The organism is Vibrio owensii CAIM 1854 = LMG 25443, assembly GCF_000817815.1.
Classification (GTDB): Bacteria; Pseudomonadota; Gammaproteobacteria; order Enterobacterales; family Vibrionaceae; genus Vibrio; species Vibrio owensii.
Genome location: NZ_JPRD01000008.1, coordinates 115,344 through 173,014 on the forward strand (window position 1 = coordinate 115,344; position 57,671 = coordinate 173,014).

At 43.1% G+C, this 57,671-nt stretch carries 41 protein-coding genes and 4 pseudogenes (2 of these 45 cut by a window edge); 28 read left to right on the plus strand and 17 right to left on the minus strand.

Annotated elements, in window-relative coordinates; genetic code table 11:
• The 7 genes from H735_RS04175 to H735_RS04205 all read left to right on the plus strand — a co-directional run.
• Nucleotides 1-1,443, plus strand: the 3' portion of a protein-coding gene (locus H735_RS04175) for a DUF294 nucleotidyltransferase-like domain-containing protein (protein ID WP_020197623.1). It extends 438 nt beyond the left edge of the window; the window shows 1,443 of its 1,881 coding nt (coding positions 439-1,881); its start codon lies beyond the left edge, outside the window; the stop codon is at nt 1,441-1,443.
• Nucleotides 1,440-2,189: a 3'-5' exonuclease gene (locus tag H735_RS04180; protein ID WP_020197622.1), complete on the plus strand. Its 750-nt coding sequence runs from the start codon at nt 1,440-1,442 to the stop codon at nt 2,187-2,189. The genes H735_RS04175 and H735_RS04180 overlap by 4 nt, the downstream gene beginning before the upstream one ends.
• Nucleotides 2,190-2,414: 225 nt before the next feature.
• Nucleotides 2,415-4,079, plus strand: a complete 1,665-nt coding sequence (locus H735_RS04185; RefSeq protein ID WP_020197621.1) for a BCCT family transporter — start codon at nt 2,415-2,417, stop codon at nt 4,077-4,079.
• Nucleotides 4,080-4,422: 343 nt separating this feature from the next.
• Nucleotides 4,423-4,956 (plus strand): diaminobutyrate acetyltransferase, encoded by a 534-nt coding sequence (gene ectA, locus H735_RS04190; protein ID WP_020197620.1) that lies wholly within the window; start codon nt 4,423-4,425, stop codon nt 4,954-4,956.
• A gap of 35 nt (nt 4,957-4,991) precedes the next feature.
• Entirely contained in the window at nt 4,992-6,257 is a 1,266-nt protein-coding gene (gene ectB / locus H735_RS04195; RefSeq protein WP_020197619.1) for a diaminobutyrate--2-oxoglutarate transaminase, read from the plus strand.
• Nucleotides 6,258-6,270: 13 nt separating this feature from the next.
• Nucleotides 6,271-6,657, plus strand: coding sequence for an ectoine synthase (locus H735_RS04200; RefSeq protein ID WP_020197618.1), 387 nt, complete (start codon nt 6,271-6,273; stop codon nt 6,655-6,657).
• Nucleotides 6,658-6,738: 81 nt separating this feature from the next.
• Entirely contained in the window at nt 6,739-8,163 is a 1,425-nt protein-coding gene (locus H735_RS04205; protein ID WP_020197617.1) for an aspartate kinase, read from the plus strand.
• A 652-nt stretch (nt 8,164-8,815) separates the two neighbouring features.
• Here H735_RS04205 and H735_RS04210 read toward each other — a convergent pair.
• Nucleotides 8,816-9,802 (minus strand): cytochrome-c peroxidase, encoded by a 987-nt coding sequence (locus H735_RS04210; RefSeq protein ID WP_020197616.1) that lies wholly within the window; start codon nt 9,800-9,802, stop codon nt 8,816-8,818.
• 633 nt (nt 9,803-10,435) lie between these two features.
• On the opposite strand from H735_RS04210, the gene H735_RS04215 reads away from it, so the two are divergent.
• Nucleotides 10,436-12,040, plus strand: a complete 1,605-nt coding sequence (locus tag H735_RS04215; protein ID WP_020197615.1) for a S8 family peptidase — start codon at nt 10,436-10,438, stop codon at nt 12,038-12,040.
• A 99-nt stretch (nt 12,041-12,139) separates the two neighbouring features.
• On the opposite strand, the gene H735_RS04220 is transcribed toward H735_RS04215, so the two are convergent.
• A complete protein-coding gene (locus H735_RS04220) occupies nt 12,140-13,024 on the minus strand; it encodes a LysR family transcriptional regulator (RefSeq protein WP_020197614.1) in 885 nt (294 codons plus the stop codon).
• 188 nt (nt 13,025-13,212) lie between these two features.
• Here H735_RS04220 and H735_RS04225 point away from each other — a divergent pair, with 188 nt between their 5' ends.
• Together H735_RS04225 and H735_RS04230 are read left to right on the plus strand one after the other, a co-directional pair.
• Nucleotides 13,213-14,109 carry an SDR family oxidoreductase gene (locus tag H735_RS04225; protein ID WP_020197613.1) on the plus strand — a complete coding sequence of 299 codons (897 nt, stop codon included), beginning with the start codon at nt 13,213-13,215 and terminating at the stop codon, nt 14,107-14,109.
• A 358-nt stretch (nt 14,110-14,467) separates the two neighbouring features.
• Nucleotides 14,468-15,634, plus strand: a complete 1,167-nt coding sequence (locus tag H735_RS04230) for a hypothetical protein (protein WP_020197467.1) — start codon at nt 14,468-14,470, stop codon at nt 15,632-15,634.
• Between the two features lie 110 nt (nt 15,635-15,744).
• Here H735_RS04230 and H735_RS04235 read toward each other — a convergent pair whose 3' ends face one another.
• Entirely contained in the window at nt 15,745-17,112 is a 1,368-nt protein-coding gene (locus tag H735_RS04235) for an MATE family efflux transporter (RefSeq protein WP_020197468.1), read from the minus strand.
• 198 nt (nt 17,113-17,310) lie between these two features.
• On the opposite strand from H735_RS04235, the pseudogene H735_RS04240 reads away from it, so the two are divergent.
• The 5 genes and pseudogenes from H735_RS04240 to H735_RS04260 form a co-directional block, all read left to right on the plus strand.
• A pseudogene (locus tag H735_RS04240) lies at nt 17,311-18,024 on the plus strand (helix-turn-helix domain-containing protein).
• 98 nt (nt 18,025-18,122) lie between these two features.
• Nucleotides 18,123-19,058 (plus strand): DMT family transporter, encoded by a 936-nt coding sequence (locus H735_RS04245; RefSeq protein ID WP_020197471.1) that lies wholly within the window; start codon nt 18,123-18,125, stop codon nt 19,056-19,058.
• 173 nt (nt 19,059-19,231) lie between these two features.
• Nucleotides 19,232-20,236, plus strand: coding sequence for a protein-methionine-sulfoxide reductase catalytic subunit MsrP (gene msrP, locus H735_RS04250; protein WP_020197472.1), 1,005 nt, complete (start codon nt 19,232-19,234; stop codon nt 20,234-20,236).
• Nucleotides 20,233-20,850: a protein-methionine-sulfoxide reductase heme-binding subunit MsrQ gene (gene msrQ / locus H735_RS04255; protein WP_020197473.1), complete on the plus strand. Its 618-nt coding sequence runs from the start codon at nt 20,233-20,235 to the stop codon at nt 20,848-20,850. Before msrP ends, msrQ begins: the two co-directional genes overlap by 4 nt.
• A 416-nt stretch (nt 20,851-21,266) precedes the next feature.
• Nucleotides 21,267-21,653 (plus strand): annotated as a pseudogene (locus H735_RS04260) (DUF3360 family protein); the annotation flags it as partial.
• A 455-nt stretch (nt 21,654-22,108) separates the two neighbouring features.
• On the opposite strand, the gene H735_RS04265 reads toward H735_RS04260, so the two are convergent.
• Nucleotides 22,109-22,720 carry a hypothetical protein gene (locus H735_RS04265; protein ID WP_152447673.1) on the minus strand — a complete coding sequence of 204 codons (612 nt, stop codon included), beginning with the start codon at nt 22,718-22,720 and terminating at the stop codon, nt 22,109-22,111.
• A gap of 615 nt (nt 22,721-23,335) precedes the next feature.
• Between H735_RS04265 and H735_RS04270 the strand changes: the two genes are divergently transcribed.
• Nucleotides 23,336-24,145, plus strand: coding sequence for a hypothetical protein (locus H735_RS04270; RefSeq protein WP_020197476.1), 810 nt, complete (start codon nt 23,336-23,338; stop codon nt 24,143-24,145).
• A gap of 284 nt (nt 24,146-24,429) precedes the next feature.
• On the opposite strand, the gene H735_RS04275 is transcribed toward H735_RS04270, so the two are convergent.
• From H735_RS04275 to H735_RS04285, 3 genes are read right to left on the minus strand one after another with little or no spacing between them, the layout of a single operon-like run.
• A complete protein-coding gene (locus tag H735_RS04275) occupies nt 24,430-26,820 on the minus strand; it encodes an AAA family ATPase (protein WP_027726811.1) in 2,391 nt (796 codons plus the stop codon).
• On the minus strand, nt 26,817-27,530 hold the full coding sequence (locus H735_RS04280; RefSeq protein WP_020197478.1) for an ABC-three component system middle component 1: 714 nt from the start codon (nt 27,528-27,530) through the stop codon (nt 26,817-26,819). Before H735_RS04280 ends, H735_RS04275 begins: the two co-directional genes overlap by 4 nt.
• Nucleotides 27,527-28,957: an ABC-three component system protein gene (locus H735_RS04285; protein ID WP_020197479.1), complete on the minus strand. Its 1,431-nt coding sequence runs from the start codon at nt 28,955-28,957 to the stop codon at nt 27,527-27,529. Before H735_RS04285 ends, H735_RS04280 begins: the two co-directional genes overlap by 4 nt.
• Nucleotides 28,958-29,525: 568 nt before the next feature.
• Here H735_RS04285 and H735_RS04290 point away from each other — a divergent pair.
• Nucleotides 29,526-31,238, plus strand: coding sequence for a hypothetical protein (locus tag H735_RS04290; RefSeq protein ID WP_020197480.1), 1,713 nt, complete (start codon nt 29,526-29,528; stop codon nt 31,236-31,238).
• A 1,068-nt stretch (nt 31,239-32,306) separates the two neighbouring features.
• On the opposite strand, the gene H735_RS04300 is transcribed toward H735_RS04290, so the two are convergent.
• The 4 genes from H735_RS04300 to H735_RS04315 are packed head-to-tail and all read right to left on the minus strand — an operon-like array spanning nt 32,307 to nt 38,816.
• The gene (locus H735_RS04300; RefSeq protein ID WP_020197482.1) at nt 32,307-32,825 is read right to left on the minus strand and encodes a hypothetical protein; all 519 of its coding nucleotides are present in this window, start codon (nt 32,823-32,825) and stop codon (nt 32,307-32,309) included.
• Between the two features lie 9 nt (nt 32,826-32,834).
• The gene (locus H735_RS04305; RefSeq protein WP_020197483.1) at nt 32,835-35,021 is read right to left on the minus strand and encodes a hypothetical protein; all 2,187 of its coding nucleotides are present in this window, start codon (nt 35,019-35,021) and stop codon (nt 32,835-32,837) included.
• Entirely contained in the window at nt 35,021-37,372 is a 2,352-nt protein-coding gene (locus H735_RS04310; RefSeq protein WP_020197484.1) for a hypothetical protein, read from the minus strand. Before H735_RS04310 ends, H735_RS04305 begins: the two co-directional genes overlap by 1 nt.
• The gene (locus H735_RS04315; protein WP_020197485.1) at nt 37,365-38,816 is read right to left on the minus strand and encodes a tyrosine-type recombinase/integrase; all 1,452 of its coding nucleotides are present in this window, start codon (nt 38,814-38,816) and stop codon (nt 37,365-37,367) included. Before H735_RS04315 ends, H735_RS04310 begins: the two co-directional genes overlap by 8 nt.
• Before the next feature lie 103 nt (nt 38,817-38,919).
• Between H735_RS04315 and H735_RS04320 the strand changes: the two are divergent.
• The 5 genes and pseudogenes from H735_RS04320 to H735_RS04350 all read left to right on the plus strand — a co-directional run.
• Nucleotides 38,920-40,044: pseudogene (locus tag H735_RS04320) on the plus strand (DUF3360 family protein); the annotation flags it as partial.
• Between the two features lie 814 nt (nt 40,045-40,858).
• Nucleotides 40,859-41,248: a hypothetical protein gene (locus H735_RS04330; RefSeq protein WP_020197488.1), complete on the plus strand. Its 390-nt coding sequence runs from the start codon at nt 40,859-40,861 to the stop codon at nt 41,246-41,248.
• 34 nt (nt 41,249-41,282) lie between these two features.
• Nucleotides 41,283-41,519 (plus strand): hypothetical protein, encoded by a 237-nt coding sequence (locus tag H735_RS04335; RefSeq protein ID WP_020197489.1) that lies wholly within the window; start codon nt 41,283-41,285, stop codon nt 41,517-41,519.
• The gene (locus tag H735_RS04340; RefSeq protein WP_020197490.1) at nt 41,512-42,867 is read left to right on the plus strand and encodes a hypothetical protein; all 1,356 of its coding nucleotides are present in this window, start codon (nt 41,512-41,514) and stop codon (nt 42,865-42,867) included. Before H735_RS04335 ends, H735_RS04340 begins: the two co-directional genes overlap by 8 nt.
• A gap of 538 nt (nt 42,868-43,405) precedes the next feature.
• The gene (locus H735_RS04350) at nt 43,406-43,927 is read left to right on the plus strand and encodes a hypothetical protein (RefSeq protein WP_020197492.1); all 522 of its coding nucleotides are present in this window, start codon (nt 43,406-43,408) and stop codon (nt 43,925-43,927) included.
• A 158-nt stretch (nt 43,928-44,085) separates the two neighbouring features.
• On the opposite strand, the pseudogene H735_RS29840 reads toward H735_RS04350, so the two are convergent.
• The 6 genes and pseudogenes from H735_RS29840 to H735_RS04375 all read right to left on the minus strand — a co-directional run.
• A pseudogene (locus H735_RS29840) lies at nt 44,086-44,361 on the minus strand (IS5/IS1182 family transposase); the annotation flags it as partial.
• A 217-nt stretch (nt 44,362-44,578) separates the two neighbouring features.
• A complete protein-coding gene (locus tag H735_RS04355) occupies nt 44,579-45,730 on the minus strand; it encodes an ABC transporter permease (protein WP_020197493.1) in 1,152 nt (383 codons plus the stop codon).
• Nucleotides 45,727-46,914: an ABC transporter permease gene (locus H735_RS04360; protein WP_020197494.1), complete on the minus strand. Its 1,188-nt coding sequence runs from the start codon at nt 46,912-46,914 to the stop codon at nt 45,727-45,729. Before H735_RS04360 ends, H735_RS04355 begins: the two co-directional genes overlap by 4 nt.
• An 18-nt stretch (nt 46,915-46,932) precedes the next feature.
• On the minus strand, nt 46,933-47,913 hold the full coding sequence (locus H735_RS04365) for an HlyD family secretion protein (RefSeq protein ID WP_020197495.1): 981 nt from the start codon (nt 47,911-47,913) through the stop codon (nt 46,933-46,935).
• Nucleotides 47,914-47,916: 3 nt separating this feature from the next.
• Complete coding sequence (locus H735_RS04370; protein WP_020197496.1) at nt 47,917-49,332, minus strand: TolC family protein; 1,416 nt, start codon at nt 49,330-49,332, stop codon at nt 47,917-47,919.
• A gap of 150 nt (nt 49,333-49,482) precedes the next feature.
• The gene (locus tag H735_RS04375) at nt 49,483-49,710 is read right to left on the minus strand and encodes a hypothetical protein (protein WP_010648656.1); all 228 of its coding nucleotides are present in this window, start codon (nt 49,708-49,710) and stop codon (nt 49,483-49,485) included.
• A 564-nt stretch (nt 49,711-50,274) separates the two neighbouring features.
• Between H735_RS04375 and H735_RS04380 the strand changes: the two genes are divergently transcribed.
• The 6 genes from H735_RS04380 to gnd all read left to right on the plus strand — a co-directional run.
• On the plus strand, nt 50,275-51,462 hold the full coding sequence (locus H735_RS04380; protein ID WP_020197497.1) for a MalY/PatB family protein: 1,188 nt from the start codon (nt 50,275-50,277) through the stop codon (nt 51,460-51,462).
• A gap of 258 nt (nt 51,463-51,720) precedes the next feature.
• On the plus strand, nt 51,721-53,340 hold the full coding sequence (locus H735_RS04385) for an ATP-binding protein (protein ID WP_020197498.1): 1,620 nt from the start codon (nt 51,721-51,723) through the stop codon (nt 53,338-53,340).
• Nucleotides 53,337-54,023 (plus strand): response regulator, encoded by a 687-nt coding sequence (locus H735_RS04390; RefSeq protein WP_020197499.1) that lies wholly within the window; start codon nt 53,337-53,339, stop codon nt 54,021-54,023. The genes H735_RS04385 and H735_RS04390 overlap by 4 nt, the downstream gene beginning before the upstream one ends.
• 617 nt (nt 54,024-54,640) lie before the next feature.
• Entirely contained in the window at nt 54,641-56,143 is a 1,503-nt protein-coding gene (gene zwf, locus H735_RS04395; RefSeq protein ID WP_020197500.1) for a glucose-6-phosphate dehydrogenase, read from the plus strand.
• Nucleotides 56,140-56,856 (plus strand): 6-phosphogluconolactonase, encoded by a 717-nt coding sequence (gene pgl / locus H735_RS04400; RefSeq protein ID WP_020197501.1) that lies wholly within the window; start codon nt 56,140-56,142, stop codon nt 56,854-56,856. Before zwf ends, pgl begins: the two co-directional genes overlap by 4 nt.
• 40 nt (nt 56,857-56,896) lie before the next feature.
• A protein-coding gene (gnd, locus tag H735_RS04405; protein ID WP_005442184.1) for a decarboxylating NADP(+)-dependent phosphogluconate dehydrogenase crosses the window boundary here: on the plus strand, nt 56,897-57,671 show its 5' portion. The gene runs 674 nt beyond the window's last position; 775 of the gene's 1,449 nt are visible here — the first part of the coding sequence; its start codon is at nt 56,897-56,899; its stop codon lies off the right edge, out of view.

Here is a 57,671-nt window from a genome sequence, read left to right on the forward strand (position 1 = left end):
TTCACCACAGCGAAAGCGCGCAAGATCTTAAGCCGTGAGCCAGTAACGTTAGAAGCCAGTGCTACAGTGCGCGAGGCGGCAATCTTGATGGCGGAAGAGGGCGTTACTGCGCTTTTGATTGTCCGCGCGCAAGAAGATATTACTGAAGACGACGATGACCAACTGCTGGGTATCTTGACCGAGAAAGATCTATGCGTTCGCGTTTTAGCTGAAGGACGAGACAGCGACATTCCTGTGAGTGAAGTGATGAGCTACGACGTTGTGTCGCTTGATTACAGCGCTTACGTGTTTGAAGCCATGCTGACAATGCTGCGTTACAACGTTCATCATCTACCAATCTTAAAAGACAAAAAGCCGATTGGCGTGATCAGCATGACGGATATCGTTCGTTATGAATCGCAAAACAGCTTGTTGCTTGTGAGCTCTATCTTCCAACAAAACTCGGTAGAAGATCTAAAAGCGGTATCTAAACAAGTTAAAGACTGCTTTGTCCGAATGGTAAGTGAAGACGCAAATGCTCACATGGTTGGACGAGCAATGTCGGTGATCGGCAGCAGCTTCAAACAAAGACTGGCAGAGTTAGCAGAGCAAGAATTAGGTCCTGCGCCAATCCCTTATTGCTTATTGGCGATGGGCTCTATGGCGCGTGATGAACAGCTTATCGTCACAGACCAAGATAACGCGCTGATTCTGGATAACAGCTACGACCCAGCACTGCATGGCGACTACTTTGCTCAGCTCGCAAAATTCATTTGTGATGGGTTAGCCGAATGCGGGTACACCTACTGTACTGGCTACATCATGGCGACCAACCCAGAATGGCGCAAAACGCGTTCAGAATGGGAAGAGTGCTTTGCGAACTGGATTGATGATCCAACGCCAGAGCGACTTCTGAACAGCAGTATTTTCTTCGACCTACTTGGCGTACATGGGCGTGTGAAATGGGCAGAGCAATTGAGCGGCTTCATTGTGCGTCGTGCTAAGAAGAACAATCGATTCTTAGCTTGTATGGCTTACAACGCGATTCGTCGCACGCCGCCGCTTGGTTTCTTCAAAGACTTTGTGATGGAGAAAGACGGTCGTCACCGCAATTCCATCAACCTGAAGCGTCGAGGCACTGCGCCAATGGCGGATCTGATTCGTGTACACGCCTTGGCGATTGGCTCCCGTTCGCAAAACTCATTTGAACGTCTAGATGACATCAACAATGCGGGCATCTTACCGAAAGGCCGTGGTATGGACTTAAAAGATGCGATGGAGTTGATCTACATGGTGCGAATCCGACATCAAGCGCTGGATATCGAAAACGGGGAAGAGCCGGATAACAACATCGAGCCAGAAGAAATGTCGGAGTTTGAGCGTCGCAACTTAAAAGCCGCTTTCCAAATCCTAAGCAACGCGCAGAACTACATTAAGTTCCGTTACCAGAGAAGTGGCAAATGATGTGGTTTTCAAAACAAAAGCAAGATATCACTGATTTGCTTGATACCAGCCAGACACCTGATTGGCCAATCTTCTTCGAGCAACTAGCCGAGCAAGCGAACGATACTCGATTAAAACGTTATTACTCTACGCCTATTGTGAATGGTGATACGCCATTAAAAGAGGTACCGTTTGTCTCCGTCGATTTTGAGACCACGGGTTTAAACGCCGAGGAAGACGCCATTCTCACCATAGGTTTGGTGCCATTTACGCTAGGGCGAGTGCAGTGCAGCGGTTCTCGTCATTGGGTGGTGAATCCAAATCGAGAACTGAATGAAGAATCAGTGGTGATTCACGGCATTACCGACTCAGAAGTGAAGAATGCACCGCAACTTGAACAAATTCTGGATGCCATTCTTGATGAGTTAGCCGGAAAGATTGTGGTGGTGCACTACAAAAATATCGAGCGTCAATTCTTCAATAATGCGTTGTTAAACAGCGTGGGTGAGGGGATTCAATTTCCAGTCGTTGATACGTTGGACATTGAATACGCGATTCAACGTCGTGAATGTGAAGGTTGGTTAAACAAACTCAAAGGTAAAAAGCCGGGTTCTGTACGACTTGGCCACGCGCGTGAGCGTTACCATTTGCCTGCTTATCAACCACACCATGCGCTGACCGATGCTCTTGCCACCGCTGAGTTGCTTCAAGCCCAGTTGCAATATCACTTTGATGGTGACATGCCACTGTCCGTGATATGGCAATAACTCATCCACATCATCTATGAATTGGCGATAAATTTTATTAGTCGTCCTGATAACAAAATGCAATGCGATATCAGGGCGATTAACGCTAAAATTACAAAGTAGAGCAACCCTTCTAAAAGCGACGCAACGATCGCAAATAAGCTTTGCAGTAAGTGACGCAAGAAAGCCATCACTCAAAGTCCTACACAGATTTTAATTTGGTCACGTATTTTAAGGAGATAAATCGTGAGCACCGACAACAATGGCGGTATCCAACGCCCCGACGGTAAAGTGAACCCGATCGATACTGATTACCAGATCGGTCAGGATAACGTCGCGCTAAAAGTAGGTCCTTTTGGACTTGATATTCACAACCGTGTGTTCGCTATTTCAGGTATGTCGATCATCCTGTTCGTAGTGTTAACACTGACATTCAGACAACAAGTTGAGCCGTTTTTCGCGGGTCTACGTGGTTGGCTTGTTTCTAACCTTGATTGGTTCTTCCTATCTGCGGGCAACGTGTTTGTCGTAGTGTGTTTGCTCCTGATCGTAACGCCACTTGGTCGCGTTCGTATCGGCGGTACAGAAGCAACTCCGGATTACACGTACGCAGGTTGGCTAGCGATGCTGTTCGCGGCTGGTATGGGTATCGGTCTGGTATTCTTCGGCGTATCTGAGCCTATGTCTCACTTCAGTGCTGCTCTTGGCGGTGTGAACGTTGAGAATGGTGTTCGTACTGACTGGGCTCCACTAGGCGCAGCAGAAGGTGATACATCAGCGGCGTCTGCACTTGGTATGGCAGCAACGATTTACCACTGGGCACTTCACCCTTGGTCAATCTACGCACTGTTGGCACTTGGTTTGGCGATCTTCTCGTTCAACAAGGGCTTACCTCTAACGATGCGTTCTATTTTCTATCCTCTTTTTGGCGAGCGCGTTTGGGGTTGGACTGGTCACATTATTGATATCCTAGCGGTAGTTGCGACGGTATTCGGTCTTGCAACGTCTCTTGGCTACGGTGCATCACAAGCAGCAACAGGTCTAAACTTCCTGTTCGGTGTACCAATGACAGATATGACGCAAGTTGTGATTATCGTGATCATCACAGCACTTGCTTTGATCTCGGTAGTTGCTGGTCTGGATAGCGGTGTAAAACGCCTGTCTGAAATCAACATGGGTTTAGCGGCGCTATTGCTTTTGTTCGTGATCGTCGTAGGTCCAACACTCGCAATCATGACTGGTTTCTTCGAGAATATCATGTCTTACCTAGCGAACGTTCCAGCGCTTTCAATGCCATTCGGCCGCGAAGACGTGAACTACTCTCAAGGTTGGACGGCGTTCTACTGGGCTTGGTGGATTTCATGGTCACCATTCGTAGGTATGTTTATCGCGCGTGTATCTCGTGGTCGTTCAGTTCGTGAGTTCATCGTGTGTGTAATCCTGATCCCATCAACCGTGTGTGTATTATGGATGACGGCATTCGGTGGTACGGCGATCAGCCAATATGTGAACGATGGTTACCAAGCGGTATTTGACGCAGAGCTTCCACTTAAACTGTTCGCGATGCTAGATGTGATGCCTCTTTCTCAAATCACGTCTATCGTAGGTATTATTCTGGTTGTGGTGTTCTTTATCACGTCAGCGGACTCTGGCTCTCTTGTAATCGATACGATTGCAGCGGGCGGTAAAGTGGATGCACCAACACCTCAACGTGTGTTCTGGTGTACGTTCGAAGGCTTAGTTGCAATCGCACTAATGCTTGGTGGTGGTCTAGCGGCTGCACAAGCGATGGCGGTAACAACCGGTCTGCCATTCACTATCGTATTGTTGGTTGCAACGGTATCTCTAGTGAAAGGTTTGATGGATGAGCCTCGCCCAACATCAAAATCAATGAAGAAAGCGAAAGCGTAATTTAAGCTTCCTTCATAACAATAAAAAAACGGCATGCTTCGGCGTGCCGTTTTCTTATCTGAATTCTTCATCTTTAGCCATCAATCGGCTGCCATTTTCTTCCCGCTCGAAACAATTCCCCAGTGCGAAATTGACGATGTTTTGCTCATTTGGCTTCAATTTATTTTTTATCCTATAAATACATTAGAGCTCAAACTATTTTTAAAGTCATGCTCATTTGGCCTTAGTGCGACATAGATCAAATAAGTAGGGTTTTTAGGCGGCTTTGTTTGATTTCTATGCACAATCAGTGTGCATAATAAAAAGGAAATTTAATTAGTGTACGAAGGATATGTATCTACACATGATTACCTCAGCCCCTTGGGTTATGTATCCAGAGATTGGAGAAGACCCAAGCAAAAAATGGATTTTTCGTGAACCTGTCGTGTCTGATGGCGACGATATTTATGGTTTGATCGCAGATTGTCCTCCGCTCGATATGAACTCTTCATATTGTAATTTTCTTCAATCTAGTCATTTCAGCAAAACTTGTATTTTGGTCGAGCACAAAGGCGAGATTGCAGGGTTTGTTTCTGGCTATCAGAAGCCGGATGAGCCTAACGTGCTGTTCATTTGGCAAGTTGCGGTTGCCCCTCGTTTCAGAGGAAACGGCTTGGCGTCTCAAATGCTTGAACGCTTACTAAAGCGAGAAGGACTCGAAGGCATAAACGCTATCGAAACCACAATCACTAAATCCAATGATGCATCTTGGGCGTTATTTAAAAAGCTCGATGCACAGCATGGAAACGCCGGCGAAGTGACGACTTTCTTGGATGAAAAGGATCATTTCAAAGGCAAGCACGATACCGAGTATCTGTATCGTATTCCCCTCAAGTAATCCCCACAAAATAGGAATCAAATAACGGTCTCATCATGGATATTTTCAAAAAGCAGGAATCCAACGTACGTTCATACTCAAACAGTTTTCCAGTCGTCTTTCGTAAAGCAAAAGGTACCTGGTTAGAAACAGAACAAGGCGAACGCTACCTCGATTTCCTTGCTGGAGCGGGATCTCTAAATTACGGCCATAACAATCCAGTACTTAAGCAAGCGCTCCTTGAGTACATTGAAATGGATGGCATTACACATGGCTTGGACATGCATTCAGAAGCCAAAGCCGCTTTTCTTGAAGCACTGAATCAATACATTCTTGAACCAAGAGGGCTGGATTACAAAGTCCAGTTCACAGGCCCAACCGGAACCAATGCCGTAGAAGCTGCAATCAAGTTGGCAAAAAAAGTGAAGGGACGCAGCAGTATCGTTGCCTTCACAAACGGTTTCCATGGTTGTACGGCTGGCGCTTTAGCTGCAACGGGCAACCAACATCATCGCCAAGGAGCGGGTTCTAGTTTAAACAACGTTACTCGTATTCCTTTCGAAGGTTACGCAGATATTGATGGCCTCAAATTGTTTGAAACCATGTTGTCAGATAACTCGGCAGGCATGGATAAACCAGCTGCTGTTTTATTAGAGACGGTGCAAGGTGAAGGTGGCCTTAACGTTGCGTCTAACCAATGGTTGCAGCGTCTCAGCAAGCTTTGCAAAGCTCACGATATCTTATTGATTGTTGACGACATTCAAGCAGGCTGCGGTCGAACTGGCACTTTCTTTAGCTTCGAGCCAGCGGGCATTAAACCAGATATGGTAACGCTGTCAAAATCGATTGGCGGTTATGGTTTACCAATGGCCATCGTTTTATTAAAACCTGAGTTGGATAAATGGAAACCAGCCGAACATAACGGCACATTCCGTGGCAACAATCATGCGTTTGTGACAGCAGCGAAAGCAATTGAAACATATTGGTCAAATGACCGTTTTGAAGCGCACATCAAGCGTTGTTCGAACATGGTTGATGAAGTCATTCAACGATCGGTAAAACGATTCCCTGAGATGTTTGTACAGCGTAAAGGTCGCGGGATGATGATTGGTATCGAATGTAAGAACGGTGAAATCTCTGGTGATATTGCAAAAGCGTGTTTTGAGAACGGAATGGTGATTGAAACCGCAGGACCAAATGATGAAGTGGTGAAGTTCTTTTGCCCATTGACCATTTCCGAATCCGAACTTACCCAAGGGCTTAATATCTTCGAGGGCTCGGTAGAAGCCATCGCAAGCAAACTTTTCAAACAAGCATCATAGCAAGGAAAGAATTATGATCGTTAGAACACTCGATGAGTGTCGCAATAGCGAAAGACGAGTTGTGTCTGATAACTGGGAAAGTGTCCGTATGTTATTGAAAGACGACAATATGGGCTTCTCATTCCACATCACGACAATATACGGAGGAACCGAAACACACATTCATTATCAGAACCATTTGGAATCTGTATTTTGCATGAGTGGAGAAGGGGAAATTGAAGTCGTTGGCGGCGAAACTTACCCAATCAAACCGGGTACGCTATACATCCTAGACAAGCATGACGAGCATTACCTACGCGCCTATAAAAATAAAGAAATGGTCATGGCGTGTGTGTTCAATCCCCCAATCACGGGTGCGGAAGTTCACGACGAAAATGGTGTTTATCCTCTGGTGGACTAGCCCACTGATGTTTTAGAGGGGTGATGTTTCACCCCTTTTTCTTATCCATTCTTTTAAATTACCAATCATTAAGGCCCCCTCATGACATTTACCGTAGAAAAAATCGGCGGTACATCTATGACAGCATTCGATGCTGTACTCGACAACATTCTTCTTCGTCCACAAAACCCATATAACCGTATTTTTGTTGTTTCTGCTTATGGCGGAATGACAGACGCTCTATTGGAATGCAAAAAAACCAGTAAGCCAGGTGTCTATCAGCTCATCTCTAAACGAGATGAAACTTGGCAAGACGCGCTAGCGTATGTTGAAAGCCGTATGCTGCTGACAAACGAACATATTTTTGCCGATCCGATGAATCGTATGCGCGCGGACAAGTTCATTCGTTCTCGCATTTCAGAAGCAAAAATATGCGTAACCAATATCCTAGAAACTTGCCAATACGGGCAGTTTTCTCTGCGCCAGTACTTACCGCAAATTCGTGAGTTTCTCTCATCAATTGGTGAAGCACACAGTGCTTATAACACCGCCTTAAAGCTAAAGAACATGGGTATTAACTCGACCTTTGTTGACCTATCCGGTTGGGATAACCAACAACCTCGCAGTTTAGATGAGACGATACGTGAAGCGTTTGAAGAAATAGATGTGACTCAAGAGCTGCCAATTGTGACGGGTTATGCGTATTGCAAAGAAGGGCTGATGCACACTTATGATCGAGGTTACAGCGAAATGACCTTTAGCCGAATTGCTGCAACAACCAAGGCCGACTTAGCGATAATTCATAAGGAGTACCATTTAAGCTCTGCAGACCCAAGGGTTGTTGGTGTTGAGCGTGTCAATCCAATTGGAACGACCAATTATGATGTGGCCGATCAGTTAGCGAATCTTGGTATGGAAGCGATTCACCCAAATGCAGCGGCAGGACTGCGTGAAAGTGGGATTGAATTACAGATCAAAAATACGTTTGAACCAGAGCATAATGGGACACTGATCTCTGCTGATTACCGCCCAGAAAGCGACCGCATTGAAATCATTGCCGGTAAGCAGAAAGTATTTGCGCTTCATCTATTTGATCAAACCATGGTTGGAAAGGTAGACAACGTCAGCTACGAGTTGATGGAGATAATCGCTGATGCTCGCGTCAATCTCATAGGGAAGGAGATGAACGCAAACTCTATCACCTATTATCTAGGCGGCAGTGCGGAGAGCTTAAACAAGGTGCGCTACAAAGTAGAGAAACGCTACCCACAAGCCTCGATTAATGGACGCATGGTAGCGCTCATCTCTGCAATCGGTTCTCAAATCGATACCAATAAGACGTTAGCTAAAGGCGTTTTTGCACTGATGAATCGCGACGTGACACCCATTGCTCTTCACTCATCAATGAGAAACGTTAACGTGCAGTTTGTTGTGAGTGACGATGAGTATAAAGAAGCGATTTGTGCGTTACATGAAGAGTTCTTTGAACAAGACAGCGATACAAGTAAGTCGGCGAATGTTGCTTAATCGATTTGCCTAATGATGATGCAGTTTCAAATGCGGTTAATCGCTATTTGAAACTGCTTAACTGAATACATATTTTAAACTTCGCATGATAGTGGAGAATACAAGAGTAAATAATGACTTTGAGCGTCGTTTATCGATCAGTTCTTCTATCACCACTGTATCGTCTTTCGTTAACCTTGATCGCCAAATTAAGCACCAAATGATCCTTACTCGATAACTCCGATTTTTAACGGTAATTGGAGCGTTTCTAAACGCGATAATACAAAGCCGTTTTGAATAGAGGATCTCTTCGCCAATTCGCAAGGTAAATCTCGTCGACAGGCGGTGGTATTCTGCTGTGACGAGTATGCCATCGACATAATGCGATTGTGTTTGAACGGTTTTGAATCCCATCTTGATCTATCCTTAGACCTCTCACTTAACACTACTAATCAATATCTTACTGTAAGCTCGTCCAAAAAATTTGATTACATTGAATTTCTTCATAAAAGCAGAGGTTATGCATGTGGGGTGATATGCAATTGGTAGGGGTAACAGTAAGAAGGTGAGACTGAAAAAGTCATAGATTCGATAGATAAAACTTTGTTGAAGCGGCTTGATAAGCAGCAAAGGAGCCAAACAAGGCTCCTTTAAAGTATCTCATTTCACCAACTTAGATATTTGGACGTGCCGTCTCGTTGGTTGATGGTGGCAGATGAGGTAACGTCACCTCTGGTTGGTCACCCGTTAATGAGCGTAAGAACTCAGTGATTTTGACTGACTCTTCTTTCGTCAGTTTCTGACCAAGCTGAAGGTCAGCCATCATTGCTACTGCTTCTTCTAGATCCCAAACCGAACCGTCGTGGAAGTACGGGTAGGTGAGTTCGATGTTACGAAGTGTCGGTACTTTAAAGACAAACTTATCGAAATCATTACCCGTGATCGCCTTACGCCCAACATCTGGGTTATCCGTTGCAAACGGCTTCACTAAGCCCATCTTTTGGTACATTTGACCACCGGCGAGAGGGCCGCTGTGACACGCTGTACAACCTTTCGCTTTAAACAAGTTGTAGCCTTCGACCTGCGCTGTTGTTAAGGCGTTATCGTCGCCCTTCAACCAAAGATCGAACGGTGCGTTTGGCGTGCGTAAAGTTTGTTCAAAGGTCGCAATTGCATCAGTCACGTTATCAATGGTGATCGTTTCACTGCCGTAGGCTTGTTTAAACCACTCGCGATATTGAGGAATCGACTTGAGCGTGTCGATCGCAAGCTGGTGGCTAAAGGCCATTTCGAGTGGGTTTTCGATCGGGCCAGCCGCTTGTTCTTGCAAATCTTTGGCTCGTCCATTCCAGAACTGAACAAAGTTCAAATCCGAATTAAACACCGTTGGTGAGTTGATAGGGCCAATTGCCCATTTATGACCAATAGAGCTTGGTAAGTTATCGACGCCACCTTTTGCGATGTTATGGCAAGAGTTACAAGAAATGGTGTTGGAGGCGGATAAACGAGGTTCAAACCACAACGTTTTACCCAGTTCTACTTTCCTCGCATCAAGTCCAGCAACTGGTTCGATCACCTTGATGGGTTCTGCGGATTGGCGCTCTGCGTAGGCACCGAAAGATAGGACTGACAAGACGCTCACTGCTATAAGAGTTTTCATAATAACTTCCTTTTTAAGTGATTTTACACTCTCACTAGGGCGGCGTACTTCTTATTGGTACGCTCTGGAAGTCACGGTATAGCAATCGTTTTATTCGATAAAATGCAAAAAATCGATGGTTTTTATGGCAAAAAACGATGTTAAAAACGCACAAACTTTGCACGATTTGATTTTGCTAGCTTCCCAAGCAGTTGGTCACCTTTCATTTACAAATATGCAAAGAATATAAACGACAGGTTCGTTGATTTAGGTCAATTATGCAATCAAGTGAACCTTAGCAGGCGAAAAACCTAAGATATAGGAGAAGCCCGGTTTTTATTGCGTAAATTATCGGTAAGGGGAGGGTATATAACAGGCAATAAGTCAGGTGTGTAGAATTATTCTATTTTAGGGATTTTGCTCTAAGTCTAAATGAATCTTTGCATTTCAATTTCAATAAAGCTTGGTTATTGATCATGTTTCTGAGTATGTGAATTATTATCAATTATGCATATGATTGCTCATTGTCTAGTTTGATTTGTGTAACGTCACTGCAGCACGTATTGAGCGTACTACGCTGATTGTCTGTGTTTTCGTGTTGACAGTTTGGTACTAGGTAAAATTCAACAAGACTATGATTTCAAGGAACATTTTATGTTAAAGAAACTACTAAGTTGTTGTATCACCTCGGCACTCTGTTTTCATTCTTCTATCGCTTTTTCGCAATCTAATGAGATTGCGGACAGTGCAGAGTTACAACAAGCTCCCGACACATTGCCTGCCACTTTGATGCTTGCTCCGGACGACATCGCCATTGCAGATCGCTACATAGTGGTATTTCAACAACCGCAAATGATGGCGAGCAACTCACCGGAATTCGAGCAATTCACGCAACAGTCTGTAGACCGCATGTCTGGTTTGTATTCGATACAAGTGGAGTCGGTTTTTGACCACTCGATCAGTGGATTTGTCGCTAACTTGAGTCCTGAGCAACTAAAAGATCTGCGTTCTGATCCTCGTGTGGATTATATCGAGCAGGACAGAATCCTATCGCTTGACCCAATAGTCTCGGCAGACGCAAATCAAACCAACGCCATTTGGGGGCTAGACCGAATCGACCAACGCAACTTGCCACTCGATAACAACTACAGTGCCAACTTTGATGGGACTGGGGTAACGGCTTATGTTATCGATACTGGTGTGAACAACGCGCATGTTGAGTTCGGTGGTCGCTCGGTCTCAGGGTATGACTTTGTCGATAACGATGCAGATGCAAGTGACTGTAATGGGCACGGCACACACGTAGCGGGCACCATTGGCGGCAGCTTGTATGGTGTTGCGAAAAACGTCAACCTTGTCGGCGTGAGAGTATTGAGCTGTAGCGGTTCGGGTTCTACATCTGGTGTTATCGCCGGTGTGGATTGGGTGGCTGCGAATGCTTCTGGACCTTCAGTCGCCAACATGAGTTTAGGTGGCGGTCAATCTGTCGCGCTCGATAGTGCGGTGCAAAGTGCGGTTCAATCAGGTGTCAGCTTTATGCTTGCAGCAGGTAACTCCAATGCCGATGCGTGTAACTACTCTCCAGCGCGCGTTGCTACTGGTGTCACTGTCGGCTCGACCACTAGCACGGATGCACGTTCGAGTTTTTCAAACTGGGGCAGTTGTGTGGATGTATTTGCGCCAGGCTCACAAATCAAATCTGCATGGTATGACGGTGGTTACAAAACCATTAGTGGTACTTCGATGGCGACGCCACATGTAGCGGGTGTAGCAGCACTGTATCTTCAAGAAAACAGTTCGTTGTCGCCAAGCCAAGTGGAAGCCTTGATCGTTAGCCGCGCAACAAGCGGAAAGGTGACGGATACAAGAGGCAGCGTGAACAAGCTACTTTATAGCTTAACCGATGCTGATTGTGGGCAAGACTGTGGTGGCCCTGATCCAACACCGGACCCAGAAGGCAAGTTAACCTCGGGTGTGCCAGTGAGCGGTTTAAGTGGTTCAACCGGTCAAGTCGCGTATTACTATGTTGATGTAGAAGCGGGGCAGCGCTTAACAGTGCAGATGTATGGTGGCAGTGGTGATGCGGACTTGTATCTCCGTTTTGGTGCAAAACCAGCATTGAATGCATGGGATTGCCGACCTTTCAAATACGGTAACAATGAAACATGTACGGTCAGCGCAACACAAAGTGGACGCTACCACGTCATGATCCAAGGTTACTCAAACTATAGCGGTGTCAGCATTCAAGCGAGCTACTAGTTATTCTTCTCGTTATCAGAAGAGAACAAAGCCCACTTTTCGTTGGGCTTTTCTTTTGGGAATACTGTGCATAGGGATTACTGAGCTTCATAGGAGAAGTTATTCAAACGCATCGGTCTTTTGCTTCAAGAACTCAATCAGAGTGCGAACTCGGAGCGGCATCAAGGCTTTCTCTTGGTACACCGCATAAATCGGAATCTCTAAATCGTGCACATCGGGTAGGATGCGAACTAAATCTCCTCGCGCTAATTCTTCCTTCATCATAAAGCTTGGCATGATGGCAAACCCAAGATGATTCAAAACAAACTCTTTGACTGTCGCAGCGGTTCTCACTTGCACTTTAGGGCTGTGAACCAAGCGCGTGACCTGACCTTGGTTGTTGGTCATCGTGAGTTGCTTGTCACCGTGAACGATATGGTGGCTAATCCAATCTAGCGAGAGAAGATCTTCCGGTGTCGATACCGTTTCCACCTTGCTGAGATAGGTTGGCGTAGCGCAAATCATGTCGCGAAAATAGCCCAGTCTAACCGCATATAAACTCGAATCTTCTAAAGCAGAAGAGGCACGCAGAGCAATGTCGCAGCGAGATTCAATCAGATTGCTGTAACTGTCGCTCTCAATAATATCGAGTTTGATTTCCGGATAGAGGTGTAAGAACTCACTCAATATATCAACTAAAGCTGAGCTAGGTGTGGAGATACGAATTGTCCCACTTGGGATTTGATTGGCATCTTGTGTTTCTGCGTTAGCTTCTGAGGCGATATCACCAATCAGTTTACACTTTTCGTAGTAGCGTAAACCTGCATCAGTCAATGAAAGGGAGCGTGTCGTGCGATGCAACAGACGAGTATTCAACGCTTGCTCTAGTTTAGAGACGATTTGTGAGACGCGCGCTTTGCCAATATCAAGATCGTCAGCTGCTTGAGTAAAGGATTGTTTCTCTGCCACTTTGGCAAAGACCATCATGTCATCGAGTGAGATCATACCGATTACTTTCCAAAAGCTATTTAGTATTGTTTAGTCAGAGTTAACAATTAGTTTAATCAAAGGCTAATTATCTATCAATCATCAAACGATATAGTGTCTCCATCGACAGCGGGAAGCCAAAACAACTTGGTCATTTCCGCCTTATTCAGAAAGAAATAATGTAAGAATTGAATGGAGAAACCATCATGTCAGATCGCAAAATTCTAGTAACAGGCGCATCAGGTAAACTAGGTTCACAAGTGGTAAAAGCATTGCTTGAAGACCTCAATGTACAACCAAGCCAATTGATTGTGACCACTCGCAATGCAGGCAAACTGCAAGCGTTAACAAGCCAAGGTGTGGATGTTCGCGAAGCAGATTTTTCAAGCCCAGAGTCACTAGAGAAAGCCTTCCAAGGAGCAGACAGTATGCTATTGATCAGCATCGACGCCTCTGGTCCTCGCACTCAAGCACACTTGAATGCTGTCGCGGCAGCAGAAAAAGTAGGGGTGAGCCACATTGCTTACACGTCGATGCCTTCTGCAGAGAGCTCGCCAGTGATGTTCGCTCATGAGCATGAAGCTACCGAGAATGCGATTAAACAAAGCAGTATCGCTAATGCGACAATCATGCGTAACAACTGGTACTTCGAGAACTTGGCAGAATACTTTGCGAGCATTCTACAATCGGGTCATTGGTTGACGTCGGCATCAGAAGGGCGCTCTGCACAACTATCGCGCAAAGATCTCGCTTTTGCTGCGGCATCTGCTCTCGTGAAACCAGCGCAAGGCAAAGTGGTATTGCCAATGAACGGTGCGCAATCTCTAACGCACGCAGAAATGGCGAAAGTGATAGATAAAGTTCTCGGTACATCGATCAACATGGTTAACCTGTCTGACGAAGATTACCAAGCACAGCTTGAGTCGTTTGAGTTGCCTGCTCCCATCGTAGAGTTGTGTGTGACGATGGATAAACACAATCGCGGAAACTACTCAGATGGTACAAGTGAAGCGTTTGAAGAACTGACAGGCAAGCAACCTCAGAGCTTCGAAGCTTGGTTAGAAGAGAACAAAGCAGAGCTGCAAAAACTAACGAATGCTTAAGCTTATTTGAAACCACCAAGGGACTCGTTTGAGTCCCTTTTTAAATATTAGAGCCTATTAACTATTACTTAGTTTATTAATGAAAAATAAATTAGATAATACTTATTTAATTGCGAGCTAAATTATTTATTACTCATGATAAATTAGAGTAAATATACAATAATTTATATTTAGTGGTATTTACCGTACTCATTACTATTATATAGAAGATAAAATAATGTGATTTTCCCCTTCATAATGAGCTTTTAATTAGTAATAATATCTTATTGAGCGGTTACTTCATCACCACTATTTATTCTAAGTGTCAAATTTATCATATTGTAACAAATTCTTACATTTGATAATTAGGGCCAACTTAATGCGATATCAATCTTCTCCAAGTGACCACACAGAACAAGTACAACAAACTGTTCAAGAACGCGCTACCCAACAGCGTTTAGCTCGTAATGAAGAGCTAAAAGTGACACAAGCAGACAATAAACGCTGGGCAGCAAATCGAGAAAGAGTCATTGCTGAACGCAGCAACGAAAACACCGACGTAGCGCTAACACCATTAAAAGAAAATAAGAAAAAGAGTGGACTCAGTTCTTTGTTGTGCGCGAAACCGAATTTTTCCAAGCTACCAACCAAGACCGTTGCTTATTGTTGGGTTAATACAAAAGCAGAAAGTGGTGAAGACAATATTATTCCAAGTGTTGAAAAGGAACATGGTCTACTGAACGTCATTAGTAATGCCAAAATTACCCCAAAGGTAAAACACGTTATATATGTTGATAGACGTACTAAAGGGCGAACTTGTTACGACTCACGCGTCGAGCTTCCGGATAATGTTAAGTTCGTTTCAGTGAATGAATTGCTGAAGAAGAAAAACATGGAGACGCCAGTCATTGCCGAGAAGATGACGGAATTGTATGAGGCAAGCATCAATCACGGTAGCCCAGCTTTTGTAAAGAATATGGTCTCTTTACTGGCTTTAAATGCCGGAGATTACTTCTTCGATATCGGTGTCAGCATCAAGCCCGATGGTAATTTAGCTAAGCACCTCAATGGTGAGAGCAAGTTTTCTGGCGGTGCGGTAGGTAACGGAAGTTATTTGATGGGTGGACACAATAAAGAGGATATTGAGACGGTTGTTGAGTACCTCTACGAAATGTATACCTGTCAAAGGCCACCAACGGTACATCCCAAGAAAGCAGTAGAGGTGTTAGAAAGCCTCGATAAATCGTTGTCACCGGCAGATGTAATCAGCGCAGTAACAAGCAACTCGAAATTAGACGAAAAAATCACGCCAGCGGACTTCGTTACTTACTCTCGTAAGATGGAGCAGGGATTTGCTGAGCGAGGCGTTAAGACTACAGAATGCGAATATGCTCGTCACACGGACGTTGTCTTTGGCAACAACATTGCAGTACTCACTACTAAAGTGAAAACGGGCTTTAGGAGCGGAACAGACTTCGTTAATACCCATAAGATGAGCCACATTCACAAAACCAAAGTGGAAGCGCATCACGTGCCGGTTTTATAAAGTACGCAGAAGAGTAATGACCTCATCCCCCTAGGTACGGCGCCAAAAACAAAAACGCCCACACTTATTCAAAAGTATGGGCGTTTATCTTTCTAATCCAAAATTCGTTATTACTTCACTGCTTCCACTTCCAACATCGACGCTTGAGTCGCAGACAAGTTTTGTTTTACATAACTTGTTAACTGTAACCATACAAACAAGCCTGCTAGAACGTTAGCAATTGTCGCCGCGATGACGATAGTAAAAATGTCACCCTGTAACGAACCAATGGCAATCGCTGGGATGTATAGAACCACCAATCTTACAAAGCAAACGAATAGGGCAGTTTTTGGTTTACCTAATGCGTTGAAGATGGAAGTCACAACCATACACAAACCTAAAGGGCCGTAGCTAAACGGAATCACCCAAAGTGCTAGCTTTAACCAGTCTTGCATTGTGTCGTCCGCCGATAGTAGAGGAACAACGATTGGTAAACTCACCACTAACAAAGTTGCGATGGCCAAGTGGAACAAAATCACAAAGCGAGACGCTGATTGAACGAGCGCTTGGATTGAATCAAAACGTTCCGCACCAAGTTCGCGGCCAATCATCGGCGGCAAAGACATGGTGAGTGCCAGAGTGAAGATCAGCAAGAAGCTTTCTACTCGGTTTAATAAACTCCAAAATGCGATTTCGTTAGTACCAAGATGAGCGATGAACATAACTGTCACGAAAGCACTGACTGACGGTAATATCTGATTCATCATGGTTGGAATCGTGGTTTTGATCAGCAGCGCGACATCGTCTTTGCTAGCTAAAGCCGAAGAGAAAGGTGCGAACCATTGTCGACCTTTAGCTTTGTGCATCATGTAACTCGCGCTGATGGCAAAGCCAAGCATCGATGCTAATGCAGCACCCGCAATCCCCATGTTTAGAACGAACATAAAGATCGGATCGAGCACGAGGTTGATAAGGCTTGCGATAACAAAGACTGAACCAGTGACTTTAGTATCACCGTTAGCACGATAAACACAGGTCATCAAATACAGCACGGCACTGGATAGTGCGCTTAACAACCATAGGCCCCAGAACTGACCAAATAACGTTTCGAGCTGTTGATATTGTGCACCGCTGTCTTTCACAGAGACAAACGCAGAGAACACGCTCTGCTCCATCAACCACAACGCAAGTCCAATCAGTGCGATAAAAGCGCTGCCGACTAGCAACGCAAGTGAAGCGATGTTTGTCGCGCGTTGCGTATTATTTGCACCAAAAGCATGTGAGATGATCGACGTTGCTGCGACACCAATGCCGACTTGAATGCCAATGAAGCCAGCTTGGAACGGCATGGTGATACCTTGCACAGTTAGCTCGTTCACGCCAAGCATGCCGATAAACACTGCGTCGATCAGTTGTACTGACATGATCGCAAAAAGGCCGACAGTCAGCGGCAGTGTTTTTTCGAGAACGGATTTTAAGGTCGAGGAAATCGCTATCATCACAAGGCTCTTGATTCGAAAGTTCGGGAACAGTGCCAGTATAGAGTTGCGATTGTTAATGATAAGAGGGCTAATCCCTAAATCAGTTTTTAGATTTGGTTAATAATCCAAATCAGCCAGCGTATTTGTGTTGTGTGTTCGTCTGGTTATACTCAACGTATCTTTCTGAAAATAACCGTATTCGTTAGCTAATCTGATATGAAAAACAGCCTCAGTATTCGAGCTTATACCAAGCAATTACAGAGCCATTCACACGGGGATTATCATCAATTGGTGCTGCCAATCCACGGCAATATTGCGATTGAGATGACAAACTTTGTCGGTAAGGTCACCGTCGGTGAGTGTGTCGTGATTCCTGCTGGCACTGAGCATGGATTCAAAGCCGATGAAATGGCGCGTTTTATTGTCGCGGACTTGGACGTTTTGCCAGAGCACTTTCTTACGGAACAATTGGCAGTGTTTTCTGTTACGCCACCACTGTTAAGCTATCTTCATTTTGTAGAAAAACAGTTGCAGCACCAAGTTGATAGTGGGTTAGAGAGCTCGATTTTGAATGTGTTCTCGATGCTTTTAGAGCAGCAAACTCACGCATAGCCTGTTGACCCAAGGATTCGAGCAGTACAAAGCCATATTGCTGAAAACATGGATACGGCTTTGTCTATCGATGAGTTGGCTAAGATAGCTTGTTTGAGCCCGACTCAATTTAAAAAGCGATTTAAAGAGAGCCTTGGCGTCAGCACATTGCAGTACATCACCGAGTTGCGAATGGAAAAAGCCAAAGCTTTGCTCACGCATACCGACTTACCAGTTCAACTGATTGCCGAGCGGGTCGGGTACACCGATTTATCTGCGTTCAGTCGTCGCTTTTCAATTCATTTTGGTTTGTCGCCACGCGAGCTAGTCCGTCAATAACGTCTCATTAAACGATTGTTGCGTCCTTTCTGCAAAGTTATGTCTTCTTAATCAACGTATCCTTTTCTCTATGGAAAATCATTATAGAGAAATAAAGCATGTCATCTGTTGCGATTCAATCGACAAGCCAATATCAAGCGGGCGCACTGGCGATCTTGTTCGCTTCTTTGTTGTGGGGAACGACAGGCACAGCCGCGAGTTTTGCTCATCAAGTCAGTCCGTTAGCCATTGGCGCTTTTGCTATGGGCTTTGGTGGTGTTATTCAAGCAATGTTATCTTGGCGTAGCATCCGTCATCAACTCCATCAGATTTTGCTGTTTAAGTTAGCGTTAGCAATAAGTAGTGTTGCATTAGCTGTATATCCTTTGGCGTTTTACCCGTCGATGAAGCTTTCTGGTGTTGCCGTTGGTACCGTTATCTCAATTGCCAGTGCGCCTTTCTTTACTGTTTTAATGGAGTGTCTTTTTAGCAAAGGTAAGCGCGTTTCTGTTCAATGGTGGGTGAGTTTTGTATTTGGTGTGGTGGGCATCATGATGTTAGTCATGGCGAAATCGGGTGGGGTGGTTGAATCAGACCAAACCTCTTATCTATTTGGCATCGTTTTGGGACTAATAGCAGGGTTAAGTTACGCCATTTATTCGTGGGTCGCCAAGCGAATGATTGATAGCGGAATCAAATCCCAAGCGGCGTTAGGTAGTATCTTTGCTGGTGGTGCTATGTTGTTATTGCCTAGCTTAGCGTTTACCGGAGAGAACCTATTCACCGGCGTCACGAACGCTTCTGTTTCAGTCTATATGGCGATCGTTCCAATGTGTTTAGGTTATTTCGCGTATGGTTATGGATTAAGGCACGTTGATGTTAGCAGTGCAAACCTTCTCACGTTATTTGAACCTGTTGTTGCGGCGGTGTTGGCGGTTTGGATTGTTGGGGAGAAGATTGCTGTCTCTGGTTGGATTGGCGTTGGATTGATTGGTGTATGCCTGATTCTTCAAACCTTAGATAAAGAGGCGAACAAACCAAAACAGATGACATGATTTCCTCGCGAATAAGGTTCCCAAACTAACGGACATCGATGAAAAGCGGCAACTCGTATGCATATCGGTTTTTCGTTTTCAATGAAATAGAACTGCCATTGCTACGGTCTGTCTTAATCAACGTATTACCAGTTCGCTATTTACTAAAAGTATGAACACATTCGGGGAAGATTATGTGGATTAAGAAGAATCATCGCTGGGCTTTATCTGAAAACGAAGCGACGCCAGAGTCCGTTTACAAGGAACGTCGTGAAATACTGAAAAAGCTTGGCATTGCGGTTGTCGGTATGCCACTCGCTGCGAATGCACAAGCGGGTATTTTGGATATCTTCTCGTCAAAGGAAAAGCCAGTCTCAGACAATCGAATTGACCTTAACGCGGCAAAGCCACAACAATACCAAGCGGATCTTTCTCTTACTCCTGAAAGTAAAGTTTTGAAATACAATAACTTCTATGAGTTTGGTACCGATAAGTCTGATCCCGCGAAAAACTCTTCTGAGTTCGTGTCTGACCCATGGACAGTTGAGGTCGATGGCTTGGTGAATAACCCAATTAAGCTCGACTACGATGACATCTTTAACAAGTTCACACTAGAAGAGCGAATCTATCGCTTACGTTGTGTCGAAGCATGGTCAATGAACATTCCGTGGATTGGTTTTCCTCTAGCTGACATCATCAAAATGGCGGACCCAAAAAGTAGCGCGAAATACGTGGCTTTTGAAACTCTCTACGATCCAAAACAGTTCCCGGCCCAAGGCTCCTTTAGCAGTATTGAATATCCTTACGTCGAAGGGCTTCGCCTCGATGAAGCAATGAACCCGCTCGCGCTGATTTCTGTGGGTTTATACGGTAAGACGCTTGCACCACAAAACGGTGCGCCACTTCGCCTAGTTGTACCTTGGAAGTACGGATTCAAAAGCATCAAGTCTATTGTTCGAATTCGTTTAACCGACCGAGAGCCGCCAACAACGTGGAATCGTTTAGCGCCAAATGAATACGGTTTTTATGCCAATGTGAATCCGAATGTCGACCATCCACGCTGGAGCCAAGCAAGCGAGCGCTTCATCGGTGAGGGCAGTGTGCTCAGCACTCGTAGACAGCCAACATTGATGTTCAACGGCTACGAGGAAGAGGTGGCACATCTCTATAAGAATATGGATCTGAGGAAGTTCTATTGAGAAAGCTGACGCCAAAACACATCATTGCGCTTAAGGTCCTTATCCATCTTGTCTCTTTAGGCTTTTTAGGTCTACTGGTTATTGCGATTAATACCGACAACTTAGGTGGCGACCCTGTTCAAGGCATTATCCATTACACAGGTATTAGCGCGCTGAATACGCTGTTTATTACCTTGTTAGTTTCTCCACTTGCGCGTTGGACCAAGCAGGGATTGTTAGTTCGAGTTAGGAGATTGCTCGGGCTCTACAGCTTTTTCTGGGCAGTGCTTCATTTGGTTGCTTTTGCTGTGCTCGATTTAGGATTAGATTGGAGTTTACTTGCCTCTGAAATCGTCAAACGCCCTTATTTGACCGTTGGTGCAGCAGTGTGGGTGATCTTGTTACTTCTGGCGGTGACTTCGACTCAATCCATTCAACGCAAGATGGGGCCTAAATGGCAAAAGCTGCATAACTGGGTTTACTTGGCCGCGATACTGGCGCCGATTCATTTCTATTGGTCGGTGAAGTCAGAGGTAGCAGAGCCAACGATTTATATCTTAATCGCCATTGGTTTGTTGCTGGTGCGCTGGAAGACATTGAAGCAGCGAGTGTTTCGAAAAATGTTATCCAGTTGATACGCTGTTAGACTAATTGCGATAAATGAAGCGACAGACTAAAAGGGGCTACGTGAGCCCCTTTCTTAATTAGATAAATTGCCGCTAACCCAAGCTTTCTGTTGCTGTTGGCTCACCACGCTTCCACACCTTCCGTTCGCTCTCGCCAAAGACCTTAGGGTAGTTCTATCCAATCCCACGGCAACGCTCATACCATTAGCCTGAACCCTACGACTAATGTCTAACTACCTGAGACTATTTGTATTTTTTCGTTTGGTATAAGGTACTAGCAACTGAATTTTAAGAGTTCATAAAGATCAGTCATCGAGTTCTTGTAGCAGAGAATTTATAGACAACGACTCGCTTAATCTTCGTTTAGTGAGTAAACAACGTTGGTTGGAAAAACACACCTTAGAGTGTGAACGAAAGGAATCACAATGAGCAGCACTTTAGAGTCCGTACATATTGGAACAGATAAGCCTAAAGCCAGTGAGGATGAACTCACTTATGAACAACAACATAAACCTAGCTCGGAATTTGAGTCCCGAGAACAATATTTAGAGCACGAGTTGCAAATCATGGCGCCTAAACGTTGGCGTCCCAATTTACCGTTTAAAGATTATCGTTTTGAGGTAGAAGACACCATTCCAGCGATGGCTGCGACCATTGGTAAAGTCGTTATGGTGGGGGCGATCGCAGCAACCTTTGCTGGGGCGCTAGGGTTGAATGAAGGCTTTATTTTAGAAAACGTTCGTTATGAACTGCTCATCGCCTCTGTTTTCATTATTCTTTTCTCAGGTTTTCTATTACCGACCGCAAACCTTGAAGCAATGTGCAAGATTTTTTTGTCCTAATTTTCTCACTTTCCACTTAAACCCTTACACCATAAGACTTCAACAACGATTTTTTTATGACTTTCCATAAAAAAGTCACTTTGTCATAGTTTTTGTCATAAAAACGTCCTTATCAAGCTATTCCGTAGAAAAAGTCATAAAAATGATTCGCAAATACTAGTCTAACGCCCACACAGTTCGAGTGAACCTATCAGTATACCTCTTTGAACAGTTTAACCATTAAGAAATGCAAGCAGAGTATGAGGCTTGTTGATATGAGTTAAAGAAAGGTCAATGCAATATAGCGGTGATAGCATAGAAGAACCCATACTTGGATTCGTACAAGTACACTCATTATTTTATGATTTTCTAGCTCGAAGAGCTTCCATTGACTCGGTCATGAATGCAGCCCTAATTTAGAAAGGCTGCAATCAAAGTGAGAGCATTCAACTCCAGAATCGAGTTAGTTGCATATCAATAACTTTTTGAGCTTTTTCAGGACAAAAATCTTCAACAACATATTTTTCTAAGTCAAGTAGGCATGATAAAGAAGATTGCATAACATCAGAAGAAATTATAGCGTATCCACCCCACTCATGTTCGAGCCATAACTTAAGTAATTTGTGAGTTTCGATGATATACACGGTTTCGTTTTTTCCGGAGTAAGTACCCTCTCGAAGCAGTTGTGCATAGTGCTTTCCATCGATAGGCTGAGGTACACATACGTCAAGGAAATTTTTATCAAAGCCAATAAACTCGTCTATTGCACCTAAATTAACCCCTTCGTAAGTGGGAAAATCAGGTGAGTGCCACAACACATAGTAAGAGCAATCGAGAGTCGGTGAGCTAAGCGTAGATATTTCTTTGAAAAGCTTTGTAGCGATATTGTGAACACTCTCTCTGCTTAGGCTATTTAAGTAAGATTTTAGGTGGTGTCGATTGTCAAAACCTAAGGTTTTGATATGGTAATCAATAGTTTGACAATGAGTTAGGTTCTCGACGGGGCTGGTTTGAGCAAGGCGCTTGATCCCAGCATAGATTTCATCGGTCGTAAACATGATGTTTTTCGCATTTCTAGGCATACAACAAGTTTCAGTCGTAACACATGCTGCTTGAGTTCTAGCCAAAAAAGGAAATGAACAGATAAAAGACTTTTCCCAATTGCAGCAGGGAGGCGCCTAACCGACGCGGAGGATAGCCTAGGAAGTCTCAATTGTCTACTGCGTACATCCTCAAGCGTACAATCATTGTACAATTAGGCAAGCAAGCGAAGGAACTAAGGAACTGCCACTGTATCAGTTGAAAAAAGAAATGAAGGCTATCAAAGGTTAACTGTTGCTTTAAGGTGATTTAGTCTAAATGCTATTTGTCAGTTTCGTTCGCTCGGTGTGACTAGAGCTAACAAGTTGTCCTAAATCGGTTCTGCTTCAAAGTGAGCTAGATTAAATATTCTACAGAACCTAGGTGTTTGGGCTTTCCTACAAAATCTAATGCCAAATTTTGATTGATTTTCATATTTTGGATAAGACGCACTATTAAAAAGTTATAGCACGCTGGCGCTTTTTACATTTTTTCTCTAAATTTTAGTGGTTTATGATAAGTTAATCGAAAGTTAGGCAGGTAGAAAAAACAGATAGCCTATTATTAAAAATGTTAAGTGCACGAGAGGCTTTATGGCACAAAAAGAATGTATTTTCTGTGGTAACCAAGGTGGGATGTCAAAAGAACATCTTTGGCCAAATTGGTTGAATAAACTAACTGAAAAAGATGCGGATGCTAAATACCAAGAAGGTGCAGCTTACGGGTTAGGCAATACCGTGGACAACAAATTTAAAATGAATGTGCGCTCTGGCGATGTAATGACTAAAAAATATCGAGTTGTTTGTCGTACCTGCAATGGCGGTTGGATGAGTTCTATTGAAGAAAGTGTTAAGCCTATCTTATTGGAAGCTTTTGGTGATTGTGATAAATTTCTTACAAATAATGATTTAAAAGAGCTAGTTACTTGGCTAGTTATGAAAAACATAGTCGCAGAGCAAACCGATAATGAATCTGTTGTAACGAGCAAAGAGGAATGCCACTTGTTCGAGCGTAATCGAGGCTTTCCTAAACACTATCGAGTTTATGCCGCAAGGCATAGCTTAGATACTACCGCACTGTATAGTCGAGAGACCGCTTTTCTAAAAACACACCCAGACGCACCAAATGAACTAGATGGGCTGCATAGGAATACACAAGTCACTACATTAGTTATTGGCAAGGTCGTATTTTTTATCATTTGCTGCAAAGAACCATCTCTAAATATTTGTCATGACTTTAAATTAAATCGCTTAACTAGGCTTTATCCGGAGCGACCAAAGAAGACTGGTAAAAAATTTAAACATTTGAAGATATTATCTGAGCAACAATTTGTGTCAGTGGCTAAAGCATTGTCTTTGTATATCGAGTCAGAAAGAGTTGAAATCGTTCGAAAGTCCACTTAACAACTGCTTAAGATTGACGGCTACCTTTGGAATTTTGTAGCTCGAAAATGCTCCCAAGTGTGTTAGTGAAAAATACAAGTTTTAACAGTGCATTTTTGACAGAGTTTATTAATTGGTGAACACTATTAAAGTGTCTATCCTTTTGTCATTATACTGTTCAAGGTTTGCCCAGAAGTATAGCGAATGTGCTCAGATAGTTGTTTTTCAGCATCAGTTGGCTAGGGTTCATCAATAGAAGGGTAATCTAAACTCGAATTACCCTTCAGTTTTAAGGCTATGCTGGCTTATTCGGCATGAGGTTTCAATTCAACATTTCTGTATCTAAAACGATTTGTTGGGATAAATTCTTTCCTCTGCATCAAGTTGACGATTTTGACACTCTCATTGTGCTTTAAATACTTGTAAGTGAAGTATCGAGCAACTTTATCCTCATGCGTTGATAAAATCACCTGTCTATCCTTAAAGTCATTTCTTAGAACCTCGACTAGGGACGACATGTTAATGTCATCCATAGTTTGGACAGGATCATCTATCAGTACACTAGAAAACCGAGAAGAGTATACTTTGTGCAAAGCTAATGTTAGAGATATGACTATTGCCGAGATCTGTCCAGAGCTCATCGTATTTAGAATATCATGGTCACTTTCCCAGTTAGACACCAACCGGACGTTTTTAAGCTCTTCGTTGCCTGTAGGATCTTTTATGAATATCCCATGCCCTAGACCTGCTTGGTGAGATTGAAGAATCTTTCCTGAGTAGATATAGAATGGAATCTCAATTTCTGTTATTAGCTTTTTTCTGTACTGTTTAATTTTAGTCTTGACGACCCCTACAAGATCATTCACTTCAACCTCAGCTTTATCGAGTAAAGCTTTAGTACTTATTAACTTGGCGAGTTTTTCTGCCACTTCTTTCAGTGAGCTAAAGTATAGCCCTTTAATATATCGTTTTTTACTCTCCAATTGTTCTTCTTGTATCTCAGCTGTTCGAGCCTGCTTAGACTGAAAATAGTCAACATAGATACGGTCGAAAACACCGTTCACATTCGATTCGTAATAACCTTCCGGGGCAGTGCCAACAACAGAACGGATACGTTCAGATAAAAGGTTAGAAGCTTCCCTTATATAATTGCTACCGCCTGATACAGGGAAAGAAGACGCTAATAGGTCATCAAACTGTATACCTTCTTTCAGAAGCCATTCTCGCAGACTATTGAATCTGCTCTCCAAGTTGCGTGCTTTTGATAACGCGAGTAGCTCCTCCTGAGACGGAGAAGGGTTTTGTTCGATGTAATCAGAACACATTTGAACTAAAGGTAGAACGAACTTAGCATTAAATTCTTCTCTCGCCTTGATTAGAGCTTTGTCTTGCCCAGTCAACTCTTGTTTAAGTAAGTCACCATGTTTGGCAATAGCATCACTGAGAGCTGTGTGGCTCTTATAGTCATGACCACATAACATGCAAGCAGATTCCTCAGGCACGTTACTTAAACCACTTTGCATAGCTTTATGATGGGTAACTAGTTCAGAGTATATCGAGTTCAAGCCAACAGATTTTTTCTCCAACTTGATCAGTTCATCGAGCTGATACTTGAAAGTTTCAATATCTTTGAATGCTAATAGTTCTAGAATGACATTAATATTTTCATTTACTGCTATCTTTTCTAAACTATTCGAGTTCAGTTCAAGTAGAAAACTCCTAATTATACCGTTCTCATTTGACTTTTGAACATACCTATCATAGTTACTAATGCTATTCACATACCCAATATACAGTTGGATAACTTCTTTTTGCGCTATAGCGTTTTCAAATCGTAGATTGCGAAAGAAGAAGTTCTTATGTGTTAAGAAATCTTTAAGATATTCGATTTCCTTAAGAGCATTGTTTAACTTTTCTTCATTTAGGTCTGGAATGTTTTCAGCATCCCAAAATGCGAAGTCTTTGCTCTCCTGAAGCCAAGGTAAAATAAAAAAGTGAGCTTCCAAACCTTCAGTTTGTGCACTAGTTTCCGCATCAATGTTGTAACGTGTTTTAAGTTGCTCAATTTGAGCGGATTTTTTTCGTTTCCGAGCCGTTATTTTTCCTAGTATTTCGACTAATTTCTTTAGTTTTTCATCGGCATCACGCGTGTTACCAAACAGTTGAGCAAGTTCTTCTGCTCGTTGTGTTTCGTTCTTTGACTTGAGGAACCTTGAAGTCTCTTCTTGTTGAACGTAGTGAAAGAGTAAAAAATCACGTTTAAAGTCACTACTTTGAAAATATCTATCTAGTTGATTCTGATTAGAAGGAATAAAAGCGCCATCAACAATTTCATATATATCCCATAGCTCTTGAAATCTAGAAATTTTCTTTGCACTATTTGGTATAGTTCGTTTTAGTTGCCTGATAAAAGTTCTGGTACTCCCTTCATTATCACTAAACTCTAGTTCAATCTTTACATTATCTCGGCCTTGATGAGCGACAACAATGTCTGAAGGGTTCTGACGCCCCTCAAGTGATATAAGACGTGTTAAGTTTCCAGTCAAGCCGAGTTCAATACCATCGAATACCGAGGTCTTTCCGTAACCATTAGGACCATCGAGCAATATGAGGCGTTGATCCGCAAAGTTAATGGTATAGGGGTCTTCTCCAAATATTTTGAAATTAGTGAAAGTAACTTTACTAAGTTTAATCACGAGCTTGCCCCCCATATACCTTCAACTTTTTCTTCTATGGTGTCTTCTTCCCATGACTCGGAATTTTCGGTTAGGTTCTTATATATACTTAACTGGCTAGGGGAAAGCGATAGTTCTATATCATCAATTAAGTTAGCCAATTGTTGCTCTTGTGGTAAGTAGCTAATAAAAGGTAGCTTTAAGATTGATTTTAATAGTAAAGAATAATAGTCTTTCTGCGTTTTGTTGTTGTTTTTGAATTGTAAGAAGCTCATTCCACCATTTTCATTTATGACACTATTAATTACTTCTTCATTCAAAGAACTTAACTGATTTCTATCTATGTAGTCCTGAAAATCTATTAGTTCATCCTCTGTATAAGTGATCACATTCTTTTTAAAGTTGTATTGGTCTTCTTCTATCATTAGGATAGTGGTTCTGTTCACTTGATCTTCTTTATGGCAAAGAATAAGGGTGCAGTTCTTCTCAAACTCTTGCCCTACAAAACCACTTATGATGATTTGGTCAAACCAATCCTGTGTATGATGTTCAAGAAACTGTTTTGCAGCCTCATTAGATTGCTCATGAAGTTTAACTACTAGAAAGTATTCTTGCCGATGGTTATCCACGCGAGGTTTAAACAGATTTAGTTCCGCTAACTCTTGATGTAGAGGTATGTCAGTCTCCTGATACCCATTACTATTGAGGATAATGTTTATTATTTTATTCATGAACTTAGTGCAGCCTTTGCGTTTGATATTGGTACTAAAGATATATTACTTAACATATCATCCCTCTTCGAACGAGGGTCCTCATCATCTCCAATTGGAGCTTCAGTATGGGTTATTGATTTAGGTGAAAATAAATGAATGTCAGAGCCATCATAGATAATATTCTCGACTTCAAATAGAAATTCCCACATATTGCTATTCAATATTATTTTCTTTTCAACATGAGTAAGTGGTATCCCATTCATTATTGTGCTGGGGATAAACCTTTTAATTGGTAAAGAAGTCGTTTCATACGTAATTTGACACTTTTCTTTTACATTGGATATGCACTTGTAATCCAACTCATGGAGTATTTTAATTAGTACAAATCGAATGCCATTTTCATCAACTTTTAAAGCGTTTTCGGTATTGTTCAATTCCTGTAGATTTATATGAGGGCAGAAGTGTCTATAGTAATTCCACAACTCTAATGGTTCTAAATTCAACAGGATGTTTTTGGCTTCTTTTAAGTTACATTTATCATCTACTTCTTCATAGGAATCAGGATCGTTGATGTATTCGTCAAGTAAATGGGCAAACTGTTCTTTGAAAACGCATGATAAGTAATGTAGTCCTATATCTTCGTGATCTTGAATAGCAGCGTCAATGATTTCAACGAAGCTTATAGATATCTTATCAGTCCCTTGCTTGGCTTTATGTCGATCAATTATATGTTTGTCCATCATACCCAAAAAGTAATGTAATGTTTGTTCAACACGTTGTTGAGTATTTATTAGATTCCTTGATGATAGTAATTTCGATATTTCAGATTTTATTTTTTCATTGATAGAATTGAGGTCACAAAAGCTATTGCCGTCATCGTAAACATAAGCCTCTAAACGTGAAATCGCATTGTTTTGGTTTAGAACTATGTCAGTTAACGTGGAACATATATCTGTTGCCGAGTCACTAGGAAATGCTGATCTAATGATTGCTGCGGGCTTTGGTCTGCTAGGAGCGTCAGATATAGCCTTTTCAATGATAGTGTTGCCGACTTTAGGGTTTGCCCCTCTATATTGGTCTATTATCGATTGAATATCATCTCTCAACGAGTCGATTATACAAGTAAAACTTGCCTTCGGATTAATTTGCTTCCAAGTATGGATCTTCCCCAAAACATTTGGGTTTTTTGATAGTTCTAAAGTAATCTCCAGCAGGGCATCCGAATATTTGCTGTATGAGGAGGTGTTGTAGGCTTTCACTTGATGAAAAGAAACAAAAGTACCATTGTCACGTACCTCAAAGTCCTCATTGTCTTCTAACACCAAGCTCAGCTTTGATAAATCAGTTTGTACTGGTAATGCGTTGATTTGCAGTAAAGTGTAGTAAAGAGCAACCTTGCCTTGATAGTTAAACCCGCTCCAAGAAGGCGATGCATCAAAAGCCATCTAAGGACTCCTATATCACATTGTATGAATCTCATTTCTAGTGGATAGTATCTTGTTGACAGCTGGATTCTTTTGGCTGTGAAACCAATGACTCTACAACCGCTACACATGTAACCACGAGAACTAGTTGTCGAATATAACACAGGACGCATATTTCAATACTTGATTTAGCTCCTATATTACGAAAATGTGCGTACTAAAAATGCCATTGCTTCAGTAGGTTAGAGTCTAGAGGTCCTTATGAACAGATCTTTGGCTTCTAGCGATGTAATCTCATGACTTGTTGTGCGAGACGTATCTTAACTCATCTAATCAGGTGGCTAAATTCACTTGCTACTACAGATGAGTTTTCTAACCCAATATGGTTGTGTCAGTGCAATATCATTAACACGATAATGTCCATCAACGAGCTGATCGATAATTGGGCGCACAATGTGACATTTTGACTCATTTATGTCTCATTCCTTTTGGGCGGTTAACCAGATACAGTATGTCCCTCTCTGCTATTGACCTAAATTTTCTAATGCATGAATATGTCTTTGGTTGATTATTAGTTCGAAGGTTTGTAATGCTACAGATATGTTCAGGGAAAATGTTTCAAGGGGAAGTAGAGTATAGAAATAATCTACGGGGTGTACTTTATACAAATTTACGGCTTAACCGAGATAACAGACTGGAAACTGATGCTGGCTCCTTGTTGTCCACGTCAAACTTAGGACAATCAAATACTATTATTTATGAGCTAGAAGAGCTAATTGAAGGCAACGGTCATAGTGCTGGAGTGCTCATCTCACATGGGGTTGACCCATATATACTGGACTTTTCTGCTATTCTTTCATTTGCTTTGAACTGTACAGCCTCACCTAGCTATTCTCTTACTGATAGGTTGCTTGGCGAGCAACGTGGTATTTCTACACATTCAACACCAAAGCAAATCGTCAAGCGGGTGTTTGACAAAGATGTTTTCTGTAATGAAAAAGACGAAGAACACTTACTAGCATTTATAAAACAACTAATAGGTCTAAAAAGGAATACCTACCTCGGAGTAATGAGTTCTATTCGAACCTATGTTACGGGAATGCAGCGTATAGCTGACGACTTCGAATTAGCTTATACGTTATTGGTTGCTTCTATAGAATCTCTTGCACAAAACTTCGACGGTCATAAAGCATCTTGGTTGGATTATGATCAGAGAAAAAGAAGGCTTGTTGATTCAGCTTTAGCAGATGCAGATGAAACAACCTCAGAAAAAGTGAGGGCAGCGCTTCTAGATATTGAGCATACATCTCTGAGCCGTCGATTTAGGGATTTTTCTCTAGAAAATATTAGTCCTTCTTACTACCGAGAAGAAGCAACTGATGTTCTAAACCCTATATCGAGAAATGACTTAGCTAAAGCCTTATCAAATGCTTACCAAGCTCGATCGCAATATGTTCATAATTTAAGAAAACTTCCAGACCAATTAATCACAACTGATTCGTATACAGAAACATGCAGAATTAATAAAAAGACTTGGCTTACTATCCAAGGGCTATCAAGGCTTGCAAGACACGTAATAACATCGTTTATTATGCAGCAACCCACGGTTGAAAGTGAAGTATATGATTATTCTCTTGAGAGGTCTGGAATAGTGCAAATGCCAATGGCACCTCAATATTGGGTTGGAAGAGCTAACTTATATCAAGGTGCAGGTAGCATGAAACTAGAAGGATTTTTGTCTCAAATATCTTACCAAATGACCATAGATCCTAAAGGTGTGGTTACAGATTTAACTGAGTTGTTAACGGTAGTTGAAGGGAAAATAAATGAGCTTAAAAAAGGTGACAAATTGTCGTTCATAGCTCTTTATATTATTTTTAATGGCTTTGTTTCAGAATCCCAGCGAATGGAGAATTCTGATAGCTTCATTTCCGCCCATGAGAAGCTACTATCAGCCCCAAGTGCTGAAGCGCTAGTTGTGAACCTCCTTTTTAACGTTGTACCAGCTTGGGACATGACTGCTCACTATGAATGTTTAATTATGTATTTCAGAGAGAGGGATAACAAACTAAAATTCCGCTGTCCCAAGTTGTTTGAAGCTGGAATCATACTCCAATTAGCAGAACGCTATCGCTCATCTGGGGATTACTCTTCCGCTATTGATTTGGTTGAAATGGCAGTAGAGAACTACCCGGAGCACACCTCTCTTCGGCAGTTTGAGATTGAATTTAAGCTAGATAACCATCCAATAGAATGGACTGAAATTTTACTACCTAAAAAAGAAGAACAAGTAAATCGATAGTTATTGGTTCAGTGGGAGGTTTGGTCTCATATGTTTGGTGTTGTGATGTATTTTTGCTAATCCTACATTGGTGAGCTAAAGCAAAGATCTTGGCTCACTTTCGTTCAGATATGCGCTATACCTCCACAGAGATAGTACTCATTTGGACAATGATCGCCTTTGTGCTATTGGTCTAAAACACTTTTTTGCCATTGTGTCCCAGCGTCAATTGAGCCCAGTCTCCTTAAGGGCAGGTATAATTTTTAGTTACTACTTAGTGGTTGTTTTGTACTGGCTTGCTAACATCAAAGGAATGATTAATCATTAGCAATGGTAGGAGTGCACAATGAAAGTTTATGGACAAAGCGATAGAGGTCGTTGATGGAGAAGAGCTTGCGGAAACTGGAAGATCTTGATGTTAGTTTCAATGACTATGAGGTAGGGCCAGAGCGATACGTACGCGCAACATGGGAGATGCATATTCATCGCCATTACGTGCTACGCGAAAACCTGTCTGAGCAGTTCATCCAGAAGTTCAACCAGATTAATTGTTCACTCGGTATATCATTGATAACAATTAATCTAGGTGAGCACTGGGAGGACTATAGGTGGTCAAAGACATTGAATACTGCTATTAGAGAGAGTAGTTACCCCGTGTGGATCTGGTTCTATGGTGTCGATGCTCTGCGAGATTCAGCCTACGCAGGTTGGTTACGTACTCGGCTAACTGTTCGGCGCATAGAGAACCTGCGTGTCGTTTTCGTTGTTGAAACACTTGATGATTTTCGGGCGGTGTTTTGCGATAACAGGGAGCCGTTCTACCAGTCAACGATGTTACTCCAGACGGATTAAATCATGCCGCACTCTCATTTCCCTCCTCCAACATCACATTCCGAAGGATGCGTCTTTAGAAGAATTGACAAGTCATCCTGTAAACACTGTTGAACTCGCGGATTCTGATTTTTGCTGAATTGAACTTGAAAGGGGGTCTCTGTCAGATTTGATTCAACCTTGACTTGGGAAATAGCAGATTGTGTCCTGATCAATCCAGTGTGGTATAGGGGGGATTATTCCGCCCCTATACGGTGTTTACTTGATTACTTTTATTGGTGAGAGACCATTCTTGTTTTGCTCTTCTTCTACAGCATGTAACGCATCATTGAACATGCCTTGCCTTTTGTCTTCTGGAATCAAATCAAAAATGGCAAACATCATATTTTGGTGGTGGGATAGCTGCTCTTTCATAGCAACAGTGACACGCTCAATCTCTCCCTGATATTGTCTTTTAAGCTTATTTGACTTGATTCTTTTGGATCTCTCTTTAGTCAACTCTTGCTCATAGTGCTGAATCAACTCAGGCTCAGCCGCCTCCGTGTTCTTAATCAAGTCATCTTTCGATTTGGTTATGGTTGCCTTTTTGATTGCAGCTTTGATATCGGGGTGCCTGCGCAGAGAGCCAACAGACATCCCAGCCTCTCTCTCGACAGAGTAATTATTTAGCTTCAACTTGCCTTTATTGGCTAAATCTTTTAGTTCCGGGTTGCTAGGTTTACCATTCAAGATACGCTGAATTGCATCGTAGTATTTTTGTTGTTTAACTGTATTCATGTAAGCACCTTAAAATGTAGTCACAAGCGGCTCAATTGTTTTCGGTAGTTCATAACGTTCATAAGGAAAGTCTAGTTGCGCCATAACGGCTTCAGCAGATCGGATGTCAACAATAAGTTTACTTAGTAAACTATGATTCAAAGTCCCTTCATCGTCTGATAATGAGATGAGAGCCATTGCTCTCATTCTCCGACTTTCCACATATGCAACATCTTCGATTACGTCAAATTCACAATCAACACACTCAGATAAGTCAATGTTCATCCTCATTCCACAACTAGAATTTGTACACCACATGCTAGGTGCTATTGCATGTAGGTGCCTTCGACCTGCTTCTAACTCCTTGCGCCAGTATGCAGAGTCTAACTTTTCCGTTTCGACGCCTTTTCTATATAGGTTCATTCCGAATCCGCCACCCAATCGCTCTTTGTTTGCTATTCTACTGTGAATTCTGCTTAGAATTTTAGCTTGTCTCTGCACCCTCTCAGCCTTTACTTCCTCGTTAAACGGAGAGATAGCGCCCTTATGAGCGTTTCTCGCATACCATCGAGTCATCGCTAGGGAATAATGAGAGAACTGTTGCTTTAATTGTGGATACGAACAAAGTTCATATCCAATCAGGTAGTAAGCTAGCGAACGCCTAAATGAGTGCAATTCAGGAGGAAAGGTTTCTCCTAATTTGTAGTTTTGCCCAACACCCTCTGATTCGTTTAGGTCATCAATATCATTTTGAGTTAATACCCATGAAACGCCTTTGTAGCCTGTAGAAGCATCGCCTCTTAAATAGGCTCTTAATGCATTACCAGAAGTATCTTTTGGGGAAACACGCCACCGCCATGGTCGGGCATACGAGTAGAACAAAGAACCTACGGAAGTTATTCCATACTTTTCATATATCGGCTGTTGTAACGCCACCCAAATATCAAATGCCTTTTTTCCCTCGGATGTGGTTACAAATGTATCCTCAATGGTTTGGTTGTTCATTGTTATTTTTGATTGTCTCGTCGTGAAGATATCAATCTCTTGATCACCAACGGATACTGGTTGCATCCCGTATAAAGGGTGAACGCGATATAGTTCGTCCATTCTCATACCTGAAAATGCAAGCAAAAGAGTCTGACACTTCATGCATGCAGTCTGGAACCACGACTTAAGCTCTCCATGGGTTGCAAACACTTTGTTACCGACTTTACCACCATCGATGTGTTTTTTTAAAAGCGAAGATGTGTTTTCGTAAACAACGACCTCATCCCAAACTGCGTCCCATTCTTTACTACTGTAATCGTCTGCAACGGGAATCCCAGCAGCGTTAAAGGCTGCGAGGGTTTCATGATAGTTAGATACATAGGACCCTCTTAGCTCTCCTTTACGGTATCTAGCTTTAATGTCGTCTTTAACGGATTCAACCCCGTTGAAGTATCTTAGTGCTAGCTTTTTGATATCAGCTAAGTGTCTATGCATGAATTCAACTTCAGCAATCATGTCGCTTGTTAGTTTCGAATATAGTCTAATTGGGTAAACAGAAAAGCCCTCACCATTTTCGCCACTAGCTTGAGCTTGTACAGCAGCGCTTCTGTACAATGTTTCATTCTGCTTTGAAACATTGATGCCAAAAGAGACGTAGTGTTTTGCATCTACCAAAGCAGATATCGCTTTGGTAAACCTTTTTATCCCAGCGTGAGAGGTACTTCCGAGGAGATCAAACAGTTCTCTTACATTTCTATTGTCAATCTCAGAAAAAGACCTCATGCCCATATTAACCATTGGAACAGTCAGCTTTCTAATACCGTCAAGCTTTGACACAAGTGTGTCTGCCGACAACTTGGCTTTAACATAAAATATAGAGCAAAGTATGATTGATTTTAGTTCACGCTTCAGAGTCAAAGGCATGGCTATTCTTGGTATTTTGGGACTTCTAATGTTCTTTTCGTTAGGGTACGAAAAGAATAGCCTTGCTTGTTGCGGACACGCCAGTGCCTCTAAGCTAAAGTCCCAACAATCATCGCCAAACGAAATTAACGGTTCTCCATTAACATCAAAGAAAATCGGTAGTGAGTCTAACTTTTGCCAGTCCCCAGCGAGCAAAGAGTCTTTTAATTCTCCTTGAATATATCCTCGTAACTGGACTATCTGCTCTGTGTGAAGCCTGATGTTTTCTTCGGAAATGTTTAGTTTTGAGTAATCGAAAGCGAGCACTACATCACCTCTGCAAACTGTTTGATTATTGGGTGAATACCATGTTGAATCAGTATGTCTTCGGCCTTGGAGACCGTGACGCAAGAAATATCACTCTTGTCCAATGCTTCCCTGAGACTGTTAGCGCGCTTAATGAGACGCTCTCCATCTGTAGGGTAGAAATCAGCTATGCCCTCGATACTCTCTATGAACGAAAGGTATTTATAAACAGATTCCACGCTATCGACTATTCGCGCTGATTTACATTCTGAGCACTTATCGTACTGAAAGCATGAGATGTTGACCTCTTGGATTCCTAGTTTGTCTGCTTGTCGCTTAGAAGCCCTGTGGTAGTCTCTTGTTTTTCCTAAAAACTCAGATTCACCTGCACAAGCTATTCCGTTAATGTTTAAAGTTAATTTTGATTTTAAGAATTCATCATGGGCTAGAACCTCGATGCCAAGTCTCTCTTTAACTAGCTCCTTAGCTTCGTCAACACTAGCACCCTCAATGATTTCTTTTAAAATTGCCAGTGATTGGGACATAATCAGGTTATTATGTTCTGGATCTCCACCCATGTAGTTTTGCTCTGCGGTCTTGATGTTATTCCCCAAAATCTCCGAGATTGTCGAACTATCATCAATTGACTGAGAATAAAGATTACTTGTCGTGGCCCTCAATCGCTGAGGATTTAAATTGATAAAATAATCTCCGATAGATAACCCGAGTCGTGCTAGTGTTCTCTGTTGAAAATAGCTTAGCTCTGCCCATTGATATGTATTGCTTTTCGCACCGATGGGGATTAGGTAAGCGGGCTTAGCCTTGCGATTGTTTTGACTGTTCACTGGTTTGTTGTACCTGTGAGCTACAGATATCAGTACATTGATAAAACGACGGTAGGTTTCATCAACCTCAACTACTTGCTCCTCTTTACCTCCGTCATACCAATATGTGATATCAAACTTGCCGTTCTCTTTTTTTTCACCCAGTTGGATAGGCAGCAAAATCCCTTTAACAGGCGCATCGACTATAGTCGTTAGCCCCAATATCCCCAATGTTACAGCTTTTAGTCTCCAGCCTTTTGAATATGTCACAGGGCGTTTTATATCAACCCCCATTACAACACCATACGGAGTGTTTGAACGCCTAAACTCCTTATACTCACCATCATCAATAAACTTAAGGAAAGTGTTTGTTAAGTGGTTTGCAAGTAAGAACCTACGCTTTGTTAGCATGTTAAGCTTGACTGCAACATAGTGACCAGAATTCGGTCTTAAGTCCAAAGTGGTTCCATCACCTCTTAACTCATAAAACAACTTCGAGTTTTGTTTTCCGCTATACAAGCTCGATAGCTCAAGGATTAACTTAAGGAACTTAACGCCATCTTTTTTCTCGATTTCAGCATCAAAGGTATCCTCACTACTGACAGTTGATGAGACTGTTTTGTTTGAGCGAGGCTTAAAGCCACGAATGGTTACAAACTGCCTTGTTCGCTTGTCAGAGGTGTCTTCATTTATTGTAATGGGGTGACAAACCTCTCTTGCAACCGAATCATTGAAGGATGTGTAGTAGCAAAATAGTGCATAGCCGATGTGCATCGTTAAGTTGAAGGCCGAATTACTGTTCGATAGGTCAGCAGGGATATGTTCGGTGAGCCGAACCCCTCTTTCATAACCAAGATCCAGTGTCACATAGTCAAGTTCTATATTTTCTAGTTTTGCGGCAACAAGAGGAACTGCTAATGAAAAGAAGCCGCGAATCAACTTGGCAACAATCTGTTCTTCATCCGATACAGGATATGGTTTTGTACTCAACCCTCCGCTCGCATTCCATTGGGGGATGGAATCCCAACATAAGGTGGTGTCAAAACCACATCGTTCAAGAGCATTTAAGAGTGTCGATTGTATTGTTTGAGCAGTGGACTCAGAAATACCCATTCGTTCACCGTCATCGTACATAAAGGTGAATGGCTTAGGGTTAGCACCCACCGAAACTAATTCAGAAAGGAACCCTCCGTGACCAAGGTAAGAATCAACACCTTCTGCATCAAACGGATGTAAGTCGTGTTCAATGCAGTAACGGATGTATCTTGCTAACCCCCTAGTTGTAACCTCAATGGTATCTTTCCGAAGCGCTTTTTGGCTAAAGTTTTGCTTGATGTTTTCTATGTATTTTCTCAGCCCTTTTTTAGCCAAATGTTCAATAGCCTCAAATCCTTCTATGTCTCTAAAGTTGAGAATAAAGCTCTCTATTTTTATGATAAGGTCAGCATTCTGAGGTACTATTTTCAAAGCTCGCGTGCCTTGTTGAACGCTATGTTGTTGGGAAGATTCTTTACCCCCAAGAATTTTGGCAATCTTACTTCTAGCCATTATTTTTATACCCTCGTTCAAAGTGACGAGCACGTTCATTTTTTACTTTTGCATTTGCAAGTAATACTTCATGCCGCTTGATTAATTTGACGTATTTCATTGTCGTAACCGTTGACTCGTGCCCTAACAAAGCTGCCAACCTTTCTAGATGAATCAGTACAGATGATGGATCGCCTCTTGATTTATTCAATAAGTAGTTAGTAGCGAACGTTGATCGCATATCATGAGGCGTAAAGTACCAATCGTCATAACCAGAGTAGCTTCGGATGTTGTTCCTAAGAACTGTAAAGAACACGGACAATGAACTGCGAGAGAAGGGTTTGCCTTTGTTCGATACAAACAGTCTGCCGTGTGATACAGCGCCATCATTGGTGTTGTACGCTTCAAGCTGATTTAATCTGTTCGAAGAATGTTTATATTCATATAGCTTCTGAGCAAGCTCAGTTGGAATCACTATTGTTCTAATTTTGTCATTTTTAGTTTTACACCCATTAAGAGACTTACCAATGGTTGCCATAACAGGATAGTGCAGCCCATTCTTAACCATTGGCTTTTTGATACAAGCCTCAGGAAAGCTTAATAGTTCACTAGTTCGTAAACCTGTTTGTATAGCCATTTCACACATCAGGCTCTTTACGTTTTTGTGCCGAGCAAGTTCGTCCTCAAACACTGTTAACTCCGACAGAAGCATCGGTTTCAATTCATCACCTTCAGGCTTTGATTGTACTTTAGGTAAAGATTGCATCAGGTCTGTTGTCTGCACTTCAATCATTCGGTTTTTGTTAGTGTGTGATAAAAGGTAAGCGTCTTGGTTTCTGTACGGATAAGCTTTAACCCACCGAAAATTAAAGGGTTTACAGAAGTCTGTTATTGGTAACAAACCAGTGCGGTGCAACCATTTGTAGAATGAAATCAATTGACCAATGTATGTTCTTGCTGTGCTTAAAGAGACCAAGCCATCATATTCAATAACATTGCCCGTTTCAGGATCGGTGAAGTACTTCGGAATTATTTGCTGTGTGTTGGGGTCAACTTCTTTTAGGTTTTCGACTAAAAACTCTTTGAACTTCCATAGCACGCCCTCTCTTGGATTAGCAGACAAAGAGTAATATTGCAGACCCTTACTCTCTAACCACTGAAGATAAAGCAGTAGAGCACCAGCGGCAGTGTTACAGTCACTAGCAGGTTTGCTTCTTCCCTCACCATAAGACAGCTTATTGTGAAGCCAAATGTTGAATGGGTACATTGGCTTACCTTCTGGATCAAGCAAGAGTCGAGCAATCTTTGTCGTGGGGTTCTTTTGATATTTTAGAGTCGGCTTTGCTTCTCCAGTGTCAGCATTGACTTGAACATCTAATTCAGGAAAGAGTTGAACTTCAATATCAATAGTTCGGTAGGATAGTCCTGTTACTGTCACCAACTTTGGTAGTTTTGTATCTTCCATAACAACTTTAACGTAAACCTCTCATAGAGTGTATTAGTATCATAGTCATAAAATAGCATCGTTGATTTTGCACATTGCTATGTCATAAAACACTTTACACATTATCGCGGGTACACACGGCCCGCTCATCCCATTAATTCCTATCGTCGTTGCAGCTGGAGGGCACCCAATGGCCTTTGGTCTGCTGATTGGCGCTTTTGGCATACTGTTAGCCATCAGTAAAGGTGGCAGCATGTTGGCAAATCTCACCAGTAAAGGCGTGTGTGGTGGTTTATTGCTCTACCTTGGCTTTGTTGGAACCGTCTCTCAAGTCAAAAAGCTGTTCGCGTGGGCAGAGGGAATAGGGATGAGCCACATTGCTTTTGTTGTGATCTTTTGCACCATTATTTTATATGCATTACTGGAACACTTTCGTAAGCGTTGGCTAGCGGTTCCTCTTAGTTGCTTGCTAGGCGGTACGTTAGCTTTTGCTATGGGCGCTCCGTTTTCTTTTCAAACCGAGCCCGGCTTACCCAATATGAACCCTATGTATTGGTGGGGGGAAGATACGGGTTGGATGCTAGGTTTACCTACGATTGAGCATTTCATGGTGGTATTGCCTTTTGCTATTTTAGCCGTAGCCATGTGGTCGCCTGATTTTTTAGGGCATCAAGTGTTTCAAAAAATCAGCTATCCAAAACGTACAGAAAAAGTACATATGAACATCGACGATACCATGACCACCGCTTCCATTCGTCAGACGTTCGGTTCTCTGCTCGGTGGTACTAACTTTACGTCTTCTTGGGGAACTTACATCGTTCCGGCGGCGATCGCTAAACGTCCAATTCCAGCTGGCGCTTTGCTGACGGCGCTGTTTTGTATCATCGCCGCTGTTTGGGGCTACCCAATGGACTTAGCGATCTGGCAACCTGTACTTTGTGTTGCGCTCATTGTTGGGGTATTTGTTCCATTGCTAGAAGCAGGAATGGAAATGACGCGTGAGGGTAAAACCACTCAATCGGCGGCGATTGTTGTATTTTCTTCAGCGCTCGTTAACCCTGCATTTGGCTGGTCCCTCACTATGCTGCTAGATAACTTAGGCTTAGTCGGCTGTAAAGAACGTAGTGGGGAGCTAAGTAAAATGAGCCGTTGGGTGTTGCCTGGCATTATGTTTATTGTACTAACAAGCGTAATGGCATTGGTGGGCTTACTTCCGGGGATTCCAGCGATTATTCCAAGTTTCCGTTAGAGAGGTTCGTAGTACGATTTATGGGTTGAAGAACCTTTTTCTAACCTGATAGAAACGGTTTAGTTCTGTTGATCTAAACCGTTTTTTGTCCAAAACCCTCATAGGGTGAATTCTTACCCGTGGTACTTTCTAACTCGAAAATGCCCCATTCCTTGTTGACGAAAGAAAATCCACACACTCTCACATTTATAGTTTTCCGTAGATTTCCTAATGCCAATCGTGAGGTGTGTAGAAATACCTCATTTTGTCGTAGTCTTTCGTTACTGCTATAACCGCGCTCGTATGTGTTATAGAGTGCTTCGATTGACTTGTTGTTTACTTCTGCACCTTCATCTAAGTGACTAAGAATTTTCAATAATTCCGCAGTAGTCGGGATAGCCATATTTTCCCTCTATAATGAAAAATCTTCTAAGCTACATTGGCATTACTGAGTAATCTTTTTGTATTCTTTTATCAAAAGTTCTCAGCATCTTTTATTCCCTATCCTTTCAGGCATTAACAAAATCCATTAGTTTTGATATTCGCTAATTACCCCAATTTCCTATCACATAATTACAGTCTGAATAATCTTACACTACTTAACACTCAGCGCTGAAAATTAAGTTACTAAAGTCACTATCACATTACTTCTGTCTGCAGACTGATTCAATTGAGCAAAACTAGACTCCAAGCTCAATCATACATCGACAAAATGCAATCAACTGATATGAATCCAATTGCAGCTCATGAAATGGCATAATAAATTTGACTTTTATGTTTCGATTAAACAATACTTGAATCGCTATCTAACTTATTAAAATAAAAGGAATTAACTATGAGTGGTATAAGCGGAAAAGCTTCGTTCGATGTAAAGTACAATGATGAGAAATATGAATTTGCGACTGAGATTCCAGAAAAATCCAGCCCTGACAATCCTCTAGAAGTATCGTTAACTCCTGAGGGTAAAGAACCTGTTTTATCTCTGGAGTATGGAGATGAAGACAACTTTGAAATTTCTGCATCATTACCAACCATGTTTGGGCAAGAAGGTGGATTTCAAATAGGGAATTTTTCTCTTGAGCTCAAGAAAGGTGCAGTAAAAGCCCAAGAAGATAATGAAAATAATCAAAGTAAGAAGATCTCAGAACATGAAGACACGGACAAAAAAGATGAAAAAACCGATCAAGATGACACGGGCAAAAAAGAAGATGATGAAGCGGCTTGATTGGCAAGCGTTATAGGATAAAAAGGGCTTCAAATTGGATAATATCAGTTTTTCATTCGATATTGGCTTCCTAGATGAGGTTGCCAGTATAGAGGTCGATACAGCACAAAACTCCCCCGGCTTGAAAATTGTTCACCCTGAAACCGGCGCAGTTATTTTTTCTATAAGAGAGGGGGATTCTGAAAATGAGTACGGTACTGAAATCGAGTTTGAAATCCCTTTTGTATCTAAACACACGCTAAAAATCACGGGCGAGGTACAAGGTGACTGATGTACTAGATCAGTTTAATACCGTATGCGACTGCTTTTTTCAGCGTGACATTTCGGATTCCCCCGCAAGCAGTGACAAGTTAAGTGGTATTATTTCCTGCGATGTAAAAACAGGTAATGTATTAACGACAGTCGCTTTAGAAGTCGGAAAAGAATATTCTGGGCATAGCGACCCTATAATTATGATCCGTCCGCAACTTGTGAACGATGACATGAATGTATCTTCCATCATTTCATTCTTTACAGGGGAGTCATATTCCTTTCCGAGGTGGTGTGAATTCCTAGATATATCTATCCGAGAACTCCAACTGAAATTTCATTGTGGTCACCTTGCCCTAATTGCCTCTGCTGAGCTAGCTGATAGTAAGGTTGCATACCCTTTTCCCGGAGCACTCTTCAAGATCACTTTATGTGCAGAGTTTATTCCGGCGAGTACGTTGAAGGTTTGTATACTGGCTTCTGTCGAAGACCCAAATGATCCCAATCAAATGGTTTTTATCAGTTACTGCAAAGGTGATGACTGGGCGCCGAAACGAAGAAATCTAGACCAAAATGAACCCCCATCGAAGCTTCCACCGCTTCCAATATCGCTCATTCCTGTTTTTGCTCCTGATTTGTGTAATATAAAAGGCAAAGCCAATGAACTAATAAATATACTAGATCAAGCAATAAATGCCGCATCGTCTGCTGGATACCAGCTAGTATCCACTTTACAAGCCTTGGTCTCTATTGGAGCGTCTGTGGCGGAACTTTCGGAATCACTCATTCGCAACAACACCTCACTAACTCTGCTCCAAATTTGCAACCTACTGATTCCTATAAATGGACTCAATACTACCGAACCTGGTTTTCTTGGAGACATATTACGGGGAGCTGAAGCCGCTACTACAGATGCGCCGAATGAAGATCAGCTCGCCGAGTTAATGGCTAACGGTGTCTGCGATATCAAAACATTGTCCAATGCCCTGATTCTTGCCAAACAGACAGGCTCCGCCACTCTTACAAACAAGGAGCGCGATGAAATTGTAAAAGAATGCCAACATGCAGCCGAGCGTGTACTTAAAACAAGCAAGACAGCAAGTGGGTTGGTTGAGGAAGCGAATAATATTCTGGGTACGGATACTGTAAATTCATTGAAATCAGGGAATGCACCTATTACTCAAGAAAGCGTAGAGGAAGCTATAAAATCACAACTCAAGGATGGGCTAGTAAATGGAATATCAGACTCAGTTGTTGGAACTGACGTAGCAGCGGAAGCTGCTGAGGTTGCAGTTGAAGCGACCGAAGGTTCAGAAGTGATTGGAGCTGTTACTGAGATGGCTGAAGCTTTATTAGTTTTCTTATTATAGTTTAAAAACATTTAACAACATATTATAGGCAATGAAGAGAGCCTATAACAGCAAGATAAATTAAAAGGATAGATATATGGAATCAATAATACATTTTGAGAATGACTCGAACAGTAATCAAGAATGGAGTGCGCAGGGGCGACTAATTTTTATCCTGAAGTGATAACCCCTGGTGGAGGTGAAACTATTACATATGTACATCCACTACCTAATCATTTTGATATATCAGTGGCTGTTAATCAAAATGATTATTTGGAGAATGAGGAAATAGTTCAAAAAGGAGGACATGGAGGTGCGGTAATAAGATATCGAGATGGCGATTGGAGTCTGCATCCAGAGGGTAGTCCATTTTACTTCGAGGTAGAGGAAGGTGAACGCTTCAGCGTAACATTAAGATGTATTTTTATTGTACCCTCAGATAATTCATAAAATATCACCGATCCTTGGTTATAAAGCAGATAAGTTGATAACTCAAAGATCACATGAATTAAATGTAATTGGCCTAATAGCAATAAACTAAATAATCAAAGGATAAACTATGCCAAATCCAGTTAGCAAAGACCAAACTGTAGTAGCGGTCAATAAAGTGCTCGAAGCAATGGATCCGGAGGGAGGTATCGAAAACCTCGATACAGATGAACTGTCAAATAAGGACTGGTCGTGCAATTTCTTTTCACCGTCTGTCCTAGAGGAGGTCTGTAAAGAGGTTGGAAAAAAAGCGGAGGATCTTGATTCAAAAAATTATAAAACTGACGCAGTTTTGCCAGACAACTTCGACGATAAAGCCTTCGTGAACATATCCATGATGGGTGAACCATCATCTTTGAATCACAATTTCAACATCTTGGTGGCGGACAATACTGTATATCTCATACAGACCTATGTCGATCAAACGGTGAAAATTGTTCAACGCTTCAATATTGAAACATTCATGCAGAACTGGAAAAATTTATCAAGCAATAACAACGGCTGGGCAGCGGCCTACGAAACCCTATTCGGCGTGAAACCAGGTGTTGAATCGGCGGACACTTGGATGGATGTGCAATATGTAACTAAGTGAATAATATAACAAAGTGGCACTGTTTTTTAGCTCTTATTTTACCTGTTGAATCCATACATAGTTACTAAGTTCGCTACGAAGAAGGTGGAGAAGCAGGAGAGAAAGGCTTTGTTGCGTAATTCAGTTAAGAGACAGTGCTACTCCGTTTTGTATATTTCTTAGTCAATGCGATAAGTTTCAGGCATATCTAACCCAGTAAGCTTGTTTAACGCTTTTATCATCACGTAAGTTTCACCTACCTGTGCATTGTAATTTCTTAAGCTCAATCGTCCTCCTAGCAATTGTTTAACTCGATACATCGCTGTTTCTGAGAGTGAACGTTTATGATGTCCATAGCGCTCTTTCCAATACTTATTTGAGCCGTATAACTTCTGGCAACCCACGGCGAGATTTCGATGGTGACCACGCTCCCAGAAGGCTGCCCTTCTTTTGGGGGAGGCTCCCTTATGTAGTGGATGAGAAAGTATGCCCACTCGATTAGAAGGCTTTACCATACATCTAATAATTTATCATAAGCTAAATTAGCAAAGTCACTGATACGCTTGTGTCCAAAAACTAGCCAACGACTCTTCTACTCAATTCAGTCACTACAGTATCCGAGCAAACAAAAAGGGGCTACGTGAGCCCCTTTCTTTATTGGATAAACAGTCGTTAACCTAAGCTTTTTGTTACTACTGGTTTGGTATTGCGTTTGGCAATCCAGTAAGCAACGCCACCCCAAAGTACCGTCAGAACCCAAAGTGCGGTCCAGTGTTTTGCGACTTGTTGCCATGTTGCGCCCATTTGGTTGAGTGCTAAAAAGCCTTTGATTGCCCAAGTGCTTGGGCTCAAGTCTGCAAACCAAAGCAGCGGGGCTGGGATCGACTCAACTGGCCAAATAAAGCCTGCCAAGAAGATTAATGGCATTGAGCTAACCAGCACGACCAATGTCACCAGCTCGCGTCTTGGTAGCAAGTATCCGAGCCACAAACCTAAACCACAACAACCAAGTAAGAATGGCAATAACAAGGTGAGTAGCTCACCTGCGTTGGCAACATGGTTGACGTTCAAGCGTTCAAAACTGAAGCCAAAGTAGTAGGCGCTGAGTAGGTAGTAGATAGCTACGAAGACCAAGGTTCTGGCAAGTAGCAGAGCGCCTGTTGGCACCTGAGACCAATAACCGCGACCATGACGTTGCGTACCTGTCTGCAAGCCGACGGCCATGATCAATGTTTGTTGAAGAATCAATACAAATACCGCTGGCACTACGTATTCGATGTAGCCCATGGTTGGGTTGAAGGTTGGCTTCATGTTCAGCTTAATCGCGGAGTAATCATGGCTCGCCATACTCAGTGGCACGCCATCGATCACCATCTTGCTTACTTTAACTTGAGCGCCAAGCGTACCGCCTGCTGTTGCCAAGCCTTCTACTACGGTGCCGTAGACTAAGAAGTAAGAAGCGTCGGCGGCATAAGCCAGAGTAGGGCTGCTGCCAAGCATCAAGTCTTTATAGAAGTGTTCTGGAATCACCAAAAAGCCGGTGATTTCACGGTTAAGGAATGCTTGTTTTGCATCTGCAATCGTGTGTAATCGTGTCACGACTTTAACCTGAGGCGTCGCGTCGACCATGCGCTCTAGGGTTAAACTTGTTTGGCTACCATCGAGGTTCACAATCGCAATCGGCTGCTCTCTTGGCGTTTGTTGCGCGTATGGAAGCGGGTACAAGAATGAGTAAAACACCACGCCACCAAAGACAGTCAGTACCACGACAGGATTGGTCATCACTGAGCGAAGTTCTGTTTTGATCAGTTGCCACAGTGTCATACTGCCTCCTGTTTGCTATCTGTTGAGGACGAGCTATTTAACAAAGCTGTATTACGATGTTTTGCTAATAACGCTGCCGTCATCAGTAGCGGGATAATGTACCCAACCATCGGCCAGAGTGAGCCAATTGACTGTGTCGCACTCGCGCCGTAGCTTGCTTGATCCACTTGAACTTCGATGTAATGTGTAATTGGCAGTAATCCTCGCCATGCTTGCGCTAACGCGTTCATGTCGGAAACCGGGAAGGTTATCCCCATAAATGCAAAGCTCGGTGCGGTAAATGCGCCAGCAAAGCTCATCGCACGTGCTGGGTCCATCGATAGGAAGAAGAACAACGCTCCCATGATGATGCATGCGATAGTCGTTACGAACTGCGCTAATAACATCACTAAGTAACTGCCTTCCATCGGCCAATCAAGCACCACATAAAACCAAACTAAGAACAGTGCACTTTGTGCCATAAAGACAGGAATGTACTGGCTTAGAATTTTGCTTAGTCGAGTGAAAGGGCGATCGCCTAAGAACGCGAAGCTGTTGTTGCCATTTCCATAAAGACGAAAATGCGCTGCGAGGATCAAAATGGTGCTGACCACGACACAGATCTGCCAGATCGCCGGAACAATCGCTGTTACCAAAAACTGAGCGTAGTTGGTGTTGCGGTTGAACAAGGCCGTAATCTGAGTCGAAATTGGCACGGCTTGGCCAATAGCAGCAAGTGTTGTGGTGTTGCCTTTTGCTAGGTTACCCATTGTTTCTAGCTGAGCATCAAAATACCCTTGAGACTGCGCGACCGCCGAGTTGATCAGTTTTGCAACCAAAATGTATTGGCTGTTGAAGAAGACCGATAGCTGCGGTTGCCGATGCAAAAGAATGTCTTGGTCAAATTGAGGGGGAATCACAGCATAAGCGTAGATATCACCCTCGATCATTGCGTTCTTCGCTTCTGTTGAACTGGTGTAGTGGTAATCAACAGAAAGAGTGGAAGAGGCATCAAGAGACTGAATCATCTTGCGTGACAATTGCGAGTGCTGCAAATCAACCACACCAATCGGGAGATCTCTGGCAATACCTGCAGAGAACACGCCCCAAATAGTGACGGCCAATAAGATCGGCACCCATGTCAGGCAAGATAACAACCATTTATCGCGCCGCAGGATTTGTCGTTGTGAGATTTGAATCGTCATAGTTTTAAACCAACGCGATTACAGCTCAACCACAACACTCATGCCCATGCGTAGCTCAGGCTCTGGTTGGGTAGGGCGAGCTTCCACTTCAAATGTGCGAAGATCAAAACCTTTCGATGCGTCTGTCGCGCGCCATGTAGCAAAATCACCCATTACGGCAACGTGAGTCACTTTAAATTCAACGTCTTTATCCAGTGCTGGTAGGTAAGCTTTGAAAGTCGTGCCTTTGGTGAAGTGTTTGAGCAAATTTTCGCGTACGTTCAGTGTCGCCCAAGAATCTTGGGTATCAATAACCGTCACAACCGGGAAGCCTTGAGGTGCCAGTTCGCCGCTTTGCAATAGAACTTGAGAGACTTCACCATCAAACCAGCTGAAGATTTGCGTGTCTTTTGCGTACGCTTTTACTTCCGCTACTGCGCCAGCCGCCATGCGTGCTTTCTCTGCTGCAGCGACTTTGGTTTCGCTACGCGCGCCTTCTTTCGCCATGTTGTACATTTGGAATGCTGCGCTTTCGGTGTATTTCGATGCTTGCCATTGCGTCATCGCTTCATCGCGTTTTTGCTCTGCGACTACGCCATCTTTATAAAGGTTGTTTACACGTTGGTAGGTCTTTTCCATCAAATCTGCCGCCGCTTTCGCTTTCAACCATTGGTCTTTTGCGGCTTGAATTTGTTGCTCACGTGCGCCTTTTTCTGCTTCTAATGCTAGTGCGCCAGCGGCTTTTTCACCCGCTTTTGCTTGTTCCAATTTTGCTTCGATTTCTGGGCTGTGAAGGGTAAAGATCAACTGACCTTTTTCGACATCATCGCCTTTACGCACCATGACTTCATCAATACGACCTGGGACTTTAGAAGAGATGCTGTATTGCTGCGCTTCAATCAACCCTTGTAGACGTGCTGGTTCCGGTTGATACGCTTGGTAGAACTGGTAACCAACCCAAGAAGCGACGCCCAAAGCACAAAGTGATAGTAGAGCGGGTTTTAGAGATTTTGCTGCCATGACTTATTTTGCCTCTTTGGATGCTGATGCTGGAACGTAAGCAGTATGTTGGTATTGAGCGAAGCTGTTCATTTCGCTGCTCAGTGCTAATAGTTTGGTTAAAGAAATCAGATAACGGAAACGTGCTGCTGATTGCTGTGTCTCTACGCTGGCGACATACAGTTGCGCGTCAACGACATCCAAAGAGGACGATAAGCCCTGAGTGAAGGCTTTTTCGCGCAAGCGTAGGTTCTCGTCTGCAAGGGCGATACTCGATTCTAGCCCCTGCACTTCATCAATGGCTTGTTGTGCTTCGAGATACGTTTTTTGTACCAGAAGTGACAAATCTTGCTTCGCTTGAGATTTTAGCGCATCGACTTGCGTGACCATGCTTTGCGCCGCTTTTACTTTCTCGCTACGACCAGTGGATTCGATAAGCGGAATATTTACGCCGACGCCAACTAACCAATCCGGTTTCATTTGGCTGGCAAGGGAGTCATCTTCATACAGGCTGTAATCACCGTATAGGTAAACTTCTGGGTAGTATTTGCCTTTTTCAGCTTTGATTAGACTTGATGCTTGTTTGTGTTTGGCATCCAACAAATCTAAGCCCGGGTAGGTCAGCAGTGTTTGATCAACAAATGCGCTCAACGGCGGCAGGTTATTGTTGATAAACAGCGTTTCTGAAGGTTCTACAGAATCGTTCTGCGCTAAGATCTTGCCAAGAGCCGCTTGCGCGATACTCAGATCACTGGCTGCTTTGCGTGTTTCGACTTTGGCTTTGTCTAATGAGGCTTCGGCTTGAAGGCGTTCAACGCGAGCGATTTGGCCTTGTTCTTCCATCTTAATCGCAAAGTCGCGGTGTTTGGTTAAGCCTTTCTCTACTGCTTGGCGCGTTGCCAACACTTCTTTTGCTAGGACCACGGAGAAGTAGTATTTGGAGAGATCTTCAAAGCGCGCTTGTTGCTCCATCGCGAGCTGGCTTTTCGCCTCGTCTGTTTTACCTTCTGCTGCTGATTGAGCGGCATTGATTCGACCACCAGTGAAGATTGGCCAAATAGCACGAATAGAAGAGGAGAAGATGTCACGCTCTGTGATCGTCGATGTGGTATTCGCAAGCGCACTAAAAATAGGTTGGAAAACAGGTGGCACGCTAATGTGTTGCCCAGTGCTATCGAGAATCTGCTGCCCGGACAAGGTGACGTCTGTATCTAAACGCGTGTAGTTCGCGCCGATGCTTACTTGCGGTAAGTTGAGGTTATCTGTCGCGCTTTGTTGGTATTCGTAACTTTCTACGTTGGCACGTTGCGCTTTAAGGGAATAGTTGTTTTCTAACAACAATTTCCATGCATCATCGAATGTGATGGGAGCAGAGTGACAGGCAAGAGAAATCGAGCTGCTGAGAATGCCCAAAATCCAGAACTTTCCGGTTTGTTTCATAGTGGCTACTTTGCTTTAGAGTATTAGCTCTAATATAAAGTATTCATTAGAAAGTGTTAAGTGATTGGATAAAAGAATTGTTGGAGAAATGTTGCGCCCAATTAAGTGGGGCTTAGTTGGGCGCAGCGTTATTACGTGTTTTCTACTGTTTCACTTCATGGAAGGGCAGTGAAATTCTGCTCTCCACTCAAGCTGACGAGAACCTCGCATTGTATTCAGCAAGTCTTTACCACTCATCTGTGGGAATGACAGCAGCACCTTAAGATCTGCGGAGCTAGCATCACTCTTTTCATAAGCTCTGACGTGTGTAAACGTTGAATACATATTCTCTGACAGCATGGCCTTATTCAGGCAAATTCCAAATGTATCGCGTTCCATGTTTTGGTGTTCCTTCTAACTATAAAAGCACCTCTGTTTATAGTTATTGCAGTGCAGATGGTGTCTAAGTGTTTGTCCTACGGTCAGTGTTTGTATTTTTATCAATGTATCTTCAAATTTTCTGACGCAAGTGTTGAGCGTTAAATAGACTTCCAGTTGGCTGCTTTCTTTGTTCGAAGCTCTAGTAGGCTTCTTGACTAAAAATTATACGACGGAAAGTCTAAAAACGCCTCAAAAACCGCTCAAATTGGTGTGATCATGTTCAAGATTTGGATGGCAATTTATGTATGATGTTGAATAAATAACAACATTATTTGGCTGGCGATATGATTTGTTTTTGATATTTCATGGCGGCTATAAATTGAGCGTTGAGACTGCGGTTAAACGCGCCGTGATTGAAAGTGACGAAGACGTCGAGTTGTGCCGTTTCACGCAAGTTGGAAACGTTGCTGTTTTTTGCGGGGTGTCAGAGTTTTAATCAACAATGGTCGCTAAATTAGACTCAAGTAATCCCATTGCATTTCTTCGCTTCTCTCATTTTTAAGCGCTAAAGGTACCAGTTTCATGACCACGAATTCTTATAATTTCACCACAACGTTAGATCGAAAAAACAGCTTTGCTGCGAAGACAAACCACCAGATAGTCAAAGATTTTTTAGGGGTGAATTATTACGATGACACCATTTCCCTCTGGGGGGCGGATATGGATTTTGAGTGTGCGCCAGCAATAACTCGCGCGCTGACTAATCGAGCGATGCAAGGCACTTTGGGTTATACACAGCAGACTGAACCGTATTATAACAGCGTCATCAATTGGTATGGCCGACGTCATAATATGTCGATTGAGCAGGATTGGATTGTGTACAGTGCCGGAACCGTTTCTGCGGTTCGTAATGTGATTCGAGCCTTCAGTAAAGAAGGGGAAGGCGTCATTATTCAGCCTCCGGTGTATTACCCGTTCCAATTGCAGATTCAAGAGACCAACCGTGAAGTCGTGCGAAACCATCTGATTAAAGATCAGAACAACCAATACAGCATTGATTTGGTGGACTTTGAAGAAAAGTGCAAAGACCCGAACAACAAGATCTTTATTTACTGCAACCCTCACAACCCGACTGGCAATATTTGGTCTGCGGAAGTCACGCAGTCTCTTCTTAAGATTTGTGCAGACAACGATGTGCTGTTTTTCTCGGATGAAATACACGCGGATTTGATTCGCAAAGACAGCTCGTTTACTTCTGCCCTTAACTTGGAACACAGTGAAAATAGCATCATCGCAACGGCGGTAAACAAAACGTTTAACGTCGCTGGGCTACATATTACTAACTTGGTCATCAAGAACGCATCGCATAGGGAGACATTGAACAACTACACAGGAAAGGTAGGCATGTCTCCGTTTGCATTGGACGCGACGATTGCTGCATTCAACGAAGAAGAGCAGTGGGTAGAAGAGGTCAATAACGTTATCGACACGAATTTGGCTTTGATGGCGTCTTTCATTGAACAACGCATTCCAAAAAGCCAATTTTATGTCCCTGAAGCGACTTATCTGGCGTGGCTAGATTTCTCTGAGTTTGGGTTAGAAGAAGCTGACTTGCTCAATCTACTGGCTGATGAAGCCCACTTGGTTCTCGAAGGTGGCAGCATGTTCGGCGAAATGGGACGAGGCTTTATTCGTATGAATGTGGCTTGTCCGACTGCGGTGATTGAGGAAGCACTGGAGCGTTTAGAGCGCGTTTTTGCTTCTCGATAAAAACCAACAAGGTCAGGTGAGATACATGATCGCCTGACCGCTTATCTTTCTGTTTCTGCGTTTTATTCCATCAAGTTTTTCTCCCACTTTTGAAGTGCTTGTGCTTCTGCTCGATTAGTTATTAATCGGAAACACACGAGATCATTTCGTTCGTTCACAGATTTGTCATTTAGTAAAAGCCTCATTGTTAACTCAGTGTTAATTTAGAATGTGTCTCCACAATGACGTGGAATGTTCACAACGGTAAGGGATGTATCAATGAGTTGGAGTTCGATCAGCTTTCGTAAGCGCATGCTCATTATTATGACGTTATCGGGTTTGATTGAACTTCTTATCCTTGTGGCTGCGGGCTTTACTTACCTTAAATTCGATCAAGAACAAGAGATGGGTGAGAAAGCGCTAGGCGTGGCGCGTTTCTTATCGACATCCCACATTGTCATCGAGATGATCGAATCTCAAAACCCTGAACCATACCAACAGCGATTTCGTGAAATGACCGATGCGTTAGGTGCTGCGTTTATTGTTATCGGCGATAAAAATGGCGTGCGTCTGATTCACCCCGTCGACGAACGTATTGGTAAGCCGATGAAAGGCGGTGATAACCAGAGGGCGCTGGTGGAAGGGAAGTCCTATATCTCTACGGCTCAAGGTTCTTTGGGCTACTCCGTGCGTGGTAAAGCAGCGATTTTTGACCAGCAAGGCAACATCATTGGGGTGGTTTCTGTCGGTTATCTATTGGAGCGTCTGCAAGACCGCATCGAGCCGTTTCTTGCTTTTCTAATTGTAATGGCACTGGTTGTGGTTGCAGCCAATGCCGTGGTCTCTAATTATGCGTCACGTAAGTTCCAACGAGCGATCATGGGCTTTGAGCCGGAAGAGATTGGTCGTTTATACGGTGAATTGGATGTGACTATGAGCACCATTAAAGAAGGGGTGCTCAGTGTTGATGCGCAAGGTGTATTACGCTCAATCAACCGTAGCGCATGCCAAATTCTAGGCATCGACCGAGAAGCCGCGCTCAACAAACCGTTGACCGATACGCTCCGAGATAGCGATTTGTATACGGTGTTAGAAACAGGACAAGAAGATCACGACATCGAGATCTTCCTCAATCACAAACGCTTAATCGCGAACCGTTCACCGATCTTTGTGGATGGCAAAATCGTCGGTGCCGTATCGAGCTTCCGTTTGCGTGATGAAATCAACGAACTCACTGAGCAACTTTCGCAAACCAAAGAGTACGCGGATTTGCTTCGCTCACAAACGCATGAACATAGAAACAAGCTCAACACCATTAGCGGCTTGGTTCAAATGGGTGAGCTAGAAGCGGTGCAGCAGCTTATTGGACAAGAGACGGCGCATTACCAAGCGATGATTGAGTTCTTGCGGGACACCATTAAAGATCCGCTTATCGCTGGCATGCTTTTAGGCAAAACAGAACGTGCTCGTGAGCTTGGCTTACAACTGGTGGTAGAAGAAGGCAGTCGCCTAGAACCGTTACCGGAATGGCTCAACGCCGAAGATTTGGTGACCATTCTTGGCAATCTTGTCGATAACGCATTTGACGCAACTTTGTCTTCTATTCGTGTTGAATCTGCGTTTGCGTTAGAGCGTCGCAGTATTGATGTGTCTATCAGTGATTACGGAAACGAAGTGATTTTAGAGGTGGTCGACCAAGGTTGTGGGCTACCGGAAAACATTGAGCCACAAGAGCTCTTGAAAAAGGGCATTTCAACCAAGTCTCGCCAGAATAGAGGGGTAGGACTACACCTTGTGAATCAACTGGCGACGCGTTATCACGGTTATGTTGAGATGCTACCAAATACAGAACATGGAACGAGAATTACCGTGTATTTGCCTAAGGAAGAACAAGTATGAATACGGCAACGCGAGTCATGATCATCGAGGATGATATTGCCATTGCAGAGCTTCACCACAAGTATCTGAGTCAACTCTCCGGTTTGGAAGTGGTGGGCATAGCAACGACACGGATGGAAGCAGAAATGCAGTTAGAGATCCTTAAACCAGACCTGTTACTGATGGATGTTTATCTACCAGACGGAACGGGCTTGGAGATTCTCAATACGCTGCGCTCAAACAATCAAACTTGTGACGTGATTTTAATTACCGCGGCGAGAGATGTGGACACGCTTCAACAAGCGATGCGAGGCGGGGTCGTTGATTATCTACTCAAGCCCGTTATGTTCCCTCGATTAGAGGCGGCATTGCAAAAGTACATCTCTCAACGCCAACAGCTGAACGTAGCAGAAAGCTTAGACCAGAACTTGGTTGATAAGATGTTGCAATCAAATACAGGGTCAGACAATGCGCCACAACGCTTACCAAAAGGAATCGATGGCGTAACTTTAGACAAGATTCGTGCTTTGTTTGTTGGAGAAGGCATGTTTACGGCGGACGAAGCAGGCGAGCAGATTGGTGCTAGCCGAACAACTGCCAGACGTTATCTTGAATACCTGATCAGTTCGGGTGAACTGGAAGCCGACTTAAACTATGGCACAGTAGGGCGACCAGAGCGCAGCTATAAAAAAGTGATAAGGTAATCATTGTCGTTTTAACTCATAAAGTGGTGGCTTTTGTCTAGCCATCCTTTCATTTCTAAGTATTAACCACTATCTCCCTGCCTACTTCCCGATAGAACGCTCGGTTATAATTCATTAGGTATCATTCTCAACGAGTTGCGAATTGAGGAGTAAACTCCAACTGAATCGCATTACTTATGTAATGGATTGCAAATTTGAACATTTATTCTTCAATTTAGAGTTTTTGCTTAAATTTTATAACTCTCAAGTACTTATTGATTTTTTCTTATTATTCAATGCTTTGTTGCGTATCGTGTAAATTATTTAAACGTTTGCACCGCCAAGTGTTGATGTAAATCAAATAGTCGTAGACAATACGCCCCCGTGTCGGAAATCTCCTCCGCAGAGTGCAAGGTTGTACTCGAGAGACATAAGCGTTCTAAACGACCTACAAATGTTGAAATCCAGACTATGTTTAAGGAGCTCAGCAGTTGCAGTGATTTGGGACTATAGGCTTTACCTATCAACGTAATAGGTAAGACCAATTTTCTATTTTGGGGTGCCATTGATAGGGTTGGCTCAATCCTTTTAGCCGTATCCGGGCACACAATAAGTACCTCGTTTTTAAGGGAAAGATGATGGTAATACCAGAAAACAGCAGCATCGTTATTTTTGGTGCTTCAGGCGACCTTACATACCGTAAGTTAATTCCTGCTCTATACCACCTCTATGCGAACAAACAGCTTCCAGAGAATTTTGCCATTCTTGGCGTAAGTCGTACTAAATACAGCGACGATTCTTACCGCGAAAAGCTGAAAAAATCGCTTCAGGAAATGGAGAAAACTGAGCCAGAAACGCTTAATGCATTTATCAACCACCTGCATTACCAAGCAATCAATACTTCTGACACACAAGATTACAGCAAGTTGGCGACTCGTTTAGACCAACTGGCAGACGAATACCAATTCGAACAACGTAATACGCTTTTCTATCTTGCGACGCCACCAAGCCTTTACAGCGTGATCCCTGCAAGCCTTGCAGCACACGGTCTGAACAACGAGGAAGATGGTTGGAAACGTCTGATCATCGAGAAACCTTTTGGTTACGATCTTGAATCAGCGCGTACGTTGGACAAAGAAATCCACGAGCACTTCCAAGAGCATCAAATCTACCGTATCGACCACTACCTAGGTAAAGAAACGGTTCAAAACCTTCTTGTACTTCGTTTCTCTAACGCTATGTTTGAGCCATTGTGGAACCGTAACTTCATTGATTACGTGGAAATCACAGGCGCAGAATTCTTAGGCGTAGAAGAACGTGGCGGTTACTACGATGGTTCAGGTGCGGTGCGCGACATGTTCCAAAACCACTTGCTACAAGTACTAGCAATGGTTGGTATGGAACCACCTGCACAAATCAATGCTGACGCGATGCGTGATGAAGTCGTGAAAGTGCTTCAGTGTCTTAAACCACTGGATGAAGACGCACTTCGCAACGACCTTGTATTGGGTCAGTACACGGCGTCTGAAGTTCGTGGTCAACAACTTCCAGGTTACCGTGAAGAGAACGGCGTAGCAGACGATTCTCGTACTGAGACTTACATCGGCCTGAAAGCTTACATCAATAACTGGCGTTGGAATGGCGTGCCTTTCTACGTTCGTACAGGTAAGCGTCTACCGACTCGCGTTACTGAGGTGGTTATCCACTTTAAACAGACACCACACCCAGTGTTTGGTCAAAACGCACCAGAGAACAAACTGATTATTCGTATTCAGCCAGACGAAGGCATCCAAATGAGCTTTGGTCTGAAAGAGCCGGGTGCAGGCTTTAAAGCGAAGGAAGTGAAAATGAACTTCCACTACGCTGATCTGCAAGAAACCCAAATGCTAACTGCTTATGAGCGTCTACTTCTTGATGCCCTAAACGGTGATGCAACGCTATTTGCTCGTAGCGATGCGGTTGAAGCGTGTTGGAAATACGTGCAACCAATTCTAGATTTCAAGCAAGACCCACAAGCGCTATTCGGATACGCATGTGGTACATGGGGACCAAAAGAAGCGGACGACTTGCTACAACGAGCTAACCGCGCATGGCGCTTCCCTTGTAAAAACCTAACAGATACGGACTACTGCGAACTATGATCAACCATAAGATCTACCAAACAGCAGAGCAGGTAGTAGAAAGCCTTGCTAACGACATGAAAGCGTTTAGCGAAATGGGCCGACCTGTTCACATCTCTCTTTCTGGCGGCAGCACACCTAAAATGCTGTTTAAGCTATTGGCAACAGAAGCTTACGCGACGTCAATTCAGTGGCAAAACCTGCACTTCTGGTGGGGTGATGAGCGCTGTGTTGCTCCTGATGATGCAGAAAGCAACTACGGTGAAGCAAATACGCTACTATTTAGCCAAGTAAGCATTCCTGCTGAGAACATCCACCGCATTCGTGGTGAAGACGAGCCAGAAGTTGAAGCACAACGCTTTGCGAAAGAGATGGCAGAAGTGATTCCAACTGAAAATGGCACTCCTGTGTTTGATTGGATCTTACTTGGTGTTGGCGCAGACGGTCATACCGCATCGCTGTTCCCAGGTCAGACAAACTACGATGATGAGAACCTATCAGTATTGGCGTCTCATCCTGAGTCTGGTCAGATTCGTGTATCGAAAACGGCACGTGTACTAGAAGCAGCGAAGCGCATCAGTTACTTGGTACTTGGCGCTGGTAAAGCAGACATTATCGAAGAGATTAACAGCTCACCAGCACGCGTACTTCCATATCCGGCAGCGAAGATCCAAGCGAAAGCGGGTCTGACGGAATGGTATTTAGATTTAGACGCAGCGGCAAAAATCGCTTAATGCGGCCGCTGGTCGAATAAAAGACAATTGGAGAGAAACAATGAAAGGTGATATCGGTGTAATCGGCCTTGCTGTAATGGGTCAAAACCTTATCCTAAACATGAACGACCACGGCTTTAAAGTTGTGGCTCACAACCGTACTGCTGCTAAAGTAGACGAGTTCCTGGAAGGTCCAGCGAAAGGCACAAACATCATCGGTGCATACTCTCTAGAAGAACTAGTAGAGAAGCTAGAAACACCACGTAAAGTGATGCTTATGGTTCGTGCAGGTGACGTTGTTGACACGTTCATTGACAACCTAATTCCGCTTCTAGACGAAGGCGACATCATCATCGACGGTGGTAACACTAACTACCCAGATACAAACCGTCGCGTAGCACATTGCCGTGAGAAAGGCATTCACTTCATCGGTACTGGTGTATCTGGTGGTGAAGAAGGTGCACGTTTTGGTCCTTCAATCATGCCTGGCGGTGCGGCTGAAGCTTGGGAAGCGGTTAAGCCAATCTTCCAAGGTATCTCTGCAAAAACTGACGCTGGCGAGCCATGTTGTGACTGGGTTGGTAACGACGGTGCTGGTCACTTCGTTAAGATGGTACACAACGGCATCGAATACGGCGACATGCAGCTTATCACTGAAGCTTACCAGTTCATGAAAGACGGTCTTGGTATGTCTGCAGACGAGATGCAAGCAGTATTCGCTGACTGGAACAAGACTGAACTAGACAGCTACCTTGTTGAAATCACGGCTGACATCCTTGGCTACAAAGATGAAGACGGTGAGCCTCTAGTTGAGAAGATCCTAGACACAGCAGGCC

What these genes read in the sequence shown, in the direction of transcription:
- H735_RS04180 (WP_020197622.1), top strand. Translation starts at nt 1,440, where the DNA reads ATGATGTGGTTTTCAAAACAAAAGCAAGATATCACTGATTTGCTTGAT.
- ectA (WP_020197620.1), top strand. Translation starts at nt 4,423, where the DNA reads ATGATTACCTCAGCCCCTTGGGTTATGTATCCAGAGATTGGAGAAGAC.
- ectB (WP_020197619.1), top strand. Translation starts at nt 4,992, where the DNA reads ATGGATATTTTCAAAAAGCAGGAATCCAACGTACGTTCATACTCAAAC.
- H735_RS04200 (WP_020197618.1), top strand. Translation starts at nt 6,271, where the DNA reads ATGATCGTTAGAACACTCGATGAGTGTCGCAATAGCGAAAGACGAGTT.
- H735_RS04205 (WP_020197617.1), top strand. Translation starts at nt 6,739, where the DNA reads ATGACATTTACCGTAGAAAAAATCGGCGGTACATCTATGACAGCATTC.
- H735_RS04210 (WP_020197616.1), bottom strand. Translation starts at nt 9,802, where the DNA reads ATGAAAACTCTTATAGCAGTGAGCGTCTTGTCAGTCCTATCTTTCGGT.
- H735_RS04215 (WP_020197615.1), top strand. Translation starts at nt 10,436, where the DNA reads ATGTTAAAGAAACTACTAAGTTGTTGTATCACCTCGGCACTCTGTTTT.
- H735_RS04220 (WP_020197614.1), bottom strand. Translation starts at nt 13,024, where the DNA reads ATGATCTCACTCGATGACATGATGGTCTTTGCCAAAGTGGCAGAGAAA.
- H735_RS04225 (WP_020197613.1), top strand. Translation starts at nt 13,213, where the DNA reads ATGTCAGATCGCAAAATTCTAGTAACAGGCGCATCAGGTAAACTAGGT.
- H735_RS04230 (WP_020197467.1), top strand. Translation starts at nt 14,468, where the DNA reads ATGCGATATCAATCTTCTCCAAGTGACCACACAGAACAAGTACAACAA.
- H735_RS04235 (WP_020197468.1), bottom strand. Translation starts at nt 17,112, where the DNA reads ATGATAGCGATTTCCTCGACCTTAAAATCCGTTCTCGAAAAAACACTG.
- H735_RS04245 (WP_020197471.1), top strand. Translation starts at nt 18,123, where the DNA reads ATGTCATCTGTTGCGATTCAATCGACAAGCCAATATCAAGCGGGCGCA.
- msrP (WP_020197472.1), top strand. Translation starts at nt 19,232, where the DNA reads ATGTGGATTAAGAAGAATCATCGCTGGGCTTTATCTGAAAACGAAGCG.
- H735_RS04265 (WP_152447673.1), bottom strand. Translation starts at nt 22,720, where the DNA reads ATGTTTACGACCGATGAAATCTATGCTGGGATCAAGCGCCTTGCTCAA.
- H735_RS04270 (WP_020197476.1), top strand. Translation starts at nt 23,336, where the DNA reads ATGGCACAAAAAGAATGTATTTTCTGTGGTAACCAAGGTGGGATGTCA.
- H735_RS04280 (WP_020197478.1), bottom strand. Translation starts at nt 27,530, where the DNA reads ATGAATAAAATAATAAACATTATCCTCAATAGTAATGGGTATCAGGAG.
- H735_RS04285 (WP_020197479.1), bottom strand. Translation starts at nt 28,957, where the DNA reads ATGGCTTTTGATGCATCGCCTTCTTGGAGCGGGTTTAACTATCAAGGC.
- H735_RS04290 (WP_020197480.1), top strand. Translation starts at nt 29,526, where the DNA reads ATGCTACAGATATGTTCAGGGAAAATGTTTCAAGGGGAAGTAGAGTAT.
- H735_RS04300 (WP_020197482.1), bottom strand. Translation starts at nt 32,825, where the DNA reads ATGAATACAGTTAAACAACAAAAATACTACGATGCAATTCAGCGTATC.
- H735_RS04310 (WP_020197484.1), bottom strand. Translation starts at nt 37,372, where the DNA reads ATGGCTAGAAGTAAGATTGCCAAAATTCTTGGGGGTAAAGAATCTTCC.
- H735_RS04315 (WP_020197485.1), bottom strand. Translation starts at nt 38,816, where the DNA reads ATGGAAGATACAAAACTACCAAAGTTGGTGACAGTAACAGGACTATCC.
- H735_RS04330 (WP_020197488.1), top strand. Translation starts at nt 40,859, where the DNA reads ATGAGTGGTATAAGCGGAAAAGCTTCGTTCGATGTAAAGTACAATGAT.
- H735_RS04350 (WP_020197492.1), top strand. Translation starts at nt 43,406, where the DNA reads ATGCCAAATCCAGTTAGCAAAGACCAAACTGTAGTAGCGGTCAATAAA.
- H735_RS04355 (WP_020197493.1), bottom strand. Translation starts at nt 45,730, where the DNA reads ATGACACTGTGGCAACTGATCAAAACAGAACTTCGCTCAGTGATGACC.
- H735_RS04360 (WP_020197494.1), bottom strand. Translation starts at nt 46,914, where the DNA reads ATGACGATTCAAATCTCACAACGACAAATCCTGCGGCGCGATAAATGG.
- H735_RS04365 (WP_020197495.1), bottom strand. Translation starts at nt 47,913, where the DNA reads ATGGCAGCAAAATCTCTAAAACCCGCTCTACTATCACTTTGTGCTTTG.
- H735_RS04370 (WP_020197496.1), bottom strand. Translation starts at nt 49,332, where the DNA reads ATGAAACAAACCGGAAAGTTCTGGATTTTGGGCATTCTCAGCAGCTCG.
- H735_RS04375 (WP_010648656.1), bottom strand. Translation starts at nt 49,710, where the DNA reads ATGGAACGCGATACATTTGGAATTTGCCTGAATAAGGCCATGCTGTCA.
- H735_RS04380 (WP_020197497.1), top strand. Translation starts at nt 50,275, where the DNA reads ATGACCACGAATTCTTATAATTTCACCACAACGTTAGATCGAAAAAAC.
- H735_RS04385 (WP_020197498.1), top strand. Translation starts at nt 51,721, where the DNA reads ATGAGTTGGAGTTCGATCAGCTTTCGTAAGCGCATGCTCATTATTATG.
- H735_RS04390 (WP_020197499.1), top strand. Translation starts at nt 53,337, where the DNA reads ATGAATACGGCAACGCGAGTCATGATCATCGAGGATGATATTGCCATT.
- zwf (WP_020197500.1), top strand. Translation starts at nt 54,641, where the DNA reads ATGGTAATACCAGAAAACAGCAGCATCGTTATTTTTGGTGCTTCAGGC.
- pgl (WP_020197501.1), top strand. Translation starts at nt 56,140, where the DNA reads ATGATCAACCATAAGATCTACCAAACAGCAGAGCAGGTAGTAGAAAGC.